The 57671-nt window shown below is 65.0% G+C and carries 42 protein-coding genes and 7 pseudogenes (1 of these 49 cut by a window edge); 23 read left to right on the top strand and 26 right to left on the bottom strand.

All coding sequences use genetic code 11. The annotated features are described in order from the left end of the window. Positions 1-1329: the 5' portion of a pyridoxal phosphate-dependent decarboxylase family protein gene (locus tag LAJ19_RS18530; RefSeq protein WP_225524303.1), read on the bottom strand. The gene continues 105 nt to the left of window position 1, outside the view; 1329 of the gene's 1434 nt are visible here — the first part of the coding sequence; its start codon is at positions 1327-1329; its stop codon lies off the left edge, out of view. A gap of 372 nt (positions 1330-1701) precedes the next feature. Continuing rightward, positions 1702-2799: a nitric oxide synthase oxygenase gene (locus LAJ19_RS18525; protein ID WP_225524301.1), complete on the bottom strand. Its 1098-nt coding sequence runs from the start codon at positions 2797-2799 to the stop codon at positions 1702-1704. A gap of 116 nt (positions 2800-2915) precedes the next feature. Between LAJ19_RS18525 and LAJ19_RS18520 the strand changes: the two genes are divergently transcribed. Beyond that, the gene (locus LAJ19_RS18520) at positions 2916-3674 is read left to right on the top strand and encodes a DUF72 domain-containing protein (RefSeq protein WP_225524299.1); all 759 of its coding nucleotides are present in this window, start codon (positions 2916-2918) and stop codon (positions 3672-3674) included. A 1513-nt stretch (positions 3675-5187) separates the two neighbouring features. On the opposite strand, the gene LAJ19_RS18515 is transcribed toward LAJ19_RS18520, so the two are convergent. The 3 genes from LAJ19_RS18515 to LAJ19_RS18505 all read right to left on the bottom strand — a co-directional run bounded on the left by LAJ19_RS18515 (position 5188) and on the right by LAJ19_RS18505 (position 8140). Continuing rightward, positions 5188-5520 (bottom strand): SOS response-associated peptidase family protein, encoded by a 333-nt coding sequence (locus LAJ19_RS18515; RefSeq protein WP_255639923.1) that lies wholly within the window; start codon positions 5518-5520, stop codon positions 5188-5190. Positions 5521-5593: 73 nt separating this feature from the next. Further along, complete coding sequence (locus LAJ19_RS18510; protein WP_225524298.1) at positions 5594-5737, bottom strand: hypothetical protein; 144 nt, start codon at positions 5735-5737, stop codon at positions 5594-5596. An 87-nt stretch (positions 5738-5824) separates the two neighbouring features. Next, a complete protein-coding gene (locus LAJ19_RS18505; protein WP_225524297.1) occupies positions 5825-8140 on the bottom strand; it encodes a ribonuclease H-like domain-containing protein in 2316 nt (771 codons plus the stop codon). A gap of 406 nt (positions 8141-8546) precedes the next feature. Here LAJ19_RS18505 and LAJ19_RS22200 point away from each other — a divergent pair. Further along, positions 8547-8852 (top strand): annotated as a pseudogene (locus LAJ19_RS22200) (S26 family signal peptidase). An 841-nt stretch (positions 8853-9693) separates the two neighbouring features. On the opposite strand, the gene LAJ19_RS18495 reads toward LAJ19_RS22200, so the two are convergent. The 5 genes from LAJ19_RS18495 to LAJ19_RS18475 form a co-directional block, all read right to left on the bottom strand. Further along, positions 9694-10065 (bottom strand): hypothetical protein, encoded by a 372-nt coding sequence (locus LAJ19_RS18495; RefSeq protein WP_225524296.1) that lies wholly within the window; start codon positions 10063-10065, stop codon positions 9694-9696. A 75-nt stretch (positions 10066-10140) separates the two neighbouring features. Next, positions 10141-10308 (bottom strand): hypothetical protein, encoded by a 168-nt coding sequence (locus LAJ19_RS21770; RefSeq protein ID WP_255639920.1) that lies wholly within the window; start codon positions 10306-10308, stop codon positions 10141-10143. A gap of 178 nt (positions 10309-10486) precedes the next feature. Then, positions 10487-11341 carry an isocitrate lyase/PEP mutase family protein gene (locus tag LAJ19_RS18485; protein WP_225524294.1) on the bottom strand — a complete coding sequence of 285 codons (855 nt, stop codon included), beginning with the start codon at positions 11339-11341 and terminating at the stop codon, positions 10487-10489. Beyond that, complete coding sequence (locus tag LAJ19_RS18480) at positions 11274-12797, bottom strand: DNA-3-methyladenine glycosylase 2 family protein (protein ID WP_225524293.1); 1524 nt, start codon at positions 12795-12797, stop codon at positions 11274-11276. Before LAJ19_RS18480 ends, LAJ19_RS18485 begins: the two co-directional genes overlap by 68 nt. A gap of 715 nt (positions 12798-13512) precedes the next feature. Next, positions 13513-13674 carry a hypothetical protein gene (locus LAJ19_RS18475; protein ID WP_225524292.1) on the bottom strand — a complete coding sequence of 54 codons (162 nt, stop codon included), beginning with the start codon at positions 13672-13674 and terminating at the stop codon, positions 13513-13515. Between the two features lie 168 nt (positions 13675-13842). Here LAJ19_RS18475 and LAJ19_RS18470 point away from each other — a divergent pair, with 168 nt between their 5' ends. Next, positions 13843-16911 (top strand): ATP-binding protein, encoded by a 3069-nt coding sequence (locus LAJ19_RS18470; RefSeq protein WP_225524290.1) that lies wholly within the window; start codon positions 13843-13845, stop codon positions 16909-16911. Between the two features lie 169 nt (positions 16912-17080). Here the strand turns inward: LAJ19_RS18470 and LAJ19_RS18465 are convergent, their stop codons facing one another. Together LAJ19_RS18465 and LAJ19_RS18460 are read right to left on the bottom strand one after the other, a co-directional pair. Then, a complete protein-coding gene (locus LAJ19_RS18465) occupies positions 17081-17503 on the bottom strand; it encodes an ester cyclase (protein WP_225524289.1) in 423 nt (140 codons plus the stop codon). A gap of 489 nt (positions 17504-17992) precedes the next feature. Beyond that, positions 17993-18393 (bottom strand): annotated as a pseudogene (locus LAJ19_RS18460) (IS4 family transposase); the annotation flags it as partial. Between the two features lie 98 nt (positions 18394-18491). Between LAJ19_RS18460 and LAJ19_RS18455 the strand changes: the two are divergent. Beyond that, positions 18492-19477, top strand: a pseudogene (locus LAJ19_RS18455) (IS630 family transposase). A 31-nt stretch (positions 19478-19508) separates the two neighbouring features. Here the strand turns inward: LAJ19_RS18455 and LAJ19_RS18450 are convergent. The 3 genes and pseudogenes from LAJ19_RS18450 to LAJ19_RS18440 form a co-directional block, all read right to left on the bottom strand. Next, positions 19509-20334: pseudogene (locus LAJ19_RS18450) on the bottom strand (IS5 family transposase). 92 nt (positions 20335-20426) lie between these two features. Beyond that, a protein-coding gene (locus LAJ19_RS18445) for an IS630 family transposase (protein WP_225524288.1) occupies positions 20427-21381 on the bottom strand; the annotation gives its coding sequence in 2 pieces (ribosomal slippage) (positions 20427-21029 and positions 21031-21381; 954 coding nt in all). Between the two features lie 483 nt (positions 21382-21864). Next, positions 21865-22752, bottom strand: a complete 888-nt coding sequence (locus LAJ19_RS18440) for a hydantoinase/carbamoylase family amidase (protein WP_225524287.1) — start codon at positions 22750-22752, stop codon at positions 21865-21867. A gap of 160 nt (positions 22753-22912) precedes the next feature. On the opposite strand from LAJ19_RS18440, the gene LAJ19_RS18435 reads away from it, so the two are divergent. Further along, on the top strand, positions 22913-23170 hold the full coding sequence (locus tag LAJ19_RS18435; RefSeq protein WP_225524286.1) for a hypothetical protein: 258 nt from the start codon (positions 22913-22915) through the stop codon (positions 23168-23170). 55 nt (positions 23171-23225) lie between these two features. On the opposite strand, the pseudogene LAJ19_RS18430 reads toward LAJ19_RS18435, so the two are convergent. Beyond that, a pseudogene (locus LAJ19_RS18430) lies at positions 23226-24222 on the bottom strand (IS630 family transposase). An 86-nt stretch (positions 24223-24308) separates the two neighbouring features. Next, a complete protein-coding gene (locus LAJ19_RS18425) occupies positions 24309-25670 on the bottom strand; it encodes an IS701 family transposase (protein ID WP_225524285.1) in 1362 nt (453 codons plus the stop codon). Between the two features lie 2071 nt (positions 25671-27741). On the opposite strand from LAJ19_RS18425, the gene recA reads away from it, so the two are divergent. The 4 genes from recA to LAJ19_RS18405 all read left to right on the top strand — a co-directional run bounded on the left by recA (position 27742) and on the right by LAJ19_RS18405 (position 30833). After that, positions 27742-28827, top strand: a complete 1086-nt coding sequence (recA, locus tag LAJ19_RS18420) for a recombinase RecA (RefSeq protein ID WP_225524284.1) — start codon at positions 27742-27744, stop codon at positions 28825-28827. Between the two features lie 71 nt (positions 28828-28898). Beyond that, on the top strand, positions 28899-29252 hold the full coding sequence (locus LAJ19_RS18415; protein ID WP_225524283.1) for a hypothetical protein: 354 nt from the start codon (positions 28899-28901) through the stop codon (positions 29250-29252). 138 nt (positions 29253-29390) lie between these two features. Further along, positions 29391-30236: a DNA repair protein gene (locus tag LAJ19_RS18410; RefSeq protein ID WP_225524282.1), complete on the top strand. Its 846-nt coding sequence runs from the start codon at positions 29391-29393 to the stop codon at positions 30234-30236. A gap of 3 nt (positions 30237-30239) precedes the next feature. After that, entirely contained in the window at positions 30240-30833 is a 594-nt protein-coding gene (locus LAJ19_RS18405) for a hypothetical protein (RefSeq protein ID WP_225524281.1), read from the top strand. A 378-nt stretch (positions 30834-31211) separates the two neighbouring features. Here the strand turns inward: LAJ19_RS18405 and LAJ19_RS18400 are convergent. After that, positions 31212-31342, bottom strand: a pseudogene (locus LAJ19_RS18400) (IS982 family transposase); the annotation flags it as partial. A 70-nt stretch (positions 31343-31412) separates the two neighbouring features. Here LAJ19_RS18400 and LAJ19_RS18395 point away from each other — a divergent pair. Both LAJ19_RS18395 and LAJ19_RS18390 read left to right on the top strand, forming a co-directional pair. Further along, the gene (locus LAJ19_RS18395; protein WP_225475745.1) at positions 31413-31700 is read left to right on the top strand and encodes a transposase; all 288 of its coding nucleotides are present in this window, start codon (positions 31413-31415) and stop codon (positions 31698-31700) included. A gap of 89 nt (positions 31701-31789) precedes the next feature. Continuing rightward, positions 31790-32554 (top strand): integrase core domain-containing protein, encoded by a 765-nt coding sequence (locus LAJ19_RS18390; protein WP_225475746.1) that lies wholly within the window; start codon positions 31790-31792, stop codon positions 32552-32554. Positions 32555-32574: 20 nt separating this feature from the next. Here the strand turns inward: LAJ19_RS18390 and LAJ19_RS18385 are convergent. Further along, positions 32575-32916 (bottom strand): annotated as a pseudogene (locus tag LAJ19_RS18385) (IS982 family transposase); the annotation flags it as partial. Positions 32917-33147: 231 nt separating this feature from the next. Here LAJ19_RS18385 and LAJ19_RS18380 point away from each other — a divergent pair. Continuing rightward, on the top strand, positions 33148-35118 hold the full coding sequence (locus LAJ19_RS18380) for an APC family permease (protein ID WP_225524280.1): 1971 nt from the start codon (positions 33148-33150) through the stop codon (positions 35116-35118). A 622-nt stretch (positions 35119-35740) separates the two neighbouring features. Continuing rightward, positions 35741-36742 carry an asparaginase gene (locus LAJ19_RS18375; RefSeq protein WP_225524279.1) on the top strand — a complete coding sequence of 334 codons (1002 nt, stop codon included), beginning with the start codon at positions 35741-35743 and terminating at the stop codon, positions 36740-36742. Between the two features lie 366 nt (positions 36743-37108). Here LAJ19_RS18375 and LAJ19_RS18370 read toward each other — a convergent pair whose 3' ends face one another. Further along, complete coding sequence (locus LAJ19_RS18370) at positions 37109-37783, bottom strand: S9 family peptidase (protein ID WP_225524278.1); 675 nt, start codon at positions 37781-37783, stop codon at positions 37109-37111. A 148-nt stretch (positions 37784-37931) separates the two neighbouring features. After that, complete coding sequence (locus LAJ19_RS18365) at positions 37932-38585, bottom strand: histidine phosphatase family protein (RefSeq protein WP_225524277.1); 654 nt, start codon at positions 38583-38585, stop codon at positions 37932-37934. A 783-nt stretch (positions 38586-39368) separates the two neighbouring features. On the opposite strand from LAJ19_RS18365, the gene LAJ19_RS18360 reads away from it, so the two are divergent. Then, positions 39369-40016 (top strand): hypothetical protein, encoded by a 648-nt coding sequence (locus LAJ19_RS18360; protein ID WP_225524276.1) that lies wholly within the window; start codon positions 39369-39371, stop codon positions 40014-40016. A gap of 503 nt (positions 40017-40519) precedes the next feature. On the opposite strand, the gene LAJ19_RS18355 is transcribed toward LAJ19_RS18360, so the two are convergent. Then, positions 40520-41551, bottom strand: coding sequence for a LacI family DNA-binding transcriptional regulator (locus LAJ19_RS18355; RefSeq protein WP_225524275.1), 1032 nt, complete (start codon positions 41549-41551; stop codon positions 40520-40522). A 427-nt stretch (positions 41552-41978) separates the two neighbouring features. Here LAJ19_RS18355 and LAJ19_RS18350 point away from each other — a divergent pair, with 427 nt between their 5' ends. The 5 genes from LAJ19_RS18350 (at position 41979) to tal (ending at position 47948) form a co-directional block, all read left to right on the top strand. After that, positions 41979-42947, top strand: a complete 969-nt coding sequence (locus LAJ19_RS18350; protein WP_225524274.1) for an ABC transporter substrate-binding protein — start codon at positions 41979-41981, stop codon at positions 42945-42947. 119 nt (positions 42948-43066) lie between these two features. Then, the gene (locus LAJ19_RS18345) at positions 43067-44650 is read left to right on the top strand and encodes a sugar ABC transporter ATP-binding protein (RefSeq protein WP_225524273.1); all 1584 of its coding nucleotides are present in this window, start codon (positions 43067-43069) and stop codon (positions 44648-44650) included. Further along, the gene (locus LAJ19_RS18340) at positions 44631-45605 is read left to right on the top strand and encodes an ABC transporter permease (RefSeq protein ID WP_225524272.1); all 975 of its coding nucleotides are present in this window, start codon (positions 44631-44633) and stop codon (positions 45603-45605) included. Before LAJ19_RS18345 ends, LAJ19_RS18340 begins: the two co-directional genes overlap by 20 nt. A gap of 2 nt (positions 45606-45607) precedes the next feature. Further along, positions 45608-46603, top strand: coding sequence for an ABC transporter permease (locus LAJ19_RS18335; RefSeq protein WP_225524271.1), 996 nt, complete (start codon positions 45608-45610; stop codon positions 46601-46603). A 376-nt stretch (positions 46604-46979) separates the two neighbouring features. Beyond that, positions 46980-47948 (top strand): transaldolase, encoded by a 969-nt coding sequence (gene tal, locus LAJ19_RS18330; protein WP_225524270.1) that lies wholly within the window; start codon positions 46980-46982, stop codon positions 47946-47948. Between the two features lie 633 nt (positions 47949-48581). Here tal and LAJ19_RS18325 read toward each other — a convergent pair. After that, a complete protein-coding gene (locus tag LAJ19_RS18325) occupies positions 48582-49472 on the bottom strand; it encodes an alpha/beta fold hydrolase (protein ID WP_225524269.1) in 891 nt (296 codons plus the stop codon). A 1153-nt stretch (positions 49473-50625) separates the two neighbouring features. Between LAJ19_RS18325 and LAJ19_RS18320 the strand changes: the two genes are divergently transcribed. After that, entirely contained in the window at positions 50626-51192 is a 567-nt protein-coding gene (locus tag LAJ19_RS18320; RefSeq protein WP_225524268.1) for a GNAT family N-acetyltransferase, read from the top strand. Positions 51193-51345: 153 nt separating this feature from the next. On the opposite strand, the gene LAJ19_RS18315 is transcribed toward LAJ19_RS18320, so the two are convergent. After that, on the bottom strand, positions 51346-52041 hold the full coding sequence (locus LAJ19_RS18315) for a GntR family transcriptional regulator (RefSeq protein ID WP_225524267.1): 696 nt from the start codon (positions 52039-52041) through the stop codon (positions 51346-51348). Between the two features lie 706 nt (positions 52042-52747). Between LAJ19_RS18315 and LAJ19_RS18310 the strand changes: the two genes are divergently transcribed. Genes LAJ19_RS18310 through LAJ19_RS18300 form a run of 3 tightly spaced genes read left to right on the top strand, consistent with a single transcriptional unit; the run spans position 52748 to position 54980 of the window. After that, complete coding sequence (locus LAJ19_RS18310; RefSeq protein ID WP_225524266.1) at positions 52748-53122, top strand: hypothetical protein; 375 nt, start codon at positions 52748-52750, stop codon at positions 53120-53122. A gap of 12 nt (positions 53123-53134) precedes the next feature. Next, on the top strand, positions 53135-53563 hold the full coding sequence (locus LAJ19_RS22195; RefSeq protein WP_432804262.1) for a DUF2330 domain-containing protein: 429 nt from the start codon (positions 53135-53137) through the stop codon (positions 53561-53563). 52 nt (positions 53564-53615) lie between these two features. After that, positions 53616-54980 carry an MFS transporter gene (locus tag LAJ19_RS18300; protein WP_225524265.1) on the top strand — a complete coding sequence of 455 codons (1365 nt, stop codon included), beginning with the start codon at positions 53616-53618 and terminating at the stop codon, positions 54978-54980. A 629-nt stretch (positions 54981-55609) separates the two neighbouring features. On the opposite strand, the gene LAJ19_RS18295 is transcribed toward LAJ19_RS18300, so the two are convergent. Next, complete coding sequence (locus LAJ19_RS18295; protein ID WP_225524264.1) at positions 55610-56455, bottom strand: VLRF1 family aeRF1-type release factor; 846 nt, start codon at positions 56453-56455, stop codon at positions 55610-55612. Between the two features lie 12 nt (positions 56456-56467). Next, complete coding sequence (locus LAJ19_RS18290; protein ID WP_225524263.1) at positions 56468-57250, bottom strand: exodeoxyribonuclease III; 783 nt, start codon at positions 57248-57250, stop codon at positions 56468-56470. Between the last annotated feature and the right edge of the window lie 421 nt (positions 57251-57671).

Raw genomic sequence — 57671 nt, 5'->3', positions numbered from 1 at the left:
CACCATCCAGCGCCCGTCGAGCGTGGCGGGGGTGAGGTACGCCTCGCCGGAACTGTTGATGCGGGCACACCACGCCTGCGTCAGGCGGTCAAGGGCGTCGGCGTCCCAGCCGGCCGGAGCGAAGCGCACGCACAGGGTCTGCAGGGGCACCGGCGCCAGCACCTGCCAGTCCGGCGCCGCCCGGATCTGCTCGGCCAGCCACTGCGCGTTGGCGAGGTCACGCCGCAGCCGCGCCTGAATCGCGTCCACCCCGGACGTGCGCAGCATCGTCCACAGTTTCAGGGCCCTGAAACGGCGGCCCAGGGGAATGCCCCAGTCGCGGTAGTTCGTCACCTCACCGTCCGCGGCGCTCTGCAGGTAGCTGGGGTTCGTGCTCATCACCCGCACGAGATGCTGCGCGTCACGCACGTAGTACAGGCTGTTGTCGAACACCGACCCCAGCCATTTGTGCGGATTGAGCACCACTGAATCTGCCCGCTCCACGCCGGCCCACATCCAGCGGCATTCCGGCAGCAGCATGGCCGTGCCGGCCATCGCTGCATCCACATGCAGCCACAGGCCGTACCGTTCGGCGAGGTCAGCCACCGCCGCCACCGGATCAAGCGCGGTGCTGGTGGTGGTACCCGTCGAGACAACCACGGCACAGGGCACCCGCCCGGCCTCAAGGTCACTCTGAATTGCAGCCTGCAGCAGGTCGGGCCGCAGCGCGAACGCGTCATCGGTGGGAATGGCCCGCACGTTGTCGTTGCCGAACCCGGCGAGCACCGCGGCCTTCTGCACACTGCTGTGGCTGTACGCCGAGCTGTACACGACCAGCGGCCGCGCCTCGCCCTGCAGTCCGGCGCGGCTCGCGCTGTACTGCGTCGTGCGCTCCCGGGCGCACAGCAGCGCCACCAGGGTGCTGGTTGAAGCCGTGTCCTGAATCACCCCGTGGAAGGTGTCCGGCAGCCCCACCAGTTGCCGCATCCAGTCGGTCACCACTTCTTCCACTTCGGTCAGGGCTGGACTGGACTGCCACGAGAGCCCCAGCACGCCCAGTCCGGTGCTGAGAAAATCGCCCAGCACGCTGCTCAGGTCAGCGTTGGCGGGAAAGTAGCCGAAGAAACGGGGATGCTGCCACAACGACAGCCCTGGAAGAACCACCTGCTGGACATCCTCCAGCACGCCAGCGAACGCCTCCGGTTGCGTCGGCGGCGTGGGCGGCAGTTGTGCGCGCACCGCGCCCGGCGCGGTCTGCGCCATCACGGGGCGCTGGGCCAGCGAAGCGTGATAGTCCGCCAGGAAATCAATGACGGCGTGCCCGGCGGTCCGGAATTCCTCAGGATTCAAGTGTGGCTCCCATCAGGTATGAATAGGGCGCTCAACGCACGGCAGGGGATGATCGTCTAGATGGTGCCGGCCCGCGCCCGGGGCCACCGGGCGGACGGTTCCCGGACCCACAGTGGACTCCGGTCAAGGGGAAAGGTCCTGGCGCGGGAGGACCTGCTCTGTACTCTCCCAGGCCGCGCAGTGGGGGTTCGTTAAGCACGGCATGGAGCTGCGGTCAGGGCTGGGCGCGTGGGAGCAGAAGCGTCACAGTGTCCCCCGGGGAACGCAAGGTGTGCCAGAGCGCTTCCGTCTTTCACCCACAGGAACTGGCACTTGCGCTCAGCAGCCAGGCGCTGGCGCGGCGGCCGGTGAGGGGAGAGGTTGTGGGGCGCGTCACCTGTGCACCGGGCACCGCCCGGAGGGCACTTCACCCCAGCGCGGGGTCTGCCGGGTGAAATTGGGCGTGACTTCCGTCTCGTCGTAAGTCTGATGCCAGGTGGGGGTGGTGGCCGGTGACATCGGCGGGATCAGCCAGGACCAGCGGCCCCGGACCGCCCGGCCGGCGCGGCGTTCGTACGTCTCGAACTGCTGAAACTGCCGCGCCGCGCCGTGGTGGTCGGCCATCCGGACCCCAGCTGCATCGAAGGAGTGCAGCACCGCAACGTTCAGTTCCAGCAGCGCCCGGTCCAGCCACAGCGCGCGCCGGTCGCGCGTCCCGATGCACAGGGTCCGGGCGACCAGCGGCAGCAGGTTGTAACGCGCCTGATCAGCGAGGTTGCGCGCCGCGATCTCCGTGCCCAGGTACCAGCCGTTGAACGGCGCGCAGGCAAACTGCTGTCCTGCGACGTGCAGCGTCATGTCGCTGATCACCGGCAGGGCGTGCCAGCGCAGCCCCAGGTCAGCGAACGCGGGGTACTCCGGATGCACGAGCCTGACCTCATGAACCGCGTCCGGCGGCAGTTCGAACAGCGTTACCGCGCCGTGCGTCTCGATGGCCAGCGGCAGCACGTCAAAAGGCGTGCCCGGGCCACCCGCCCAGCCCAGCCGCCGGAGGTGCTCGGTCAGCGCCACGTTCTGCGGGTCACCGGTGACGGTGCCGTCGGGCGCGCGGTACCCGGCGTACCGGATCAGCTGATCGTTGTGAATGTGGACGCCTGGCCCGAACACACTCATGGTGGGCCGGATGCGGCCGCGCGCGAAGCTCGAGCGGAGGTGCCGGACAAGTTCCTGAAACACGTCGGGCGCCGCCGTGACGTGCCGCAGGTCCCGGACCGTCAGGGACGCCCACGGCAGTCGTCCCACGCACCGGGTGCTGTTGCGCCACGCCACGCGTGCGCCGAACGTCAGCTCATCAGCGCTGAGGGTCAGGGTGCCCGTGCGTTCCACGTCCGCCTGCCGCGACCTCAGGCCGGGACGCCCGGTTTCCTGATGGTAGAGCGCCAGGAAGTCCAGGGCTTCCCGGGCATTCACGGTGAGCGGCGTGGCGGACATAGGGCCCCATGCTGCCGTTGCGCGGGGCAGTGAAATGTCCCTCCTGACCCTGCGCGCGGCGCCGAATCTTAAAGAACCGTGGCTGTCCGTGTGCCCGCGGCGTGCCACCCTCAGGCATGACGGATGTCGGTGTTCATCTCGGCTGCGCGGGCTGGGGCCTCTCCAGTGAACAGGCCACGCAGTTCGGTCCGGGTGCGAGCGTGCTGCAGCGCTACGCCACCCGGTTCCCGGCGGTGGAGATCAACTCGTCCTTCTCCCGCCCGCACCGGCGCAGCACCTACGAGCGGTGGGCCGCCAGCGTCCCGGACACCTTTCGGTTCAGCGTCAAGGTGCCCAGAGCCATAACGCACGAGGCGCGGCTGCGTGAAGTGCAGGCCCTCATGGCCCCCTTCCTGGAGCAGGCCGGGGGTCTGGGTGACAAGCTCGGCTGCCTGCTCGTGCAGCTGCCTCCCAGCCTGGCCTTTGACGACGCCCTCGCCTCGAACTTCTTCCAGGATCTGCGGGCCCGGACGGCGGTCCCCGTGGCCTGCGAACCCCGCCACGCCTCGTGGTTCGGTCCGGACGCCCAGGCCCTCCTGATCACCCACCGGGTCGGGCGGGTGGCGGCGGACCCAGCCCGGTTTCCTGGCGCCGCAGCGCCAGGGGGATGGCGGCAGACGGTGTATTACCGCTGGCACGGCTCACCCCGGATGTACTCGTCCAGTTATCCGCACGCAGCACTCACCGGTCTCGCCCAGCACCTGCGTCAGACTTCAGCGGCCGAATCTCCCTGGGTCATCTTCGACAACACGGCTGCGGGCGCCGCAGTGGAGAATGCCCTGACCCTGATGACGGCCCTCACAGCGCCGGACACGCCTGAGCAACGCGCACGGTGACGCCTGCCCGCATCTGACAATGCCCACGGTCCATGGAGGGCGCCTGTACCAAGAGGCATCCCACCGGGCCGTCCGGGGACGGAGGACCAGCTGGAGTGTCAGCGCACATCCATGCAGAACACAGGTGGGTCAGGCGACGGGGCAGGAGGACTGTAACGGCGAGGGCAGCAGGCTGACGGTCTGCTGTCCTCACTGCCTTTCATCACCGACGCAGACCAGCTCAAAACGGTCCTTCGGCAGAGTTCCACTGCGCGGCTCCGCGCGCCGTGCACACCACGCAGCATGGCCCCACATCTTGGCAAGCTGCTGTCCGGCAGCACCTGGATGATCCCCTGCCAGGCATTCAAAAGGTGACGATGCACGGCAACGCCCTTGACTCGCTCTTCCTACATGGGAGAGGGTGGCTGGTCTGGTTCTGCGGCCGGTCTGGTTGCAAGGTTGATCCTGTTGCTCGCCGCATGCCGCCGATGTCCGGCCTCGAGTCCCGCATGCACGTCAGGTCCACCGAGGGGCTGTCCCGCGTTGCACCCCCCCTCATTCCATAAAGAGTGCAAAAAATACGCCTCACACGCCTTTCCGGTGTTTCTGCGATGCTGAGTTCCTTCCACAGAAGGGAAGCGTCCACCTTCCCAAAAACGGACGCGCGAGCGGGCTGGACGCAGGCCCCTGACTGGTTCGAGCCCAGTCACCCGCACCTTCCGAGGCGACCCACCGGTCGCCTCTTTACAGAATTGGTCCTGCTGCGGGTGGCGTGGGCGGCGGCCCTAAGCGGGGAGCCCAGGCCTGGGCTGAGGAGAGGCGGGTGCTGGTCTTCTCTGCCTCTGCCCTCCGGCTCTGCGCCGCCATCCTCTCACCCCTCAGGCGTCTGGCCCGTCTCTTCTCATCGTGACTGACCTGCTGTGGACTCGTGGACCCTGCACGCCCTCCCCCTCCTGCCCTCTCTGCAGAGTCGCTGCGCAGTGTGTCCACCCTGCCGCCGCCCACACCAGCCGGCGAAACATGAACCCCGAGACACTGCCGCGAACCCCAGCATCGCGGCGCTCAGGGGACGGACTGCCCTCAGGCCGAAGGGGCATACTACCCTTGCCGGTTTCTGCTCTGGGTCACGCGACTGGTCAGGGGGCTGAGCTGCCCCTGCACACAGTCGCCGGCTGCGTTTCATGTCCTGCATGCGCGGCGCAAGGACTTGCTCCAGAATTTACACGTGCCGGTGAATCTGGTTCCAGACACGCGGTCCTGGCGCCGGGCCGGTCTGAGCCTGTGATTCCGGTTGAGGCGGGCCGGCTGTTCGGTGTGTTCCCGGATCTGCTCCTGCACTTCATCGTCTTGTGGGGACCAGCGTCCCGTCGATTGCCTGGGGCCTCTGGCACACGCCAGGCTGTGCTGGGGCGCCCTGGCCGGTGAGCTGTTCAACCGGGGGACGTTCGTGTGTCGGCGCAAGGAACGGCTGGCGGATCACCAGTGTGGGGGAGGGGTGTCAGGAAGCGGGGGTGACCGTGAGCAGCCCGGGTTGCTAACGGCCGAGCGTCACTGCTTTGGCTTCTCTGGGTGCGGCGGTCAGCCAGGCGGTCCGGTCTTTGGTCAGCAGCAGGGCTGGCATCCGGTTGTGCACGTCCCTCAGGTCGTCTGTCGGCGGCCGGGTGATGACCGTGCAACTGACCAGAGGACTGTCCGGCGAGTCCTGCTGGCTCCAGAGGCCCGCGGCCAGCAGGGGCCGGTCGTCGGGGCGGGCAATGCGGACCTTGCTTCCGTTCGGCCACTTAAATAAGACGTTCAGGGGGAGCACGCAGCGCCCACCGGACCCGAACGCTTCCCTGAAGGACGTGCTGCGCTTGACGGTCCCGATGCGGGCGTTGAAGGCGGTGTACTTCCTGGCCGCCTTCAGGTTCGATCAGGCTCCACTGGCCGCTCCTGAGGCTTCAGGTGTCTGTGCGGGTGAGGAGGGCCGCCTGGTCGGTGGGGCGCACTTCGCTCTGTTCGGGCCAGGCAGCGTCGATCTGGAAGGTGTTACGCAGGGTGTGGTGCATGAGGTCGGTGAGGGTGAGTTTAATGCGTCCGCACATATGTGAAGCTTCCTTTCGAGTGGGCTCAGGAATTACGTTTTCAGCTTAATTCCCCCACACGAGGTCCAGGCAGGCGCCGCCCGGAGGTTACGGCGCCCCTGAACGCTCCTGATCCGCCACTGGCCTCCAGCCCACCTGCATGTCCTGCACAGGCCGGTCAAACAGGCCCGGCCCACGGCATCCAAACAACTGGTCCCAGTCCGCTGGATCCAGCGCCTTGCGCAGCCGCGTGGCGTAGTTCTGCACCAGGGCCGCCTGGTAGTGCTTCACGTCGTAGTCATGCCCGTCAGGGTCGGTCATCACCGTGAGCCCCTGCCCCTCACGCACGTACAGATCAAGCCGGTCGCCCACCCTGAAGGGCAGCCCGGTCTGCCAGGCCGCTTCCAGGTGCGCTTCCTTGCGCTTCTCCCGCGTCTGGGCGTAAGCCTCACGAGTCTTCCCGAGCCGGACGCGCGTGCTGACGTCGGCATTGGTGCAGGCCCGGCTGGAGAGCTGACCCATCACCTCCAGGAACGCCGCCTGCACTGCGGGCACATCCCCGCGCAGCAAGGCGTTCAGCGCCGTGCGCAGGAAGCTCGTGCCGTAACGCTCCGACCGGCTGGACTCGAACGACGCCCCGCTGACGTCGAGCGTACCGTCATACCGCAGCAGCACGTAATTCTTGACCTGGTGGCTGAGCATCGCCCGGGCGCGGCCGTCAAACTCCAGCGTGATGCTGTCCGGGAGCGTGGCGGAAACGGCTGCGATCAATCCGCGTTCCGCCTGCTCCCCAATGGGCTCCCGTGTACTGAAGTACACCCCGTCGGTGTCCGACTCGATAAGCTGCACGCCGCGGGCCTCCAGGGCCGCCGTGACCTGCTGCAGGAGCGCCCGCCCCCGGGCGGTCACCTGATCGGCAGCCCCGCGGTCACCCATCCGGGCGAGCCGGCCCGCTCCCAGGTAGCCGTACGCCGCATTCACGATCAGCTTCATCGCGTCCTGCATGGCGTGATGCTCGCGCCGCTCCGCTTCACTCAGCGCCTCATTTCTGGCCTGCCGTTTGTGTTCCAGCCGCTGGGTGGTCAGGTCACTCACGATGCGGTTGAAGATTCCCAGTTCATCCTGCCGCGGCCCGATCCCCTCCGCACGGATGATGCTGGGGTACATACTCGCCACGTCCGCTTTCACAACGTGGTTCAGGACGCCCTCAGCATGCAGTTGCACGTGCCCGCCCCGGTGCGGCTCAGGGTGTCCCTTCTCTGATGCAGGGAACGGCCGGGCCGCCTCGTAATACGCGCGGATCAGCATAGGTTCGAGCACGCCCTTGGCCGGGCCTGCGTGGGTCAGCCGGTGGTACGGCCGGGGCGTCAGGCGCGCCAGGGCAAAGCTCGGCGCAAGCACGATCCGCGCCAGTGCGTCCACCTCCTGCACGTCCTGAAGCGCGTACTGCCGCACCAGCTTCGGGTGGTCGCGGTAGGTGCTGACGATCTCGGCCCCTTCGAGGTACACCCGGTCCTCCGGGGCAATCCCGTAATGCCGCGCGACCGCCTTAAGGCCACTTGACGGCAGGTGGAGCCGGCGCACGGCGTCGAGCGTATCCAGCACCTCCCGGCCCGGGCAGGCCCACAGGGGCGTGCGGCTTCCGTCGTCCACCGTCCAGGGTAGGCCGTCCCCAGCACGTCCAAGCCGGAAGGGAATGCCGAGTTTGCGGGCGCGGGCCGTGATGAACGGCAGGTCGAAGCCGTGAATGAAGTGGTTCTCGATCACGTCCGGATCCCGGTCCTGGACAAGCTGGAGGAACGCCTCGATCATCTCCCCTTCCCGGGCCGCCTGCCGGGCCTCAAGGAGGGTCTCCAGGCCGCGGTTGTCGCGCACGGCAATCAGAAAGATGCGGCCCTCGTCCGGGCTGAGCGAGGTGGTTTCCAGATCGAACTGCAGCCGGACCGGATCGTCGAACGTCAGGTTCTGGTGGTAGGTCTGGCCGGTGGAAATCAGGTACTGCTCCACGTACCCGAGCCGGACATAGCCGCTGAGATCACCCAGCGACGGCCGGACACTCAAGCTGCGGGACATCATGGCGCCCCGCAGGATCTCGTTCTCGAGCTGCCGTGGGCTGGGTCCGCTCAGGAGGTACCGGTAGGCGCGCTCATCAATACGGCCGTCCGGAGCGAGATCCTGGGCGTGATAGGGGGCCTGCGCCGGGGCAGGGTCCGCAGTCACATTGAGCTGGTCGCGCAGGTGTTGAAGGTCGCTCAGATGCCGGGCGTACACCCAACCGCGTTGCCGGGTGGTGTCCATGAACAGTGCCGCTGTCTGCGGGTCGCGCCGCCAGACGTTCACGCTTCCATCGGCCCCGGCATGAACGGACACGATTCCGGGCCGGGATGCGGCGCCAGCAGTGAGTTCGGCAGGGGGCAGATGCATGCCGCGCATTATGCCGGCCTCAGAACAGTTGCCTGAACCACCCGCAGGTTTTTACCCTGCACAGCAACGAACACTTTCCCGTTCCGCCCCCATGGCCCCAGGACATCGGGAAAGAGTTTCCTGAGCCTGCCGGTGGCGCCTGTCGTCATTCCGTTTGGCGCTCCCCTAATGGGCGCGGACGAGGTGAGCATGAGGCCCGCGACCATGAGCGCGTCTTGGTACCGAAGTACGGAACGTGGCTGCAATGGGCGGGCGTGGGTGAGTTCAAGCGCGGCGGCTTTCTGATTTTCAAACCTCTCAAGCCGTGGCCGCGTAGATTCCAGAGCTCAACCGCGTCACCCTGGGCGGCGCCTGGTCGTACCGGCCCTCTCTGCCCAAGCGGCTGATCGGCCTGCCGGGCGACCGGGTGGGCGTTCAGGCGGGAGAGGTCACAGCAAACGGCGTGCCGCTGTATTCCCGCTGGACCACCGCCTCCGCCTCCTGGCAGGTACAGGGGATGTTGAGATACGGGCAGTGACCTGAAGAACGCCTCCCCAGAGAGGGCGTGCTCGGCGATGCGCCGGTAATGACAGTGCCAGCCGGGCATTACTGCGTGATGGGGGACAACCGCATCGCACGTGGCAGCGAGGACTCCAGAGCCTTCGGGACGATCCCGCAGCGGGAGGTTGTGGGCCGTGCGGCCGCTGATGTGCTGGGAACGGCGCCGCCATGACGGCGGCTGCGTTCAGCGGGGCGAAAGTCCGCAATGTGCAGGTGCTGGTGCGCCCCGCCCCCGGCCTCCACCGGGGGTGACATCCGGCGATCTTTTCGTTCGCGCCGGGGAGTCCGTGGCGAACAGAAGCCCGGCCTCCACGCGGGCCCGACGCCCCTGGTCTTGACAGATATGCTCACGTGCAGGGCCCGCGTCTCCCTTTTCGCTGGGCTGGTGTCTGCACTGAACGGGTGACTGGCCGGCCTCCCACCGATGAACGCGCCGTCACGGCGCGTCATTCCGAGCTGAGTGCCCAGGAACAGCGGGACATACTGCTGCCCCAGCCCGGCATTCAAAAGGTCTCGCAGCAACCTTAAACCCGTCTTTAAGAACGCCCGCGAAGACGGCATCGACCTGTCCGATTCCCGGCAGCCTTCCAGGAATGGAACAGGTCGGCACGCATGGATTCTGCGAATTCACCGGGTTTTGGAAGGCTCATGTGCTCTTCGGAGACGGGGTAATGATTTCAAGGTGGCTGAGTGTCCACCGCCCCGTTGCCATCATGGACTCCTGGGTCCCTGAGGCCGTCAGACTACTGAGCGGGCATGGCTACAACGTGGAGTTATGGAACCAAGGGGCAGCTCGAATGCGTCAAGGTACGGATTCAACATCAAAAAAGCCCCAAGGTTGAGGTCACGGCTGCTGCCATCGGGCGTCAGTACTTTCTTCGCGGCACAGCGGCAAATCCTGCCGGCCCCGGGTGCGGAACTCGTGATGAAAGTGTTGTATCCCTGGTGGCGACCGGCCGAACGGTACCTTCCGGACCTCGTAGAAGAAAGAGGCAGGGAAGCTCCCGCTGGGGTCAACCCAGCGTGTCGAATATGAATTCACCGTGCTTGCCACGCACGAAAAAGGCGCCCCACTCCGTGTTGACGGTGCCAGCGTAGTAGCGCAGCTCAATCTCCTCCCGCGTGACGTCGACGGACGCCAGAAAGTCTTCATAACTCGGATCGGTCTGCACAGCCCTGGCCGCGGCATCAAGTTCCACGATCCTGGACAGCACCGCCTCTGCCGTCTGCACGATGTCTGGCGCGACGGCGCCGCCGGTCGCGTTCAGGTACACGTCGAAATCAACGTGCTCCGTCTTGATGGAGGCGAGCGCTTTTTGAGACGCACGCGAGCCGTGATCGGCGTGCGAGCAGTGCTGCACGCTCAGGCCCGCCTCCCGAAACATGCGGAGGTGGTCGGCTGGGGTCTACGGAGAGGTTGACAACGCATAGGTGGTCGTGATTTCGACCTCCGTTCTGGCTCAGTTGTAAAGAGCGTGGTCTGTGACATCAAGGCCCGCCGTCATCCAGTTTCCGCTGGCCGCGGTCTCCACCGCGAGGTCATGGCGCTCGGTCACGCGTTCGAGAAACATCATGAGGGATGGCTGAAGGAGAAAACGGTCCCCTTCAGGCACTCTGGGCTCAGCCATGCCGTGCCAGAGGGTGTCGTCCAGGTCGAGAACAAGCAACGGGCGATGCGCTGACAGGGTCTGTATGCCTGATCCTGCCACAAGTGCTCTGGCACAGCTTGTCGTCCGGCAGATCATTCTTATCCCATTGGCATACGCGCTTGAGCGCCGGTCGGCCCGAGGATGGACTTTTTGCTCATCACACCAAACCGAACAGGTGCTCGGCCTCGTCAAACCCGTAGAAGCTGCCCTGCATGGCCTCAGACGTGCCTGACTCCTGAAGTTCCCGGGCGATCCGGGCCGTGAGGCCCAGCGTGGCGAGCATGACGCTCTGCCCCAGGCTGACCCGCGTGGCGCCCGCATCCAGCAGGGTCCCCACGGACGGCGCGCCTGGAAACGCCATCACCGCCACTGCCCCGCCCAGTTCGGAGACCAGCAGCCGGATCGTCGCTGGGTCCGTCACGAGCGGCACAAAGACACTGTCCGCGCCAGCACTCAGGTACGCCCGGCCGCGCCTGACCGTCTCGGCGAGGCGCTCGGCCTCACTCGCCCCGAACCCAGAGATGTAGGTGTCCGTGCGGGCATTCAGGTACACCGGCACCCCTGTGGCGTCCGCGGCCGTTCGGGCGGCCTCCAGACGACGCTGCTGATCCTCCAGTGCGTAGAGAGGCTGGTGAGCCGAGCCCGTCGCGTCCTCCAGGTTCAGGCCGACTGCGCCTGCCGCGGTAAAGTCCGTGACGCTTCGGGCCACGTCGGCGGGTGCATCCCCGTATCCCGCCTCGATATCGGCATTGACCGGCAGCCCCACGGCGCTGACGATGGCGGCCACTTCCCGGCACATTTCCTCCCGGCTCAGGGACTGGCCGTCCTGCCGGCCGCGGGCGTAGGCGATCCCGGCACTGGTGGTGCCGATCGCGGGAAAGCCGGCCGCCTGGAAGAGTCGGGCGCTGGCGCTGTCCCAGGCGTTGGGCAGCAGGAAGCCGCGCTCAGCCTGATGCAGCTGCTGGAAGCGTTGAGCCAGGGACGCAGGGATCGACAGAGGGGTGATGGTCATGAAACGTCTCCTGGTGGGTCTGGACGTAGCGCCAGAGGTGGAACGTGGCGAGGCTGCGGTGCGGCGAGAAGCGGGCCATCAGGGTGGTGGTCTGATCCCGGTCTGGCCGGGCGTGCAGGCCGAAGAATTCCTGAAGGGCCGTGGCCAGGGCCGTATCACCCAGCGGAACACAATCCTGGAAACCGAAGACACGCATCATTACGTAATTCGCTGACCACGGGCCGAGCCCGCTCAGGGCAAGCAGGGAGCGTTCAGCGCGGGTCGCCGTGCCGGCGGCCAGGGCGGGCAGAGAAAGTCTGCCCTGCGCCACCAGCCGGGCGGCATTTAGGAGGTACCCGGCCCGGGCGCGGGTCAGGCCCATGCCCACCAGGTCGGCTTCGTTCAAGGCAGCGACGGCATCAGCGGTTGGGGGCGCGAACAGTCCGCCAGGAAGTGGCTCCCCAGTGCGTTCGGTGATGCGCCGGCGAAGCGTGCAGGCAAAGCTGAACTTCACCTGCTGTCCCACGACCGACCAGAGCAGGCCGTCGAAATGATCGGCGACCAATGGCATCCGGAGGCCACGGCCGCCGTCCAGCAGGGAGGCGAGGTCGGGCGTGGAAGCAAGGTGCGTCTCGAAGCGGCTGGGATCGGTGTGGAGACCCAGTCGCTTCACGAGGGTCCCGTGCAACTGCGCCCAGTCCAGGCTTAAAGGCTTCGCTGGGAAGATCGGGGTGCAGCGGGCGGTGCCAGGTGAAAACTCCACCTGCACGGCAATGGGGCCAGACGGGAGGCGCAAGGCCGCCGCGTAGACCTGGCCCTCGACCCGTTCGGTGAGGCTCGACGGATCCCGGCCCAGATCACGCAGGATGGCGGTCGTGGGATAGCCCTGTGGAAGGTTCAGGTGGATGGCCCCGGCCTGCGGGAGGCGCCGGTAGGCCTGAGGCGTCAGGGCGCTCATACGGCGAAACTGCTTGCCAAAAGCGGAGAGGCTCTCGAAGCCGACTTCAAAGGCGATCTTGGCAACCGAGGGGGACGTGGTCAGGAGCAGGTGCTGTGCGTGCCTGACCCGCTGCCGGGTGAGCCATTCCACGGGCGTGGTGTGCAGGTGGACGCGGAACAGGTCGTGCACCTTACTGGGGCTGACGTCCGCTGCCCGGGCCAGCTCGGCCACGTTCCGCACGGCCGCAGGCGAGCGTGCCATCAGGGCGGCAAGGGCGTCGACGCGGGCTTCGTCACTGTGAACGCCCGCGTAGAAGTCGTCGGGCTTACAGCGCAGGCAGGGTCTCAGGCCAGCATGGCGCGCCTGAACGGGGGAGAAGTGGAAGACGACGTTCTCGGGTTTGGGCTTCCGGGCCCGGCAGGACGGGAGGCAGTAGATGCCGGTACTGAGGACACCAGTGATGAAACGGCCGTCATAGGCGCGGTCGGCGGCGAGCATGCGGTCGAGCATCAGCTCACGGTGAAGGGGCGCAGCCATGCAGGTATTGTCCCCGCGTGCCGGGTGGACATCTACCGGATTCATGGCTGGGTTTTTTGCCCCGAAATGACGCCTTGGGGTGAAGCCGGCTGCTGTGGGCACCGCAGGGTCCTGGGCGGGCAGCGGGTGCGCGAACACAGCTCTGCCACCTGGTCGGTCCGCAGCCACGCTGCGCTCACTACGCCGGATCTTCACCCACGGGCGCGAGGCGGCCCGCTGGTCTCGGGGACTGGGCAGCCGAGCGCGCCTCGAGACTCGGCGCAGGGTGTGCCGCTGGGAAGGTCACTGCTGCGCCGCCCGCCTCGTGCTGGCCGCGTGATGCCGCGCCATGCGGGCCTGGCGGAGGGTGCCGTGGTCCGGCGCGCCGAGCAGGTGGATCAGGGCAGAGACGTTGCCGTCCAGGTGGGTGCGGGCCAGCGCCCTCAGGGTGGGTCAGGGATCGTGGGCGGGGCCGCGGCGGGTGCAGACGCTCTCCTTTGGGATGCAGTTTTCTTCACTGATGGTACGAGAAAACCATTCAGTGCGTCACCATCGGCTGAGCGGCGGGACCGGCCTTCAGTGTCGTCAGTAGCCCGAACAGCAGTAAATCCGCGTGACCATCATGCTGGTGTGGCCCCGCCAGGCCAGTCGCTGCCGGTTCCAGGGCCTGATGCCGGCGGCTGGTCCCCACGCCGCTTCCGGCACACGGGCCAGGCGCAGTCACGGGCCCCTCCGGTTACGCCCGCTGCAGCAGGATCGCGTCCGTGCCCAGCGACGTGAGGCGCAGGTACAGTTCCACGTCAGTTCTTGGCGTCCTCTCCAGCAGGGTCCGGACTTTGGGGTCCAGGGTCTGCGGGTTGCCGCAGATGGCGTCCAGGGTGGGGTGACGAGAAAACACGGACGCCGCCTTCCTGCCGCGCCAGGTGCACTACGCCCAATGAACTTCGGGAAGCCTTGCTGCCCTCGCACCTGGGGAACTCACACAAGGTGGAAATCAGGGGTCTGCGGCGGTATCAACCTCACCATCCTAAATCTACGTCTACGCTGATATCAATAGAATGAATTCGTGCCCTTCTTACGCCTGCTGGACCAGCCACACCTGGACTTGGACAGCGGCGGGCGGTTGGAGTTGCCCGTCACCCGTCCAGCGCTGCTGCTGCTTTACCTGGCCTGCCGAGGAGAATGGGTATCGCGCAGTACGCTGGCGTCGCTCTTTCACCCGGAAACAGACGAGAGTACGGCGCGGCGCAACCTGCGGGTCCTCATCAACCGGGCGCGTGCATTGTCGTGGAGTCGTGGTGTCGAGGTCGAGCAGAACCGTATACGGTGGTTGATCCCCAGCGACCTGCAGCGATTTCAAGCAGCCCTCAGGGAAGGCGATTGGGCTGAGGCCCTGACGTGGTATAAGCAACCCTTGCTATCCGACTTGGGCGTCAAGCTCAGTGCTGAATTAGAGGACTGGCTGGACCTGGAGCGCCACACGCTGGAAGCGGCTTGGCGCGAAGCGGTGATGCAGCGAGCGAAAGTGCTGGAAGAAGGGCGTCCAGATCAGGCAGCTGAGTTGCTGAGTCGATTGATTGACGTCGATCTCCTGGATGAACCCGCCGTTCAGGCCGCCGCGCGCGCTGCTTATTTGGCTGGGCGCCGCAGTGACGGCCTTGTGCTCCTCCAGCGCTTTACCGCTGAGGCGGAACGGGCCGGGCTGACGCCTCTGCCGGAAACTCAGGCGCTGGAGGGCACGTTGCGCCAGGCGGAGGGGGACGGAGCGCCCCTTCTGGCGCCGGTGCAGCAGATTCCACTGGTTGTTCGCCGCCCCCCTCGCCTCATTGGAAGACAACTGGAACTCGCGCGGGTGCGGGCATCAAGTGCCTCGCTGGTGCTTGTGGCGGGAGAGCCCGGGGTCGGTAAGAGCCGCCTGGCAGCGGAGATCGCTCCTTACGCCGTGAAAGTGTCCTGCCGAGAAGGCCTGGAAGGCTTGCCCTATCACCCGGTTGCGGAGGTTCTCCGCGCCCACCTTTCGGACCTGCCTGACCTCGGCTCGTACCGGGACGACCTGGCGCGGTTGCTTCCCGAGTTGCTGGACAGCCCTCCACCTCCGCCAGATCCTGTGACAGGCAAAGCCCGGCTGCACGAGGCACTGACCAGAGCCCTGGAGCACCTCGGGAACGGGAGTCCAGAAGCGTTTCCCCTCCTCGTGGAGGACCTGCAGTGGGCGGATCCGGCCACCCTGGAACTTCTCGTGCACCTGGTTCACCGCCGCCGGGTGAGGTTGCTCGTGACTTACCGTCCACATGAGGTCAAGGAAGCGATTCAAGAAGCGCTGAGCACACTGAAGACCAGCACGGCGGTCGAAACGCTGACCTTAACGCCCTTTACAGAAGCGGACGTTCATGCCCTGCTGTGTGATCTGGGCGGGGAAGGAGGTGCGCAGTCCGCTTCGGAATGGGCAGCCTGGTTGTACCGCCGAGCTGGAGGGAATGCTTTCTTCACCCTGGAAACTCTCCGGGCGCTTTTTGAGGCGGGTGTGCTGCGCGTCGGGAGCAACGGTTGGCGAACACTTCCGGAATGGGGGCAGCGAGCAGCCGAAATAAAGGTCACCGGGGCGGTGAGCGAATTGGTGCGTCGGCGTGCCAACCGCCTGACGCCCGGCGCACGGAAGGTCCTGGAGGTAGGCAGCGTGTTGGGAGACGCCAGGCACGTGCCGACGCTCGCAGCCTTCACGGGTTTAGAGGAGGTCAACGTCGAGGAGGCGCTCGCTGAAGCGGAAGAGGCGGGAATGCTGAGAGACGGAGATTTTACGCATGATCTCATTTTGCAGGGACTGACGACCACACTCTCCGCACCCCGCCGACGCCACATCCATGCGAAGGCGCTGGTGGTGCTGCAGTCGGCTCCGCCCGCGGTCCTCGCCCGCCACGCGCTTCTCGCGGGGAAAGGCAGCCTCGCCGCGCAGTATGGTCTGGCCGCAGCGGGAGAGGCTTTACGCCTGTTCGCCACCCGCGACGCCATTCACCTGTACCGTACGGCGCTGGAAGCGCTTACTGATGGGGACAGACCGGACCTGCGCCTCGCGTTGCTGGAGGGGCTGGGAGACGCCTTGGTGGTCGCGGGCGAGGAATGGAACGCTGAACTCTGCTATGGAGAAGGTCTTCCCCTGGCCGTCATGCCTGAGGACCGCGCGAGATTATGGCGCAAGACGGCCCAGGCCCAGCGACAGGCGCGGCAACCCGCAGAAGCTTGGGCAGCTCTGGCTGAGGCCAGGCAAGTTCTTGGCCTGCTCTTCCCTGACCGTCCTGCGGTCTGGTGGCACGAGCATGCCGAGCGGCTGTTGGAAGAGACGAACCTTCACTACGACGCCGGTGAGATTGAACCTCTGGGACGGAAGCTGGAGGCGGCGCGCGCGGCAGTTGCTGCTCACCCACATCCGGGCCTCGAAGCTCGACTGTGGCGGGCCCAGATGCTCTACGCCCACCGCCGGGACCGGTACCGGGTCGACCAGAATACCCTGGCGGACGCCTACCGGACCCTCGAAGCTGCTCAGCGCGCCGGGGACCCGCATCTGGAGGCGGAAACCCTGTTTGGTCTGGCGTTCGCACTTCTCTGGCACGGCACGTATGACGAAGCCATCCGAACGGCTGAGGCGTGCGTGCGGCAGGCTCAGCAGGCGGAAGACAAGGCCAAGGCCGTCCGGGCGCTCACTTACCTGGCTGTAGCGCAGCGCCTCGCAGGTCACGTCAGGGATGTTCAGCGGACCGCGACACAGGCGCTCACGCTCGCCTCAGGTCAGGGCAGCCGCAGCTATGTAGAGATGGCGCACGGAAACCTGGCCTGGGTGGCGTGCCGTCAGGGGAACATGGATGAAGCCGAACAGCATTGTTTGAGGGGGCTGGCAGTCTGGGGAGAAACACCCGGCCTTCATCCTTTTGCCTGGGTGCTGCGTTTGCCTTGGACAGCGATTCTCTTTCAGTCAGGCCGTTTGAATGAGGCTGTGCAGCAGACTTTCTCCCTGCTGCATCCCGCGTGCGCCCGCCTGCCTGACCCGCTGGAAGCCGCGTTGCAGCGGACAGCGACGCAAAAGACGGAGGAAACTCTGGTGGACGCTCTGGCCCTCGCTGAATTGCACGGTTATGCCTGACGCTCAGGGCATGACCATCATGGCCGCCGTCTCCCAGCTCCTGGCGTTCGTCAACCAGTTGAACTTGGGGAGCCCTGCTGACCCGACAGGCACCATGCGACGCACACCAGCGGCTTTCGCCGTGTCCGTCATAAACCCATTCCAGAAATGAAGACGAGTGACTCTGGTCTCAGGAATCAGGGTTCAGCTGACGGGGCAACTCTGCAGAGTCGTAGTACAGCCGCGTTTCTCGAATCAAGCCTTCCTCAATGCGGTACACCGCAATCAGGTGGAGGTGCACGTCCCGTCCTGTGGCCGGCATGCCGAGCTGAGGCCCCGAATGCGTACCAAGAAATGAAAATTCGAGGATGGCCGTTGAACCGTTCACCATCATGGTCACGGGTTTCACACTCACGTTGCGGAACGCGCCCCCGTAAAAAACGGAGAGGTACGCCAGAATGGCCTCTCGTCCCTGGACCGGCTGTGGCTGCGTCATATCGCACAGGACGGCATCCACCGCATACAGATGTGCGGCGTGGCCGACCAGGAGTTCGTTCAGGACGTCCTGCGTGGTGCGGGCTGACACAGGGGCATCTGACGTGCTGGTGTACATGTTCATGGCGTCCTCCAGGAGGCGGTGCGCGATCTCCAATATGGCCCTCGGCGCTCGATTGATCGGGCTCCTCAGGGGTACGTCGCCGGGCTCGTTTTTCGTTGCCCAACATGAGCTGAGATCCTTCCGTGAGTGCGGGGGTCCTGGAGGTCAAGCGACTGTGCTTTTCTCCAGGCTGTTGAGTTCTGAGCGTCAAGACCTACATTTCACCCTCCTCAGTCGTGAGCTTTGACCTCTTCGGGGGAACAGAAGGGCGGCGGGGGGTCATTTCCAGTCAGCTGACTTGCCCGGCGGGCGATGGTGATGGGGTTGAGGAAGCGACCGGATTGCAGGCCACCAGCAGACAGATTCCATACCTCAGCATCCAGTCCTTCACCATGGCTTCCTCCTGGGGTCTACCCTGAGTTCGACACTACAAACGAGGCGTTTCATAGACGTTTCACCCCAGCGGTCAGGTCTCGCACTGCCTCCGGTACAGTTGACGTCCCTTCAGCGGATGACAGCCCCAGCAGGTGACAACTTCACTTCCAGCTGCTCATGGAAGGGAAAAGGGTGCGTCAGCAGTTCAATAGAAATCCTGAATTGCTCGGGTTTCCAGCGCGGTGCAGCGACGAGAAGTTGAGCGCCATGCCGGGCCAGACTCACAGCCTGACGACCATGTTCGAGGACGGGGATCGGTTGGCTCTGGTCCAGGCCGGCCCCGAGTCACAGGCAGAACATCCAGGCCAAGGTCACCAGTCCGAACAGCGGTCGTCGACGGACAGCATCTATGATGCCTGTCCGTTCCAGGTAGAAACCCCTCGACTTGAAGCTGCTAAAAAAGTGCATTCCACCGGCCACCGAAATTTGTACAGCTTCCACGTTTTCCGGGCGCTGAAATCGGTCCCAATCTCTGTACCGGACATCTTCTACTGATCGTTGCGTAAGTGTGGAGCATCTCTGTGTGACCGTGCCTCTCTGGTGACCCAGCCGCCTCACCCGTCGTCAATTGGAAGAACGACGCCTCGCCGCTCAACCTGTGCTGAACGACCCCAGTCGCACGACCCGCGACTGGGCGCACCAGTGTGGGGTCGCGGCAACTACCATCCGAGCCTGGCGTGCCCGGCTCAGACGGAACGGCGAGGACGCGCTGCGCGCGTCCCGCGCCACCGGCCGGGCGCGAGAAGCTCACGGCCGCACAGCAGGACGAGATCGGCGTGATGCTTGATGGTGATGCCCGATCACACGGCTTCGAGACCAGCGGGTGGAGCACACCCAACATTCGGCACGTCATCGGTGTGACGTACGGCATCTGGCTCGATGGCGCGCACCTGTCGCGAAAACTGAAACGCTGGGGGTTCTCGTATCAGCGGCCCGCCGTGCGGGCCGTGGAGCGCAATGAAGATGACAGTGCCAGCTGGGTGCGCGTCCACCGGGACGCGCTGGGAAAAAAAAGTCCGTGAAGGGGCCACGCTCGTGTTCCTGGACGAGAGCGGCTTCAGCCTGAAGACGACGAAGGTTCGCACGTGAGGGCGCTGCGGCCAGACCCCTATCATCCCGACCAAACTTCGCTGGGACCACCTGTCCGTGATCGGCGCCATCACCACGGGAGGACAGTTTCTGCATCACACGCACCGCGGCGCGGTGCGGTCAGCGCAGGTCGTCGACTTTCTTGGGCATGTCTTGCGCCACGTGGCCGGTGAAGTCGTGGTGGTGCTGGACCGGGCGATGATCCACCGGTCAAAAGCCGTTCAGGCGTTCGTGCTCCTGCACGAACGCCTGTCGCTGGTCTATCTCCCACCTTATGCGCCGGAACTGAATCCGATGGAATTGATCTGGGCGGATCTCAAGCGAAACGTGGTGGGGAACTTCTGCGCGCTCTCGGTGGCAGCGTTGAAACAGCGCTTGACGGTCGGATGGCAGCGGATCCGGCGCAAAGGGTTGCCGCTTGCCTTCATCCGGGGCACGCCCTTCACCGCGTCGTTACTGATTTAAGCAGGAATCAGTAAAGTGCGTCTGAAAAGGGTCAGGGCGAGTGTTTGGCGAGTCGACGCACCTTGAGCCGGATCATGACCTCATAGACCAAGTTCTCTGCGGTTTCCACCAGCGCCTCATCGTCTTTGGCCATCCTTCGTGATTGCCCGAGCCACGCGAACGTCCGCTCGACCACCCAGCGACGCTTCAGCACCACGAAACCTTTCGGCACCTCCACGGGTCGTGGAGGTGCGTCTTTAGGCGCCCAGGTGCCTTGCCAACCAGACCAGGGATGTTTGACGACTTCCATGGTCCAGCCCAGATGCAGCTTGATGTCAGCAGCGAGCTTTCCGGTGTATCCGGCATCGGCCCACAGATGCCTCATGCGTGGAAAGACGTTTGGCAGATCGCGCAGGAGCAGGATCGCACCGGTGCGATCCTGAATGTCTGCTTCGTGCACCTTGATCGCCATCACCAGCCCCAGGGTGTCGACGAGCAGGTGACGCTTGCGGCCACTGACGTTCTTGCCGCCGTCATAGCCGCGGGGTCCACCGACTTCGGTCGTTTTCACCGATTGGCTGTCCATGATCGCGGCGCTGGGGGTCGCTGCGCGACCCTCACGCTGACGGACCAACGCCCGAAGGACCGTGTGGAGGGCCTCCCAGACGCCTCGCAGGCGCCATAGACGGTGAGGGAGGTAAATCATGAGGCATCGCTCGCCAGGCAATCCCGCCTCGCAGCACGTAAAAGATCCCGTCCAGGATCTCCCGGAGCGACCACTTCCGTGGACGGCCAACGGAAGACTCTGGAGGAAGAAGGGGAAAAAGGACGTTCCACTCTGCCTCGGTCAGATCGTTAGGGTACGCAGCTCGGTTCATCGGCGCACCACCTCCGCCCTCCACCGTGCACGCATGCTGGCTCTGGGAAAACCTGCGCCAGCACGTTTTTCAGACGCACTTTAGAGCATTTGTCATAAGAGATGTTTTTTGAAGGCTGCCAAGAACCACCCGTGGATATCGGGCCCAGACACGGTCTTCAGTGCGTCCGCAATCCCTTGCATCAGGCTCTTCACCGTACGACGGGCCTCCCCCCGCAGCCGAGCCTTGAGCTGCGAGAACAACCACTCAATCGGGTTGAAATCGGGGCTGTAGGGCGGCAAATACAAGAGGTGGCACCCGACCTCCTCGACGAGCGTCCGAATGGACGCTCGATGATGTGAAGAGCGATTGTCCATGATGACCACCTGCCCGGCACGCAACAGTGGGCACAATTCCTGAGCCACATAGAACTCGAAGCACTCGCCCGTCACTGCACCGTCAAGAACAAAGGGGGCCAGTGGCCCAGCCAGACTCAAGGCGCACATCAGGGTGTAGTTCCGGCCATGATTGCGTGGGACCACGCCCACTGCCCGCTCCTGACGTGACGCGCGGGCATACCCGCGCGTCATGGCCGTGTTGACGCCACGCTCGTCGACCAACACCAGGTGATCAGGGCGTTCCAGAAGGGGCCGGAGATCTTTCAGGAACGCCCTCCGGCGTTCCTCACTGCGTTCTCTGGCGACCATCGTTTTTTTTATGGGTGATGTGATGACGTTGGAAGACCCGGTCTACCGTTTTGTAACTCACTCGTACCCCGGTACTGGCTTCCAACATGTCGGCGTGCTCCTGTAAGGTCGCGTCACGGTGGGTTTCGAGCTGGGCCAGCAGCTGCATTTCGTGATCAGCCGTCACCGTACGGTGAGGCCCCGTTGGTCGCGCAACCACGTGCAGGGTCCCTGCCCGGTGCCGTGCCAGATACCGCTTGACAGTGGACACATGCACGGAGAAATGTCGTGCGGCTTCGTCGGGGGAAGCGCCTCCCTCGACCAGCGCCACAATGCGCGTGCGCAACTCGATGGCGTAACCTCGGACCCCAGCTGAGTTCATGCTTCTATTCTGTCAAATGCTCTAGTTGAGGACGCACTGGACAACGAATTCCCGAAGGTGTGATCGGTCGCGCACCGGCATGTCGAACGGGGGGTTTTGGGCGTGTAAGCAACCCCAAACCCGCCGCGCTCCAGCGGACCGAACCCAACCGCCACTTCAAAGTCTGCGTGTCGCGCCGGAAGAAGGGCACGCTGCAGCGTGCCGTGGACGCGATCTTCGCGATGGTGTCCGCCTGGAGCGTGAACCAGAGTGAGCTCTGCGCCGATCGTCCAGGCGTCAGTTCCATTCACGCGAAGAAACGCCGGGTAGAACGAGGGTACCGGAAGCCCCAGCTGACTGAACCCGTCTTTCCGGCGTGTCTGCTGGCCTTGGGGCCCGCCGGGAAACGACTGCTCAGCATGAACCGCGGCAGGGGGTCTGCGCGTTCGTGCCGAGGTGACGCAACTGCCGCATGGTGCTCAGCGGTGGGCGCGGGCTCCGGGCTCAGAGCCAGACCATGACACGGCCAGCCCATCCGGCCAGCACCCGCACACCCAGGAGCAAGTCGGCTTCGTCTGTGTCCTCCAGTGGCGTGTGAGACAGGCCGCCGCGGGAGCGGACGAAGAGCATTGCGATGGGAATGCCCCGTCTCGCCATAGAGGAAGCATCATGGATGGCGCCGCTGGGGAGCCGGCAGGCGTTCCCCGTCAAGTTCCGGATGGTTTCTTCACACAGGAGAATCAACTGAGGATCGAAAGGAACGGGGGCGATGGTCCACAGTGGCTGAATCTCCACGCTGCAGCCCCCCGAGGCCGCCACCGCTCCGGCAAGGTCGTGAACCCGCGCGGCCATCGCTGTCAGGGCCTCGGCGTCGAGACAGCGTTGTTCAAGCGTGAGCACGCACTCTTCCACGACACAGTTGACAACCCCGGGGCGGGTCACCACGCGTCCTGCAGTGCACACGCCGCCCAGCGTGATGGAGGCCGCGTAGATCTCCTGCGTAAAGCGGGCGGCAGCCAGAAACGCGTCCTGGCGAAGGGCCATGGGGGTGGTGCCGGAGTGGGCCGCCTGGCCCCGGAAGGTCAGGGTGAACCGCTGGACGCCCATGATGCCCAGCACGGCCCCCAGCGGCTGATCGAGAGCTTCGAGGACGGGACCCTGCTCGATATGCAGTTCGAGGTAGGCCGCCACCCGGTCCAGTTCGGCCTGGGCCTGGGACAGAGTGCCGAGGTGTAGGCCCGTAGTGGCGAGCGCCTCAGTCAGGCGAATGCCGTCCGCGTCGCGCAGGTCTGCCAGTCCCGCGTGTTCTAACGTGCCTGCGGCGGCGCTTGAACCGAACAGACTGCGGCCAAAGCGCGCCCCTTCCTCGTCAGCCCAGAGGCTGCTGAACACACCATTTCACGCGCCAGTCGCGGCTTGAAGGCACTCTGTGTGCTGTAAGGGCCGTCCTGAGGAGTTGATACACTCCTGACATGACCACTCAAACGCGCGCGGTCAGAGTCGGCCAGATTCTCGTCTACGGCCTGGGCGCTGGAATTGTCACTGGCCTCCTATGCGTACTGGTCGGTGCCCTCCTCGCTGGGGGCTGACCCGTGCGGGTGCCGCAGCAGCCCTCGGCTGGGGTGGCCTGATTCTGACGTTCCTGGCCGGCGCGATCATTTATTCGCAGTATGGGCAGGCCGGCATCGAGGCGAGCATGCGCGCCCGTCTGGGTGAGGGGTATCGCGCGCCGGGTCTGCCGTGGGAGCAGATTCTCACCGCATTATTCGGCGGGGGCCTGCTGTTTCTCGGCCAACTTGCATTGAACTGAAGGCTGGTTGTCCAGGAGATGTAGGAGGAACCGCCCTCAAGTAATGCGGTCCATTTTATTGATAGCAGCATAAGTTGGAATCCATCAGTTGTCGTGGCAGTTCGACATACCGAACCCGCTGCCAGGCCGTCACGAGTTTCGATTTCAGTACGCTGATCGAACGGGCACAGAAATTTCCCAGCACAGTGCGTTTCACATATGCTCACACCAGCTCGATCGGGTTCAACTCCGGTGCGTAGGGCGGCAAAAACATCAGCGACAGGCGTTCGTGGGACTACACGAACGCCTGTGTGGCACTGGCCCGATGAATCCCCGCATTGTCCAGCACCACCACGATCTCCCCCTGGACGTGGCGCAGGAGATGCTGGAAGAATCGGATGACGTTCCCACTGCGAATCGCCCCAGACGTCGTGTGCTGGAAGAATCGCCCATCTGACGTGATCGCTCCAATCGTTGACCGCTTCTCCCAATTGGCCGAGGGCGTGACGCCCCTGGTCGACCACGTGCGCCTTCGCACGCCTTTCAGCGAGAACCCGACCTCATCCAGATACACCAGGGTCGCGCCCTCAGCGACCTTTTTTTCCCAACTCCGGTGCGACCTGTTCTTTCCAGGACGCGATCCGGAGTTCGTTGCGCTCTGCTGCCCGCCCATCCGGCATCTGGGGTGTGAACCCCAACTGGCGAAGGATTTTCCGGACATGGTCGGGGTGGTACCACACGTCAAAGTGCCGCCCGATCAGATCCGTCACTCGCCTGGTGCTCCACGTCTGGTCAGGGAAACCATGGTGGACCGCACCCTCCTGCGGGAGGGTGCGGTCCTGGTCGAGCTGGGTGACGGTGAGTCGAGAGGGGCGTCCAGTGGTCACGGTTGCCTGAAGGCTGCCCGTGCGCTTCAGGCGCTTCTTCCAATTGCTGACGGTGTGCACGGAGACACCAAAGTGCTGAGCAATCTCCCGTTGAGCATGCTGACCGCCTTGAAGCCAGGGGGTCGCGGCCAGTCGGCGTTCTTCCAGCTGGGCACGGGAGTACTCGGATGGATGCCATTCGGCCACGCCTTCAGCTTATCAGCACATACTTACGCCGCCATCAATAATCGTAGTCCGTTGACTGTGGGCATATTTGATGTCCTGGACAATGTTTACGTGGCATAGAGTGGAAGTGGACTGCCCCGCCCGACCTGCTGAAGGAGCCGCCAGAGTGGCCGAGGAGGTCGCATGGTCGTGTACGCGCACCAAGCTCGCCACATCCACACAAAGGGCTCCAACCACAGCCTGACTTGCCGTAAGAGCAAGCTCCAACCAGGCGGGTGCGATGCACCCGCCTGATGCACGTTTGCATCGGCATCTCCAAGCGATTGATCGTTCCACCAGTGTAGGAAACAGAAGGCCGCGCACACCAGACTCCAATGCCGTCTCAAGGCCAGATCAGATCTGGCCTGGCAGTGGGTCCACCCCAGATGCTGCTTGACTTCGCGATACGCCTGCTCGATACGGGGACGCCGCGCATAGAGCAGCGCGACTTCGAGGGAGGAGGCTGGAGGCGTGGACACCCGCATCGGGGACACATCCTGGTCGCGCTCACGCAGATTGGTGATCAGGTATTGGGTGGTGTCGGCTGGGAGTGACACCGGAACCGGTGTCACAACCACTTGGCGCAACGCGCGACCAGGACCAGAGGGGCCCCCAGCCAGTTCGGCACGCCAGAACAGCCGTTCATCTCCATTCGCGAAGGTCCGGGTGAACGGATGCCAGTCGGATGGCGCTGCATGCAGCGCCATCTCCTCGACGCCACCGGGCTCACCTTGCTCGTGCCACCAGGCGTACGAACGGGGCAACGTCATGACAAAGGGGATTGATTCCTTGAGGAGGTAGGTCAGGAAGAACTCGTTACGCCCGTACAGGCAATCTGCGACCACCGCGCGGAACGGCCAGTCATGCCGCACCGCTTCAATCAGCTCAGCGGCCAACTGAGGTTTGGTTCGGAAGGCTGGATCGCTGCTCTGGCGTGGGAAGTGATGCGCAGGCGTATAGGGCCGCAAAAGCAAGGGAAAGTACGCCTGTGAGGTCTCGTACAACACATGAACGGTGACGATCCCTGAATCTACCTTGCCCAGGCTGCCCAGAGACTGCCGGCCCACGTGCGCGGTGTGCGTGCCGTACTTGCGGTCTCCGGTCTCGTCGATGACTAGCACCGCATCTTCAGAAGGCGCGGTGCCCTTCACCGTACGCATGAGGACTACCCGCGCCTGATGCAGCGCATCCGGGTTCCAGGTGCTTTCCGAAAGAAACCACTGCAGTCGCTGGGCCGCTTTATGGTGACTCCCGGCCTTGCCGGGTTCCGTGTTGGCCAGTCCAGTCGCGGTCTTATGCCGCTCGGTGCCGATCAGCAAGCCTTGTAGGTATACACGCAGCGCTTCGCGCTGCGTCGGTCGGGTAAAGACATGGTCCAGCTGGGCGCAGTACCGGTCCAGTGGATCGGCCACCAGAACATCTGTATCCATGCTCCAGTGTGCATCTTCTACGAGTCAACGGAGTCCCAATGAGGAGTATTGTTCCTGGAGATGATTGAGTTGTAGCTCTAGCTCACCCGAACCACCGTGGTCTGCTGTGCCTGTTCGCGGCCCATCACGCCTTCGAGAATTCATCGTCCAGCACGCCATTGACTTTAAGATGTCCGTTACAGAGCACGCAACCTCTAGTTCTGCTCCGTCACGCGTTGCCTCCGATGATGCGCTTATTGGGAGTCCGTTGACTGTGAGGATCTTTGATATCGTGAACAAGTTCTACGCGGCAGACGTTAGCAATGGACATCCTTGTCCAACCTCCTGAGGGGCGTTCGGTCACCTTTAAGGGCATGCGCGTAAAATGTAACTGGAGTTATAAAATGAATACCGGCCCTAATCTTCCATTAACTTTTTGTCAAACCTGACCTTTCTTCTGTCTGCTTCTGCGCCGCAGAGTTCTGCCAGACGGTTAGCCAGTTTCCATTGTGAGATGAGCGACGACTGTAGACGAGTCAATTGCTGTTCTCTGTAGTGTGAATGGATCACTTGATTGGTAAGGCTGAGCGCGAAGCGCGCTGTGCTAAAGAGCGGCTGCTGATCCTCCTGGCGTGGTGGGTTTAAGGGTGCGCGCTGAACCCTGCGTGGATTCCGATGGAGAGCCACAGCAGCGGCCGAAGCTGACCCGCTTGGGTGGTGTGCGTTCAGCTTCGGCCGGGGTTGACGCTGTGACCTGGGCAGGGAGAGGGAAGGCCACCCAGACGGTTCATCACGCTGATGCATAGGCTAAAGCACGACGAAAAAAGAAGCGAAGAGCACGGGAATGTGATAGCTCCGCATTGTGCCAGGACAGCGGATCTGCCGCTGTACCGCTGCCACCACCCTTGTGAGACGATATGGAAGTTACTGTGCAGGAGACTTCCCCCGGCGCAAGTGGTGAATTCCACCGCCGCGTGGCTAGGTCTGGTGCACCCTTGCTCCGAAGGTTTACTGCTGTCGCTGCCGCTCTGCTCCTAAGCTCAGCTGATGCCGCGTCGTACTGCGACAGCCTCTACATCTACTGCATCACCGTTCCACTTGCTCTGTATGGACAGGCTGAAGCGGACGCTGATGCCGGACAAACGTTCCTGAACCGCTCCGCCACCGGGACTCTTGCGGTCTGAGGTGCCTGGAGTGGCGTCCCAGACCTGCCCACCTTCGAAGACGCCTATCGCAAGGCCAGGCGAGGCTGAGCTGCTGCTCCAGGACGCCCTGAACGGGGTGTGATGTACACCGTCCGCAAACCGGATTTTCTTGTGGTCAGCGGCGTCTAAGGTGAGCAGGTGTTCTACCGCCGCACCATCCGCTAAGTCAAGAACAGTTCGATGGCCACCTCCCTTCTGCAGTACCGCGACGGGGATAAGACAGAGGAGAAGTTATCGGCACTCTCTCGGCCAATTTCAAGATGACACCTTAACGCCGCGCACCCGCGGCCCTGCCTGCGTGCACTGCAGATGCCTTTGAAGGAGGAAGAGTGCTTTGGGCCCTTCCCTAGACATCCAAGTGGTCGTCGCCTGCTGTCCATCAGCTGCAGGCGACGGAGACCAGGACTGGCCGACGCTACTGTAAGGTCACCTGGTACGCCGCGCGAACGGCTGAAGATGTTCGTCACCGCCTAGCTCTCACGGTTCTACGGGATTGGAAGAGTTGAGACCACAATTTATCAAGCAAGGGGACACAATGACTCGTTACTCATACGCGGATGGCTCTACGTGTTCAGTACGTTCCGCTACGTACACGAACTGAAAGCTCTTGTCCCTTGCGAATGAACGCGCAGGGTCACTGGTGGTTGGGCGGGGGCTTCTCTCTTGCTTCAGGTGGAGCGCCTCTGAGTGAAGGAGTGGTGAAATGGAGCAAGCTTAGGGATGGAGAGGGGGAGTACAGGAAAAGAATTCCTCCATAACTCCGGTTATATAAAGTGTGATTCCCGGCCATTTCTGGGCCATCACAACGATGAAGGCTCAGCGCCCTACGGCAGAATGACACCAGGGTTTTTCTGTTGTAAACTAAATCGAAGGATTCAAGGAGACGCATGAGCAAAGACAACCCGAAGGAAACCTCCGCGCCATCAGACGCGAAAGAACGCACCAAAGCCATCGAGATGGCCATGAGCCAGATCGAGAAGGCGTTCGGCAAGGGCAGCATCATGAAGCTCGGCGCCGAAAGCAAACTGGACATCCAGTCGATCAGCACCGGCAGCCTCAGTCTCGACGTCGCCCTCGGGGTGGGCGGCATTCCCAAAGGCCGCGTCACCGAGATCTACGGCCCGGAATCCGGCGGCAAGACTACCCTGGCCCTGTCAATCATCGCGCAGTCCCAGAAGGCCGGCGGCACCTGCGCGTTCATTGACGCCGAGCACGCCCTGGACCCCGTGTACGCACGGGCGCTGGGCGTCAATACCGACGAACTGCTCGTCTCGCAGCCGGACAACGGCGAGCAGGCCCTGGAAATCATGGAACTGCTCGTCCGCAGCGGCGCCATTGACATTGTCGTGGTGGACTCCGTCGCGGCGCTGACGCCGCGCGCGGAGATCGAAGGCGAGATGGGCGACAGCCTCCCTGGCCTCCAGGCAAGATTGATGAGTCAGGCGCTGCGTAAACTCACCGCGATCCTGGGCAAGACGAACACCGCGGCGATCTTCATCAACCAGGTGCGTGAGAAGATCGGCGTGATGTACGGCAACCCCGAAACCACCACCGGGGGCCGCGCCCTGAAGTTCTACGCCAGCGTGCGCCTCGACGTGCGTAAAATCGGTCAGGGCGTGAAGGTCGGCAACGAAACCGTCGCGAACACCGTGAAGGTCAAGACGGTGAAGAACAAAGTCGCGCCGCCCTTCAAGGAAGTGGAGCTTACGCTGTACTTCGGGCAGGGCTTCGATCAGTTCAACGACCTGCTGGGGCTCGCAGCGGAGTACGAGATCGTCAAGAAGGCCGGGTCATTCTACTCGTACGGCGATGACCGTATCGGACAGGGCAAGGAGAAGGCCGTCGAGTGGCTCAAGGAGCACCCCGAAGCGACCGATGAGATCCGGGCGCTGGTCGTGGCAGCCATCAAGAACAAGGGCGCGCCGGACAGTGTCGTGAAGGCCGTTTCCCCCACGAGTGACGCAGCGGATTGATCGCAGCGGCACGGTGACGCGCAGCTCCCAGCGAATTTCGCCGGGGGCTGCGTCGTTGTGGAGAGAAACACGTGGATCAGCGCCGCAACAGACTGAATCTGGAGCAGCGAGGTCCATACTGGGTGCTGGACGTGGCCCTGTGCGCTCAGGGCAGCCTGGCGCGGGACGCTCACGAAGACCACACCCTGCCTGAAGAGCCGCCGCTGAGCGAGGACGACGTACTGCGGATTCTGGGCCGCGGCGCGCTCGGCAACCACCTCTGCGTGGGGCAGGAGGCGCAGACGCACGGCTGGTACCGGTACCCGGCGCAGCGAGACCTGATGGCCTTCACCACGTTTGGTACCTGCGAGGCTCTGGACGAGTGGCTTCGCGCGTACGCCGTCCCTGGAGAGGACGCGCCTCCTTGTGGCGCGCGTGCCCACTGACTCCTGAAAGTGGACCCCGCGCAGGCGTGGTTGCCGCTGGCTCGGCTGGATCTTTCATACCAAATACCCTAAAATTATGCCATCAGCAGAATACTGACCGCTCGTAATTATCTCATCAGAATCCAGAGGAGATCCACCATGGCGAAAACAGCCACCCGCCCCGCCCCGGCCACCGCCACCTTCCAGGCCCTCCTGAACACCGCCGCCACGACCGCCAACGTCGCCGTCATCACCGCCGGGAACGACCAGAACGACATCGACGCCACCCTCACCGACCTGCTCCGCCAGGCCCACGACCGCTGGGGCTACGGCCTGCACCACCTCCAGCACACCGCCCACTGGACCGGCGACACCATCGAACTGCGCGAAGGCCACCGCACCATCACCGACCTCACCGCCGACCCCGCCCGCATCGCCGCCGCCTACGCGACCCTCGCCGCCCCCGACGAACACAACCTCAGCAGCTGGGCTGTCCTCTCCGAAGGCCACCGCACCTCCATCAAAAACAAAACCCAACTTCAGACCCTCATCGAAGACGCCCGCGACTTCGAGACCACCTGGACCGCCGACAAACACGGCCTCCACTACCGCGTCTGGCGCGCCGACACCATTGAAGGCGAAAGCCTCACCGTCGAATACGCCCGCCCCACCGACGCCACCCAACTCCTCAGCGACGCCGCCTGGGACCTCATCACCCGCATCAAGGACCGCGCCCTGCAACGCGAACTGATGCAGCGCAGCGAACAAGGCGGCATGCTCACCGCTTTCCTCGGCGCCCGCCACAAAGACGCCGCGGCGAACCTCGCTGCGCTGCCCGAAGCGCACTTCACCATCCAGGCGAACGTCGGCCGCCTCACCGGCCGTGACGCCCGCTCCTTCGACGCGTACCGCGCCCTGCAGCGCGCCGTCGCCGATACCCTCGTCACCCTTCAGGAACAGGCCGTCAAGCAGGTGGCCCTCACCCTGGGCGGTGCCCTCACCTGACACGTGATCCGCCGCAACCAGCAGGCCATCCACACCGACCGGGCGCAGACCGGCATCCACGGCACGGACCACCTGCACCTCAAAACCACCCGCGCGGGCCCCGTCACCCTGCTGACCTTCCCTGACCAGTACCCCACCGGTCAACGCGCCCCCCGCCTGATCAGCACTGCCCTTCACGCCCACGGCGGCGCCTGGGTTCAGCACGGGCAGCCTGGCCGTCCCCACCGCGTCGAATTCCTCTCCGGCCCCACCACCGCCCGCGCCGCCACGATCACCGCATTCAACACAACGTTCGAGGCGTTCGCCGACGCCCTGAGCAGCGTCACCCCACCCCCGCTGGGTCGTCACCCCCTCAGCCTTCACCACCCCGGCGGGGCTGTTCTCCGCTTCAACCAGCGTGGCGTCAGCCGCACCCGCACCATCCACGGCACCACCCACACCGTGCACGTGAACAGCAGCAGAGTCCGCACCTTCGGACAACCCCACGTGGACTGCGCCACGCAGGCTGTCCACGCCATCCTCGCCGACGGCACCACCCAGCACTACCTCGCGGCCCTCCGTACCATCCGCCACCAACACACCCTCAGCCTCGCCTGACCTTACGCCGGAACGGGGTGTCCGTTCTGGCGTTGGCTGTGTCAGGTTGAAGGAGGCCTCATCCAGGTGCAGGGGCGCGACCGGGCCGGTGAATCCATGAAAGGCGGCCTGAATGATCCGAGTGGCTTCCCGTCGGGCGTCCAAGCGGCGGACTGATGAATCAGGTGCGGGCAGCGCACCAAGATAGTCCGTACTGCACGCCGTACTGGGGGGCTCCTGAGGTAGCGGTTGTCGGTATGCTGCGGCGCTGTGGTACGCAATGGCAACCACCTTCTCACGTATCCACACCATGAGCCGCGCACCTCAATTCGCCTGAATGACCGGAACTCAGATCAGGGGAGGCGCTGCCTCCCCCGATCAGCTCGTATCCCAACTGCGCAAGTTGGCTGGACGGATCAGGTACTGCACAATGTCACCCACGCACGCCACTTGTACCCGTAGACGTCACCTTGTGTTCCATAGCCCCACCAGCCTCCGGGGAACGCACACCGCTTGCTCCGTTTGGGTCGGTAGTGCTCCAAGGATGACTTTCAGCACCTGACCCTCTCGATGCGAGGGACGAGCACACTGGAGATCATCATGGGGAAACAGCGAAAAACCTGGAGCACCGACGTCAAAGAAGCCATCGTCCTCAGCGTGCTGCGGGGCGAACTCGGAGTCGCGGAGGCAGCCCGTCAGCATGGAGCCAACGAGAGCCTGATCCACACCTGGAAAACACAGTTTCTGGAGGCGGGCCGTGCCCGCCTCTCTGGTGACCGACCAGACCAGGGCGTGACCATCCTGGAACGGGAGAATGACCGTCTCAAACGCATCGTGGCCGAAAAGGAACTGGAGCTCGATATTGCGCGAAAAGTGCGACGGCTCTGACGCTGGACGAGCTGATCGTTCTCTGGCAGAGCCGGCCGCACCTCAGCCTGCGGCGTTTTGCCCAGTACGCCAGCGTGCCGTACTGGCGGATGCGGGACCATCAGCACAGCGCGCCCGCGCGCTGTGCCAAGCAGCAGCACCGTGACGCACTGTACGAGAAGGTACGCCAGGCGGCGTTGCAGCATCCAACGTCTGGATACCGGCTGCTGTATCAGGAACTCAAAGCTCAGGGCGAAGAGATTGGCCTGCACAAGATCCGTGTCGCACTCGGCGAATTGCACCTTCACCCACCGCTGCCTCGAAAGACCCGGAAACCTTCCCCGAAGGTTTCCGCACCACAAGACTGGCCGGAAGGTCGACGGGTGCAGATTGACGCGACACGGCTGTCGCTGCCCGACGGGGTCTGTTGGATTTACTTCGTGCTGGACGTTACCTCGCGGGTGGTGCTGGCCAGCCGGGTGGTACGGAGCCTGTCGATGCACCTCGCCAAACTGACGCTCGACGAGGCGGTCGCCGTGCTGCGTGCTCAGGGCCACCACAAGCGCATCCTGGTCCAGAGTGATGGAGGCAGTGATTTCACCAGTGACCTCTTTCAACAGGGCTGTTTGATGTACGGCAACTGGGTGCGCTGCAAAGTGTCTCAGCCGGGAGGAACCGGTATCCTCGAACGCCTCAACCGGACCTACAAATACCAGTTCGCCTTCCGCCAGGACTGGCAGTCCATGGCCGATGTCCGGGCCGCCATGCCGGACTTTCACCGCTGGTACAACCACGAGCGCCGTCATTCGGCGCTCGGCTACGCCACGCCTTGGTCTACACTCACCTTATCGGCGAATGCTCGCAACGCCGCTTGAAGTCAAACCTGGAGCATTACCGGTCTGCATCCAGGCAATGGCATGGAATCGACGATCACTTCTGCTAAGGGCTGTGACGGCGTGGCCACCACTTCAAGTCGTTCGAGCAACCGTTGTCCCCGGGTATACGCCTGCGTGTAGGAGGGAAGATCGACACGATCTTCCCTCCGGATGTTCCACCAGAAAGACGGGAACGGATGTATGAACACCAAGCGGCTGAGCAACAGGGCGACCACCAGCGCGTCGCTCAACTTTTGGTGTGAACACTTTTTGAGATCACTGAAGTGCCGTTTGGCCCAGCGGTGAAGATGACGGATGACGGCTCGTCGGCCTAACCTGTGATGCAGACGGTATTGCTCGATACCGTCTCCATTTTTTGCTATCTGACAGCCGCTAATCAAGTCATGAGGTGAGCCCTAAACGAGGTACGTGACTGACGGCACCCGCAGGTGCCCGTGTGGTTGCTATTGGTCCATGTTCACTTCCAGACTGGCCTGAAGGACGCCGAGGTGGGTCAACTGTGATTGTGCAGCAAGAAGTCCTGCAAGTCAGGTTGTGGTGTATCGGGGCTGGTGTCCCTCATGATGGGCTCCATGACTCAACCGCCGCCCGTGACGTCCAGCTGGCTCACTTCATTCAAAACGTGGCTGCTTCAAGGTCAGAGAGAAGAGCATGAGGGGTTCTACGAAGAAGAACCGCAGGCGCACCACCACACGCAGCCCTGGTGGAAAGCTATGTGCCTGACCGGCGTGGACTACTTCAGCACCCTGGGCTACCAGCCGGGCATTGCGGCGCTCGCCGCGATCTCTGCCGGGTCCCTGGCCCTCTCGCCTGTCGCGACCCTCGTGCTGGTGCTGGTGACCCTGTTCGGGGCGCTGCCGATGTACCGCCGGGTGGCGCAGGAAAGTCCGCATGGTGACGGCAGCATCAGCATGCTTGAGCGTCTCCTGACCCGCTGGCAGAGTAAGAGTCTGGTGTTGGTCCTGCTGGGTTTCGTCGCCACCGGGTTTTTCATCACCATCACCCTCTCAGCCGCGGACGCCGCGGCGCACATTGTTGAAAACCCGTTTCTTACCCACTACGCCGAAGGGTGGAATGTGCCCATCACGCTGCTGCTGATCTTTCTCCTGGGCGCGGTGTTTCTGAAAGGCTTCGGGGAGGCCATCGGCATCGCGGTGGCCCTGGTGGTGCTGTACCTCGGCCTGAACGCGGTTGTGATTGCCGACGCCTTCCGGCAAGTGCTCGCCACGCCGAGCCTGCTGGCGAACTGGACGCAGTCGCTGTCCGGAAGTTACAGCAACCCGCTCGCCCTAATTGGCGCGGCGCTGCTGGTCTTTCCCCGCCTCGCGCTGGGCCTGTCGGGCTTTGAGACCGGGGTCGTCGTGATGCCGCTCGTCAAGGGCGATGCCAGCGACACCGAGGAAAATCCTGCCGGGCGCATCCGCAACACCCGCACCCTCCTGACGGCCGCCGCGCTGATCATGAGTGTGATGCTGATCGGGTCCTCGTTCGCCACGACCCTGCTGATTTCCCCGGAGGCGTTCAAGCCGGGGGGGGAGGCGTCGGGCCGGGCGCTGGCCTACCTGGCGCACGAGCGGCTGGGTGAGGTGTTCGGCACCGTGTATGACCTCAGCACGATCCTGATTCTGTGGTTTGCCGGGTCGTCCGCCATGGCGGGGCTGCTGAACATCGTGCCCCGCTACCTGCCCCGCTACGGCATGGCGCCGGCGTGGGCCCGCATGAACCGGCCGCTGGTGCTGATCTTCACGGCCGTCAGTGTGCTGCTCACCGTGATCTTCCGCGCCGACGTCAACGCCCAGGCCGCGGCGTACGCCACGGGCGTGCTGGTCCTGATCGGCAGCGCGTCGGTGGCCGTGACGCTCTCCGCCGTCCGCCGCAAGGCCCGCGGTCAGGTCATCGGCTTCGGGCTGGTCAGTCTGATTTTCGCTTACACCCTGCTTGTCACGTTCCTTGATGACCTCAGTGGCCTGCGCCTTGGCCTGCTGTTCATCCTCGCGATTGTGGTCGTCTCGATTCTGTCCCGCATTGGCCGCGCCACCGAACTGCGCGCTGAACGCATCGAGCTCGACCCCGCGGCGCGCGCCATCCTGGATGAAGCCTCGCGTTCCGGCGACCTGCGGTTCATTGCCAATCAACTCGACGCTGGCGACGCCGCCGAGTACACCGACAAGGAACAGACCGTCCGGGCCGAGACGCATCTGCCGTCCGGCGAACCGTGCCTGTTTCTGGAGGTTACTGTGGCTGACCCCAGTGAGTTCAGTGACGTGCTGGACGTCCGGGGTTTTGAGATTCACGGGTACCGGGTGCTGCGCATCGAGTCAAGCGCCGTGCCGAACGCCATTGCGGCGTTCCTGCTGTACCTGCGCGACACGTACGGGCAGCGTCCCCACGTGTACTTCGAGTGGATTGAAGGCAGTCCTGTGGCCGCCGCGGGCCGCTTCCTGCTCCTGGGCGAAGGGGACGTGCCCCCTCTGACCCGTGAGATTCTGCGCCGCGCGGAACCCATCCGCGAGCGGCGCCCGGTGGTGCACGTCGGCGGGTAACCTGGACCGCGCCCCCGGCCGGCCAGCCCCCTGCTTCCCCTTGGCGTTACGGGAGTGCGCCTCTGGGATGGAGAGCACCGCTGGCGGGTGGTGAACTCACGCTGCAACCGACCTGGCACCGGATCTCCGCCGAAACGATCGCCCCGGCGGACCGGTGACTGACAGAACGCGTCTTTCATGGAGGCAGCGACCGGGGACTGGGGTCACGTCCCATCACCCTTTCCAAGGAGGGCTGCCATGAAGCCAGATCGTGAGAAGCCAGCAAACACCGCTCTGAATTCGGCTGCCGACCGAGCGGGGCACTCGACGGATCGTTGGGGACTGTCTCCATCCCTACGACTCCTGGGGCGCCTGCCCCTTGTGGCACAGCCTCAAAGTGCCGTCCCTGGATGCAGTCTGTGATGCTGGGGCCTGACGGCCGATGACAGCGTGGCCTGACGGGCTGCACCGGATCGGCGGAATTCACCACATGTCAACGCAGCCTTGCGGGTCTGGCCAGCCCCTCTGTCGCGTCGCACCGTGGCGTTCAGGCGTCGCCAGTCGCAGTTGAACCCGTCGTGTGACTCTTCCGTCGTCACCGCGACATGACCGGAAACCCTCGACCGGGCCTTAGGCTAAAGGCATGACACAACACGATCAGGCCGGGCCGCCCGGCGAGGTGGTCTACCGCCGCGGCGGCCTCGACGAGAGCCGGCACCAGATTCACGTGGCCGTGGTGACCCCGGACGGACAGGTGATCGCAACATGCGGTGACCCCGCACTCGTCACCTTCCCGCGCAGCACGAGCAAACCGGTGCAGGCCCTGCCTCTGGCCCAGGCCGCCCCGGACCTGCCGGCCGATGAGCTGGCTATCGCCTGCGCCAGCCACGCCGGCACCCCCGCCCACCTGGCGGTGGTGACGCGCCTGCTGGCCCGTTCGGGCAGCAGCGTGACCGACCTGCACTGCGGCGCGCACCCGCCCTTCGACGCCCAGGCCGCCGCCGAACTGATCCGCACCGCTCAGCCGCCCACCCCGCTGCACCACAACTGCTCCGGGAAACACGCCGGCATGCTGCTCAGCTGCGTCCTGCACGGGTGGCCGCGCGAGGGCTACGAGGCGCCCGATCACCCCCTGCAGGTGCGGATCCGCCAGGCCCACGCCGAGCTGGCGGGCGTCGAGTTGAGCGAGGTCCGGGCCGGTACCGACGGGTGCAGCGTGCCGGCGTTTGCGCTGCCGCTGAGCAGCATGGCCCGGGTCTTCGCCCGCCTGGCCGACCCCGGCAGCGACCCCGCCCTGGGCCGGATCTTTGCCGCCATGACTGACCATCCCGACCTGATCGCCGGCCCCGGTCGGCTCGACACCACCCTGATGCCGCTGGTGGATGGACTGGTCACCAAAATGGGCGCCGAGGGCTTTTTCGGTCTGGGCATGCGCGACAGTGCACGCGGTCCCGTGGGCGTCGCCTTCAAAATCGTGGACGGCGGAGAGCGGGCCCGGCCCTACGTGGCCCTGGCGGTGCTCGACGCGCTTGGCGTGTCCCTCACCCCGGCGTTGCAGGCGCTGGCGCCGGTCGCTCAGCACAACTGGGCCGGGCGGGAGGTCGGTGAGGTGCAGCTCAGGCTGCCCTGGACCTGGCACGCCTGACGCCTGGGGCTGAGGGCATGTTTTGCAGCGACCTGAGTGCCCTTGCTCCGATTGTCCCGGCTTTTGTGATGGGCCGCGTCCCTCAGGGCGTCCTCTTTTCTGACCTCGGCTGTATCTGCGGTGACCATGGCGGTCACTGGAGGTTCATTCAGCGCCAATTGAAGTTCCTCCGGCGCCTGCCCGTTGAGGCGGTCCGGAGGGCCAGGGCGGGGGGCGGCGGCGGGGAAGGGGCAAGGGGCGGCGCCCGGAGGGGCCGGGCCTTGGCTGTGAATCCTGCTGTCCGTCACCTGACGATCACCTTCTGAAGGTTGCCTTGTTGGATGCCTCGCAGCCCTATGACCCCATCTGCCCCACCCAGGTTGAACCTCAGCGCGGCAGGTGACCGTCCGGGAGAAGGAAGTCCCTCAGGGCCGCCATGATCCGGCTGAGGTGGGCGAGGGACGCCGGGGTATCGCCGGGCACAGTGAACGCGTGCCCGGCGCCGGGCAGGACCAGCAGCTGCACGCCGGCCGCCTGCAGGGCCTCCAGGTGCGCTGGGTGGTGATGAGGGTCTTCGGTGCCGATCACGACCAGCGACCGGCGTGCGCAATGCATGATCTGCGCGGTAACGTCCGGCCGGTTCAGCAGCGGCGTGAGCCACACCAGTCGGGCGTCCCCGGGAAGAAAACCCCCCTCCTCAAGGACGAACGTCAGGCCGGCCGTCCCGAGCGATTTCGCCACGATGCACAGCGCCCGGTAGGGGCGCGCTGTCCACGCGGCCTGCAGGGCGGCGGTGACGTCCTCGCGCAGCCACTGCCGCGCCTGGTCGTCTGGCAGCGCCTGGAACTCAGGGGTGTTGTAGCGGGTGTCCAGCGCGAAGGTGTCGAATCCCAGGTCGTGCAGCGTGGCGGCAGCGTAGTGCAGGCTTGGGCCGCGCAGGCCGTACCCCATGCCGGGCAGGAGGACCGCGAGCTTGTCCGGGTGGGGTTGCTGGACGAACTCGTGGGGCAAGGGTTCCTGGCGGTATCCCAGGACGTCTGGACGGACCACGCGTTCGGTCATATCTGTCAGAGTACGGAACAGTGCCCGGTCGCAGCACCTCACATGCGTGGGTCCGGCGGCGCCGGCTTGATGCCGGGCACGTCCGCACCTGACGTCACGCAGTTCAGTGGGTGAACTGGTCAGGGCGGAGGTGGCACGTCCGGTTGAGTCAGTGCACGGTCCGGTACGTCGGTCCGCCGGCGGTCGCCCGCACCTCGATGTGGGCCGTGGCTGTGTTGTTGAACTGGAACGTCAACGCACTCTGCTGGGCGGGCAGGCCGAGCACGTGTGCGAGGAGGTACTGCGCGAAATCCTGGTGCGTGATGAGCGCCATGACGTCAGCGTCTCCGTCCGTAGCCTGCAGGTGGGCCAGGACGGCCGCCGCCCGCGCGGTGAAGTGCGCGTCCGCCCAGGGTTCGCAGCCACCGTCCCAGGCGCGGCCGGTCAGGTCCTGGGGCCACTGGAGCGCAGGGCAGTCCAGCAGAAGAGACGCATGGTCGCGGCCGGGCACCGGCGTGAACCCACCGGCGGGACCGCTGCTCAGACCGCCACACTCGTACGCCTGGGTTACTCCATGCACGTTCAGGCCAAGCGTCTGTGCCAGAGGTGCGGCGGTCTGCACCGCCCGGGTGGTCAGGCTGGTCAGGAGGTGGGTGATCCGACTGCAGAACGGATCGCGAAAGGCCCAGTCGGCCAGGCGAGCGGCCTGCTCGCGGCCCAGGTCCGTGAGGGGCGGATCAGGCAGCCTGCCGGAGTAGTCGCCTGGAGCGTGGGCCAGTGCATTGTTGCAGGACTGCCCGTGGCGGATCAGCAGCAGGTGCATGTCGGGGAGTGTACAGGCTGCCCTGTCGCATCGTGGAGCGTCCGTGAAGGCAGCCCGCGGGGGCAGGCGTGAATTCTGCAGGCTGCCACGGGAGGGCCACTTCCTGGCGCGAGCCCAGAGGCAAGGTTTGAGTCAATAATCCCTCGTAGAGAGCTGGGCAGCGGACGCCTCACGGTGGTTTTACGGTGCGTGGTCAAGACATGAGGCCAGCTTGAGCGGCCTCGCCTTTACCTTGACGCCCACCCGGCGTTAGCTCTGTGGGCGTCAAGGTGGGCTTGTCCAGGTCTGCATTCGGCATCCAAAAGATTCGACACCAACTTGGATTAGTGTCAAAAAAGCACAGGCCGTCAGGTCATGCGGGATCTCTCAGGAGACCGTTCAGGGCTCCCCACACCGCACAATCCAAAAATGACGTTCTGCACGATGTAAAAAGCACCTTCCTCACAGGAAGGCCAGGAAGGCCCCTCCAACCGCACGCGAGGGGTAGAACACCGGGCGATTTAATTTTTTTGCTACCCGGGCGACCTTTCTGCCAGTCAACACCTCAGAGTGAAAACTAACTTCCAGAATTTTTTGTGTTTCAACAGCAGCGGCACAGGAAAACCTCTACCGCAGGCTCAGCAACTTCGTGAAGCGCTCTGGTGAGTTCCACCCAGCAACACCTGCCGGGAGGCGGTCAGGTCACACCACGCCGCAGAAGGCCGCGCAGGCATAGGAACTGTCTTATGCACCCCCGGCAGCAGTCTTTGCCGCTTGGGTGAGTGCCGTGCGACACTGGCAGTCATGACGCCTGACCCTTCTGCGCCGGGCGCGCACCCTCCACCGGAAATTCCGAGCCTTGATGAGCAGTTGGAAGCGCACATCAACGCGCGAGAGCTGTCATTCGAGCCTGATGAAGGTCCTTGGGTCGCTTCGACGATTGGTCTGCTGGAATATTTCTCAGGGCGCGGGCACTCGAGGTGGAGCGACTCGGAACTGAGTCAGGGGCTGCTCGCTGCCGCCCGGGCCAGCCTGCGCCATTGGGGCACGCCTCTGTTCGGCCCCCTTGGGTTTCTCGCGGGCGGCAGAGTGCCAGGACCTGAAGAGGTTCATTTCCTGATCCGGGGAACTGAAGTACGGAGCGTGCATCTTGCGCTGAGCCGGCGCGGCTGGGTGGATGCCCCTGAGGTGCCTGACATTCGGTACGTTGAGCCTCAACTGCTGCACCTGATGAGCAGCGTTCTGTACACGCACCGGCCGGGGGCATTCCGCTTCCCCGAGGTCTGGGTGGTACGCGCATTGAGCATGGCACGCTTGGTGTCTCCTCGCTGGATCTGGCGCAGACGCTGGATGACCGCGAGACCATCCTGCATTGCCTCCTGGAATCCTGACCTGAAGGGACCCGGTCAGCTCAGCCCAACCCGTGCGCGCCGCGCCGGCCTTGTTCCGTGATGCTTCCCCGGGGGGCCAACACCTTGAGGAACAACCGGGTGCATGGGTGCCGGTCGCCGTGTGCCACTTTCCAGAAGACACGCGCTCTTGATCCTGCCTCTTTGGCAGGGGCCACCGAACTCCCGCACGCTGGCCGACCGGTCTCCCCTGAGGCTCGGAGGAGACACACCTGAAGGCGAGGGTACGGCACAGGCCTCCCTCTCTCCGAGCTGCCCTCCGGCCCCCAACCTGGAACCCAGGCCGTTCACGCTTGGGAGTCTCTCTTGCCCACGGCACGCTCGCGGCCGGCACGGGGGGCCCTCCGCTGCGGCTTGGCGTTCACTTCGGTCAGGACCAGCCTCACGGCGTGCTCCAGTTGCGGGCTGCGCTCCTGACCGGCAGGCTCCGTGGTGAGCTTGACTTTCACCACGGGCGCGACGTCGCGGCTATCAGGGACGGCGCTGCTGTTCCTCTGGGACGCCTGTGACCTGACCGGACGCAGACGCTGCGCTGAACGGGCGGGTTCAGGGGGAGGGGGTCGGGGTGGTGGTGCTGGCCCGAATGAGGATTTCGGGTTTCAGGACGTGCGGCTGAGGTGTGGTGTCCGGCGATTCGATTGCCTCGAGGAGGGTGGCGAGGCTGAGGGCGCCGAGCGTGGCGAAGTCCTGCCGGACGGTCGTCAGGGGCGGATGGAAGAAGCGGCTTTCAGGAATGTCGTCAAAGCCGACGATGGACACGTCCCGGGGCACCGAGACGCCGCGTTCGTGCAGCGCCCACAACGCGCCGAGGGCCATCTGGTCGTTGCCCACGAGAAGGCCGGTGAAGGAGGTGCGGGCCGCAAGGAGTTCCTGGGTCAGGCCAAAGCCACTGGCCGCCGTCCAGTCTCCTTCCAGCACCGTGACGGGGCGCAGTCCGGCTTCGTTCAACGCTTCAGTCCAGCCGTCGAGCCGCAGGCGCGCGTCGTGCCACCGCTGGGGGCCGCAGAGCAGGGCGATTCGCTCGTGGCCCAATGCGATCAGATGCTGCGCGGCCAGGTGCCCTCCGGCTTTCTGATCGATGGTCGCGCCGGACAGGCTGCCGGCATCCGGGGCGTCGACCAGGACGAATGGGATGGCCCCGCATACGGCGCGGATGCGGTCGGTGTCCACGCCTTTGAGAGGCGTGATCATGATGATGCCGTCGACGTTCTGCCGGCGGAGATCGAGCAGGGCGCGCTCGATTTCCGCTTCCCTGAGTTCGGGGATGCTGGCGAGCGTGACGCTGTACCCCCGGTTACGCGCGGCCTGCTCAATGTTGAGCATCATCTGCGCTGGGCCGTAGTACAGCAGGCCGAAACCGACAATACCCAGGGTGCTGGTGCGCTGCGTGACGAGTGTCCGGGCCGCCAGGTTGGGCTGGTAGTGGAGGGTGTGAATGGCCTGCTGCACTTTCTGGCGCGTGCTGGGCGCCACACTGGGGTGCTCGTTCATCACCCTGGAGACCGTCTGGTGAGACACGCCCGCGTGCCGGGCAACGTCGTGGATCGTGACGCGCGAAGAGGGAACGGATGGGGGCATGGTTTCTCCTGTTATCGCTCACATCTTAGGAGGATGACCCCGGATGTTCAAGGCAAGAGGCGTCGACCATAGCCCTTGACCTGCCTGGACAGCACACGCAGAGGGCGTGGCGGTGCGGCGCTGCATTCAGAGGGGAGGCGCATTGCCGTGTAAGGGGCTCGGTTCGGTTTGTTCCAGCCGTTCAGACGTGGGCGGTTCTGGCCCAGCACCACGGACGGGCTGCGTGCCGGAAGGTGTGTCTGTTGACAAATGATCAGAAGTCGCCTTACGCTGTGATCGTTCACATCTGCACAATCTCAGACCCTGGCGGACCCGTAAACCGCAAACCCCGTCCTTCCCTTGAGAGGAGAAAGGTGGAGTCGCACAGCCATCTCCCGGATGCGCTGCCGCCACACCATGACCCTCAGTTGTGTGCCTGGAGGCCCATATGAAGATTCAAACTGTCCTGCTGTCCACCGTCGCCGCCACCCTGACCCTGGCGCTCGCGCAGGGAGGCGCGCTGCCCAAACTGGCAGTCAAGCCGACCTACCGCGTGTGCTTCAACCAGTCGGAAATGGACAACCCGTGGCGCCTCGCCCAGACCAAGTCCATGCAGGACGAAGCCAAACGCCTGGGCTGGACGCTCATTTTCACGAATGCCAACGGCTCCGCCGCCAAACAGGTCTCGGACGTCCGCTCCTGCATCGCCCAGCGCGTGGACGCCATTTTCCTCACACCCCGCGAACAGAAACCGCTGACGCCCATCGTGCTCGAAGCCAAGCGGGCCGGCATTCCGCTGTTCGTCATCGACCGGACAGTCGATGAGACCGTCGCCAAACCCGGCCAGGACTTCGTGGCGTTCATCGGCTCGGACTTCTACGACGAAGGCCGCCGCGCCGCAGAGTGGCTGGTCAAGCAGACAAAAGGCCAGGCGAAAATCATCGAACTGCAGGGCTCGACAGGCTCTTCGCCCGCCATCGACCGGCAAAAGGGCTTTGCCGACTACATCAGGAAATACCCTGGAATCAAGATTGTCGCGTCCCAGACCGGCAATTTCACCCGCGACGAGGGCCGCAAAGTCATGGAAGCCCTGATTCAGGCCCATCCAGAAGCGACCGCTGTCTACGCTCACAACGACGAGATGGCGCTCGGGGCCATCACGGCCCTGGAAACAGCGGGCCGCAAACCCGGCAAAGACATCACCCTGGTCAGCATCGACGGCCAGAAATCCGCGCTGAACGCCATTATTGCCGGCAAGCTCGGTGCGACCGTCGAATGCAACCCGCGCTTCGGGGTCAAAGCGTTCCAGACACTCAAGGACTACGCCGCCGGGAAGAAGATCGCCCCACGACTGGTGAACGAGGACCGCTTCTTCGACGTCACCAACGCCAGGCAGATGCTTAACTCCGCCTTCTGACCGGAGCGCAACTGGCAACAGCACAGGCTGACAGGATCACCACCACAGGCCGGTGATCCGGGCCACAGCGGGGTCAGGTGTGCTGGGCAGGCACCTGACCCCCACTCTCACGAGGCACCATGACTGAAGACGTTCTCCTCCACATGACCGGAATCACCAAGGCGTTCGGCGGCGTGCCAGCCCTGAGAGGCGCGCACCTGACGGTCAGGCGAGGCGCCGTTCACGCCCTGATCGGGCAGAACGGCGCCGGAAAGTCCACCCTTCTCAAAGTGCTGACCGGCGCCTACCGCAAGGATGACGGCAACGTCCTCTTCGGCGGTCAGCCGGTCGCATTCACGTCCCCCAAACAGGCCCAGCAGGCGGGCATCGCCACGATCTACCAGGAGGTGAACCTGGTGCGCCTCCAGACGGTCGCCGAGAACGTGCTGCTGGGCCACGAACCCCGGCGGTACGGCATGATCGACTGGACAGCCATGAACGCCCAGGCCCGCCGGCAGCTGGACCGGATCGGCGTGCACGTGGACGTGACCCGGCCGCTGTCCAGTTACAGCCTCGCCATCCAGCAGATGGTGGCGATCGCGCGGGCCCTCGCCCTGAACGCGAAACTGGTCGTGATGGATGAACCGACGTCGTCACTCGATGAACGCGAAGTCGACACCCTGTTCGGGGTCATCCGGCAGCTCAGCGCGCAGGGCGTGTCCGTCATTTTCGTGTCCCACCGGCTGGACGAGCTGTACGCCGCCTGCAGCGACATCACCGTGCTGCGCGACGGGCAGACCATCTATGAGGGACCGCTCACCCTGACCAAGGTGCAACTGATCTCCAGCATGATCGGCCGGAACCCGCAGGACGTCGCCACGCAGGGCCAGACCGGGTTCGTCCGGCACCAGCACAAAGGGGACGTGCTGCTTGAAACACAGGCGCTTCAACAAGGACGGCACGTCCAGGACGTGAACCTGCAGGTCCGCTCCCAGGAGGTCGTCGGCATGGCCGGCCTGCTGGGGTCCGGGCGCACCGAAACCGTCCGCGCCCTGTTCGGCGCTGAGCCGGCGCAGTCCGGCCAGATTCGCTACAAGGGCCGCGCCGTGCACTGGAGGAGCCCCCAGGATTCCATCCGTGACGGCCTGGCTTTCTGCGGAGAGGACCGCAAGCACGACGGCATCATTCCCGACTGGTCGGTGCGTGAGAACCTCACGCTGGCGCTGCTGCCCCGCCTGACCAAAGCAGGAATCGTCAACCGCGCCGAACAGCAGAGGGTGGTCGAGCAGTTTGCAGGGCGCCTGAACGTCCGCTGCGCCAGTTACGACCAGCCGATCCGCGAGCTGTCCGGCGGCAACCAGCAGAAGGTCCTGCTCGCCCGGTGGCTGTGCATGAAACCTGACCTCCTGATCCTGGATGAGCCGACACGCGGCATCGACGTGGGCGCCAAAGCTGAAATTCAAAACCTGATCAGCGAACTGGCAGACGACGGCCTGAGCGTCCTGATGATCTCCTCCGACCTTGAGGAACTGATTGAAGGCTGTCACCGCGTCACGGTGCTGCGCGACGGCCGCTCGGTGGCGCACCTGACCGAAGGGGAACTCAGTGAACAGAGCATCCTGAGTGCCATGGCCCACGGCCTGACAGCTGAACCTTCACTCCACAACAGCGTCGCAGGCTCTCGAGCCACACCAGGAGGCGCCCATGACGGCCGTGAACTCTAAACTTCCCGCTTCGCGACGAGCGCCGCTGCTGACACAACACAGCGCCTTGTTCGCCCTCCTGGGCCTGCTGCTGTTCAACGTCATCACAACGCCGAACTTCCTCACGCTGAACGTCCTGAACCTCAACATGACCCAGACGGCCACCATCCTGATCGTCGCCGTGGGCATGACGTTCGTGATCGCCACAGGCGGGATCGACCTGTCCGTCGGGTCGATCATGGCCATCAGCGGCGCCCTTGCTCCGCTCCTCTTCATCAGCAGTGGCCTGCCGCCCCACCTGGGCGTGCCGCTGGGCGTTCTCCTGCCCATCCTGGCGGCCGGCGCGTGCGGCGCCTTCAACGGGTTCCTGGTCACGCGCTTCCAGATTCAGCCCATCATCGCCACGCTGGTGCTGTTCATCGCAGGCCGGGGCATCGCGCAGGTCATCAGTGGGGGGCAGCTGATCAATTTCCCTGACGACCGGTTCAGGTTCCTGGGTTCAGGCGCACTCTTCGGCGTCAACATCCAGGTGTTCCTGATGCTGATCATCGTCGCAGTCGCCCTCTGGGTCATCCGGACCACCCTGTTCGGCCGTCAGGTGATCGCGGTGGGCGGAAACGCCGAAGCGGCCCGCTTGGCCGGCGTGCCGGTCATGAGAACCAAGGTGGCCGTGTACACCCTCAGCGGCATGCTCGCCGGTCTGGCCGGCCTGATCTCCATCGCCGTCAACAACTCGTCGGACGCCAACCTGGTCGGCCAGAACATGGAACTCGACGCCATCGCCGCGGTGGCGGTGGGCGGCACCGCCCTGAGCGGCGGGAAGGTCTCACTGACCGGAACGCTGATCGGCGCGCTGTTCATCCAGCTGCTGCGCTACACGCTCCTCGTCAAAGGCGTCCCCGATTCCGCCGCGCTGATCGTCAAAGCCGCCATTATCGTCATTGCCGTCGCGCTGCAGCACCGCCGGAGGAAGTGAGTATGGCCCTCGCCCACCGCAGTCCTGGTACATCCTTCTGGACCCACCTCAAGCCCTTCCTGAGCCAGGGCGCGCTGATCGCCCTCGTGCTGCTCGTGACGTTCGCGGCCTGGCGCTACGACGGGTTCCTCTCGGCCTACAACATCAGCAGTTTCTTCCGGTACAACTCGATGTTCATGCTGATCGCTATCGGCATGACGTTCGTGATCGTGACCGGCGGCATCGACCTGTCCGTGGGCAGCGTCGCGGCCCTGGCAAGTGTCGTCGCGGCCCTGGCCAGCCCGCATGGCCTGCTGGCCGGCCTGCTGGCCGGCGCGCTGGCCGGCGCGGCCGTGGGGCTGCTCAACGGCCTGGTCATCACGCGCCTGCGGGTGGAACCGTTCGTGGCGACCCTCGGAACGTTTCTCGGTGCCCGCGGTCTCGCCCAGCTGGCCTCCAGGCAGACGGCCGTGTCCGTGGATCAGGCAGGCGCCTTCACGAAACTCGGCCAGGGGGACCTGCTGGGCGTTCCGGTGCCACTGGTGATCACCCTGGTGGCGCTGGGACTCGGCGTCGTTCTGCTGCGCTTCACCCGCTTCGGCCGTTACGCGCTGTGCACCGGCGACAACGAAGACGCCGCCCGCCTGATGGGATTCAATGTTGATCAGGTGAAACTGGGGGTGTACGTGGTCTCCGGTCTGCTGGCCGGACTCGCCGGCGTGATTCTGGCCTCGCAGTTCGGCGCGGGCCAGCCCGTCGAAGGTGTGGGCTGGGAACTGACCGCCATCGCCGGCGTGGTGGTGGGCGGCACACTCCTGACCGGCGGACGAGGCTCCCTGGGCAACAGCATGATCGGCGTCATCCTGCTCGGCCTGATCTTCAACGTGCTGAACTTCGAGAACGGCAAAGGGGTCATCTCAATCGACGTGTTCTGGCAGAACGTGATTCGCGGTGTGTTCCTGTTGATTGTGGTGGTCCTGCAATCCAGCCGGGTGGCCCGCCAGGACCACCCGGGATGATGCGGCCCACACAGTGGACGCTTTCACGGCACAGACCCAGGAGAGTGATTTCAAGTCTGCTGGAGTTTGCCCTGACGAGAGGCGTCGGTGACTGAAAGCAGGCAGCTCAGACTGTTCTCCAGAGCAATCACCGACAGGCCACGCTGACCCACGCATCCTCATCATCCAGCCGACGGCTGGCCCGCCCCGCGCCTTCCACAGGCCTGGGGAGTGGGCCAGCTCCCGCCGCCCGCCCACCAGACGTCAACGGCCTTCAGGTGGCATTCACGCCAGAGGCCGCTGCACCCGGTACGATCACCGCGCGCCCCCGTCACCGGGCGCATGGAAGCGCAGCGGCTCCGTTTAGCGCCGCGTCACCCCAGGAGGCATACCAAGCATGCCCAGCAAACTTGAACAACTGCGGGACCTGTCCGTCGTGGTGGCCGACACCGGCGACCTGAGTGCCATCGAGCGGTACCGGCCGCAGGACTGCACCACCAACCCGTCCCTGATCCTCAAGGCCGCCCAGCAGCCGGAATCTGCCGGGCTGGTGCGCGAGGTAATCGAGCAGGCCGCCCGCGCCGGCGAGGACGTCGAGCGCATTCTCGACCGGCTCGCCGTGCGCTTCGGCGTGGAACTCACCCGGCTCGTTCCGGGCCTGGTCAGCACCGAAGTGGACGCGAGCCTGTCGTTTGACCGGGACGCCATGGTCACCAAAGCCCGGGACTTCATCGCCATGTACGAAGCCCAGGGCGTGGGCCGCGAGCGGGTGCTGATCAAGCTCGCCACCACATGGGAAGGCGTACGGGCCGCGGAGATCCTGGAGCGCGAAGGCATCCGCTGCAACCTGACGCTGGTATTCAGCCTGGAGCAGGCCGTCGCCGCGGCGCAGGCCGGGGCGTTCCTGATCTCTCCGTTCGTGGGGCGGATCACCGACTGGTACAAGAAGGCCGAAGGCAAGGACAGCTACCCTTTAGAAGAGGATCCCGGAGTGCAAAGCGTGCGGCGGATCTACGCCCACTTCAAGTCACAGGGGTACGCGACCGTCGTGATGGGCGCGTCATTCCGCAGCGCCGCGCAGGTTGAAGCGCTCGCCGGGTGCGACCGGCTGACGGTCAGTCCGGCGCTGCTGGGGGAGCTCGAGGCCGACCAGGGCTCCCTGACGCGGGCGTTGACGCCAGGTGAGGCGGCCACTGGCAAGGAAGAGCCACTGAGCGAAGGCGCGTTCCGTTGGGCGTTGATCGAAAATCAGATGGCCGGGGAGAAACTCAACGAAGGCATCCGGCAGTTTCACCTTGACGCCCTCAAGCTTCGCCGCATGGTTGAGGAGCAGCTCCGGACCCTAGGCAAGCAGCCGGCCGACTGAGCACCAAGACCGCCGCACGTGACGTGAGCCGCCGTCAGGGTCTGCGCCAGCACGTAGAGAAGGGCAGGGGCTCACTGAGTCAACCCCGGCCCTTCTCTGCCTGTTTTCCTGAGCTATAGAGGTGCCCTCACGGGGCGTCCTTGCTCCCGCGCGGCTCTGACGCCGCTCCAGGATGATGGTGGTCAGGCGCCGTCCTCCATTGCCTGGAAGTGAACCACGGAGACCGGTCCAGAAGCGCCAGCCCAACGCCGCTCAACGCACGCCCCAGAGAACTGGGGGAGACGGCTGCTCCGTTATCATTCCCGATATTCAAACCAGCTCAAAACATGCTGGCGCGTGTTTTCCCGGCGTGAGGTAGGGTACCAGACTGGGTGCCCCCATCACCCACGTCGGTGACTCACAGCGGCCTTCAAGTTCTGGCCGGCCGCGCCTGTGCTGAACGTGTGCCGGTGCTCCAGAATGGCGTTCCTTCGTCCAGGTGTCATCTCCGCTGGGGGCCAGGAGCTCACGGTCAGCTCTGCGGCGTTCCCCCCGGAGCGAGCTGAGCCGCAGGTTCCTGTCGCTCATGGCCCCCCTGCCCTGTTGAGTCACTATGTATTAGGGGGGCCGCGTGCCCCACGAAAGCCCAGGCGTTTACCGGAGGTTGTGGGCGCGGGCCCAATTGATGATGGCCCTGTTGGCAGCGTCCGCCTTCTCAAAAATGGCTGCGTGCGCCGCTCCAGGAATCAGGACCAGCTGACTGCCGGCCACGTTCTGCATGATCTTCATGCTGAATTCCGGAGGGTATACGGTGTCCTCCACGCCTTCCAGAATCAGGGTAGGCACCGTGATGGTCTTCAGCGTCAGCACCGAGTCCGGCCGGGTGGCCAGCACGGTCGCACCAGCGACGTCGGCCTCCACGCTGGCCTGCTTCACGATGTTCGAGAGGAACGCGCCGTCGGCAGGGCGATTCATGCGTGTCATCCCGGTCAGCATGTCCTTGAGGAGTTCCGGGGCGAGGGACTGCGGCCCGAAGGTGCTGGCTTTCTGGGCCATGCCCTTCCAGACGTGCTGCTCGACGATACCGGCCGGGTTGGCGATCGTATCGATCAGGATCATGCCCAGGAACCGTTCCGGCGCGCGGCGCCACATTTCGAAGGTGATCGGGCCACCCATGCTCATCCCGCCGATGATGGCTTTGGGAACGTTCAGGCGGTCCATGACCGTGAGAGCGTCACTCGCGTAGGTCTCCAGGCTGCCGGGGGCAGTGGCAGGGGCGGTACTCTGGCCATACCCGCGGTGGTCAATGGTGATGACCCGGTAGCCGGCCGCCGCCAGAGCGTTACGGTTACGCGCAAACAGCTCGCCCGACAGCGGGTACCCGTGCAGCAGGAGCATGGGCGTACCGGCGCCCTGGGACACGTAGTGAATCCGGGCGCCGTTCACGTCCAGCAGACCCTCTGTGCGTCCGCTGTCGGTTCCACCGGCCTGCGCGGCGCCCGTGCTGAGTGCGGCCAGGAGGGCCAGGGTTATCCTTGTTTTCATTGTGCCTCCCTGGAGGCGGCGCGGACGCCGCCCCCACTGAAACCTCTCGAACTGCCCACCGAGCCTAAACGCAGGAACCGTCCGGTGATTGCAGGCTCACTTCACGGCGGCTTGCCAATGACCGTGCAGAACCTTAATCCTGGCGTCAGCTGGAGCACGTGCTGCCTTAACTTCTCTGCTCCCCCCACTGAAGGGGGTCAGTGGCTCAGGCCTGCACAGGCTGCACGGCCTCGTGCAGGATCGTAAGGCCGCAGCGCACCCGACGTCCTGGAGGGCAGCGTGGACGCCAGGGAGGGGCTGAATGGGTGGCCTGAGCCGAGCGAATGCAACCATGGTCTGACCGCTCTCCCTGTTGAGCTGGGCTCCGGGCAGTGATCTGCCGGGCGCTGAGCTGGAATGTTGCATCTGCCCTGCCACGCCTCGGGCTGCACGGCAGCCTGGCCGTCTCACCGCTGGGTCTCCCTGCAGACCTGAGAACAAGGGATCATTGTGCATCGCCCAGCATGGAGGGACCCGCCACTCCTGAAAGGAGCATGCTCGCCTGGTTCAGGGAGAATACGCGCTTGTCGCAAGTTCCTCAAGCGCTCCAGCATCCTCCTGGGATGAAGGTGCTCCGAAGGGCCGGCACAGAGGCGACGTCGTGATGGACCGTGGGCCGTCAGGAGCCAGCTGTCTGTAACTTTCACCTGCAACGAGCAACCTCAGGCAGAGGGGGCTGGTGGCTTACATGTGTACGGGTTTCGCCCACGCGTCAGATACAGTGGCCCCATTCCAGCTGTTCCCGGAGGTTCATATGGTCACATTCCCTTTCGCTGCGTTTTCCCATGCCGCTCTCTGGGTTGCCGAAAACCGTCGCCTGATTGACTGACCGGTTCTTGGCAGCCTGCCTGACCCGAGGCTGCCCATGACTTCATTTGTACTTCAGTCCCCTACCCTCTGCACCCTCATCGATCTGTACGCGCTTCATTCCGATCCCGCCGAGGGCATCGCGCGGCTCCCCGCCCTTCAGCAACGCATTGAGGCTGGTCAACTGCCACTGGAGAACATCCTGATTCTCCGTTCGGGGCGTGGCGTTGCCGGCACTGCACTGATCCCCGTGGCGGAGCAGGTGCCTGTGTTTCCCCGGATTCTTCGAGGGGCACCTCCCGCTGCTTTGACGCTTCTCGCCAGGGCAATTCGGGAGAAAACGAGTCCGGAACGTGTACTGGTGCTGCAGGATGACCTTGCGCCCTTGAGTGTGGCCGCCATGCAGGTGGCAGGCTGGACCCTCGACAGCACCGAGTACGTGTATGAGACGAACCTGCTCCCGCGCCGCCACGGGCTTCACGCAGGCGTGCTTGAAGGCGGCATGGCCCTCCTGGCCGACCCCCGGGTTCAACCGCTGCTGCAGGCGCTGGGAAGAAACGCTCTTGACCTGCAGAAACATTATCGTGAAGACTGGACCTTCGTTGCCCTTCTGGAAAAGGACGTCCTCGTGGCCCTGGGAAGCTACGGCACCGCGAAGCCAGGATATGGAGGCACGGACATGATCGGTGTGCATCCCACCAGGCGCGGACAAGGTTTCGGCACCCGGTTGCATGCCCATATGCTGTCGCGCCTGACGGCCCGTCATGCCCGGCACGGGGGCATCACCTCCGCTGACAACGTGGCGATGCAGCAGATTTTCCACCGGAATGGCAGTCAACGCGTTGCCGTCCAGATGTATTTCAGACCCGCCTGAAGGCCGGGCTTGCCAACCTGACCTGATGGACTGTCACACCGCAGGTCAGCGCTGACAGCCTATTGGGAGCGCATCGCTCCCTGCCGCCCGGGAACGAAGCGTCGCGGTGGTGTCGGTACCGGATGGGAATGAGCAGAGGGAAGCAGGCTGCCTTCAGGGTTCGAAGGTGGACTCGAACTTGAACCGGTCACTCCGGACCCAGTACATCACGTAGCTCACCCGTTTCTCCCCGCTGAAGGTCGTGCGGCGCATCAGCAGGGCGGCCGAACCTGGCCTCACCTGCAGCAGCTCGGCCTCCTCTGAGCGGAGGTTCACCGCTTCCAGGTACTGCTCGACCCGGGTGAGCGGCACTTCGGCGCGCCGGGCCAGCAGGTCGTGCACGCTCACCCGGCTCAGGTCGTAGGACAGCAGGTCCGGCAGGGCCTGGGCATCGATGTAGCGCTTTTCGATCACGATAGGGAGATCCCCGTCCCAGCGGAGGCGGTGCACGAAGCCGAAGTCGTCCCCAACCGAGAGGTTCAGCACGCCGGCAATCTCGGGGGTGGCCGGGAACAGCCCGGCCGCGATCACCTGGGTGCGTTTGTTGGGATGCGCCGACCAGTCGGCGAACGGCGACACCGGGAACCCGCCCTGCTGGAACCGTTTCCCGGTGGAGAACGTGCCGGCGCCCTGAACGCGGTACACGTACCCTTCGCGTTCCAGTTCATCAATGGCGCGCCGGACTGTCATGCGCGAAACATCGAATTGACGCGCGAGTTCCGGCTCACTGGGCAGCGCGTGGCCGTCCAGGTCTTCACTGCCCAGCAGGCGTTCTTTCAACGAAGCTTTGATGGCTGGGTACTTGGACATGACTCAGCATGCTACAGGGCATGGGGCACGTGAGTGATGATGACCGCCTGGGACTGGCCGTGAGACCAGGTGTCAAGCACAGCCCACAGGCGACAAACGGCGCCACCTGCAGGCGTTCGTCCAGAGGAACAACGGACACGATTCACGTGCAAGCAGGCTTTCAGGCGTCCGGCTCCCAGGGCAGGGAGCAGTGATCGGCTCCATCCCGTCTGCCCAGGCGCTAAAACCCAGGGCGCGTGGAGGTCTGCCCAACAGCCGGGTGCAGGAACAGTGCGGCGCAGCACCTCCTTTTTCACGGTGGGGACAGACCTGACGCCAGGAATGCCGCCACATCCGAACCCCCAGGCAGGTTACTGACGCCGGTCCCTCGGGCTGTTCAGGGGTGCGGACCGACCCTGACCTCCAGGCGAGGCACAGACCCTCCGCCACCCAACACCGGCAGGTTCACAGGTTGGTGTGACGGTTCAGCAGCGCAGCGCCGCAGCGGGCGCCAGCACGGATGTGCCTGCGGCCCTTGCTTCATGGCAGCCTCCGAGTTCCATACTGGGAACGTGCTTAGCAAGCCGTCACCTTCGGATCTCCAGCGGGCCCTGGACGACCAGGAGACCCGCCTGTTCCCCTGGGGTCCCCGCACCGTGCTCGCCACGCTAGCGGCCCTCGGGGGGCACTGCCACCCGGTGTTCCTGCGCCTGCGCTGGCGCGCCACGTGTGGTACGCCCTGTCCGATGGGGTCCGCACCGGCGACCGCGCCTGTGTGGAACTGGCGGTGCGCTTTCTCGAAGCGGACCTCGACGCCTCGTACAGTGGCTACGCCCGGTCCCGGATTGCCCGCGCCCTGCGCCGCGCGGCCCTCACGCCCGACCAGACCGCGCGGCTGCGAGCACTCTTCTGGACCCTGCTTGAAACCGGCCGGATGCGGACGGATTTCCGCGACAGTCTCCGGTTGTGGACGGTGCTGGCCACCCCGGAGGACCACACGCGACTTCAGCGCTACCTTCAAACCACCCTGCACCTCCGGCCGGTCTGGCGCGACCGCCTCACCCGCCTGGCCGCAGCGGCAGACACCGGCGCTCCGGCCTGACCAGATGGCGCCCTGACGCAGCGGCGAGCCGCCGCGGGCCTTGAGCACCGTCCTGTCTTCACAACCTGCTGGACCCGGTCCGCTGTTCAGACCCGGCCTGACCGCGGGAGTCGCCTGAGTGCCGCCCGCGATGCTGAGCGTGCCCTACCTCCTCAACCTCATCTGCGCGCTCACCTCAGGAGACTCCTGCGCCCCCGACTGCTCGCGTTCGCCGCTTTAGTCCTTCCAACCGCCGCCGTCTTCCGCGGCTTTATCGTCGCCCAGGGAGACAGCCGGCTGTTCCACCGCAGTCATCCGGTGATCATCGCCCGGAACGGCGACTGCCGTGCCGTCCCGATGACGAACGACGGCACTGCCCACGTGAAGGACTTCGCGCTCATGGTGCCCAGCCCCGCGATGCCCAGACGCGAGAACATCCGCACCGGCGACCCGGCGTGGTGAAGAAACTCGATGCCTACAGCGCGCCCCTCCTGACTCCTAGACTGCGCACATCATGACGACCCGACCAAGCTCTGACACTCTGAGTGTGGACGCCGCCATCAACCAGCTGGGGCTGGGGGCCTTTCAGTGGCGGCTGCTGCTCATCTGCGGCCTCACATGGGCGGCGGACGCCATGGAAGTGCTGTTGATGGGGTTCGCCCTTCCCGGCATCAGTGCTTCGTTTGGCTTTCCTGCCGGCGCGTCCCAGGCAAAGTGGCTGCTCAGCGCCACGTTTGCCGGGATGTTCCTGGGCGCGTGGTTCTGGGGCTGGGTTGCCGACCGCCTGGGCCGGCGCACCGTCTTTCTGACCACCGTGTCGCTGGGGGTGGTGTTCGGCCTACTCGGCGCCTTCGCACCGGGGCTGACGTGGCTGGTGGCGGCCCGCTTTCTGACCGGCTTTGCCATCGGCGGGACGCTGCCGGTGGACTACTCGATGATGGCCGAGTTCGTGCCGACCGCCTGGCGCGGGCGGTTTCTGGTGTACCTCGAAAGTTTCTGGGCACTGGGCACCGTGCTCGTCGCGGCGCTGGCCTGGGGTCTGAGCAGCCTGATGCCGCCCGGCGAGGCCTGGCGCTGGCTGCTGGGCCTCGCTGCCCTGCCGGGGCTGTTCGGCCTGCTGGCCCGACTGGGGGTGCCCGACTCTCCGCGCTCGCTGCTCGTGCGGGGTCAGGGCGCCGCAGCCCGGGAAGCGCTTGAACGGGTCGCGCGTCTCAATGGCCGCGCCCTGCCGCCGCAGCCCCTGGCCGTGCCGGTCGCGGCGGCGCACGTCCACCCCACCCAGCTGTTCTCGGGAAGCACCGGCCGGCGGACCCTGCTGCTTGCTGCCGTCTGGTTCGGCCTGAGCCTGGGGTACTACGGAATTTTCTCCTGGCTGCCCAGTTTCCTCCGGGCGCAGGGACTTGAACTCGGGGCGGTCTACCGCACGACGCTGCTGCTCGCCCTGGCGCAGGTGCCGGGGTATGTGCTGGCGGCCGTGCTGGTCGAGCGGATCGGGCGCCGCGCGACCCTGGTGGGGTACCTTGTGGCCAGCGCCGCAGGTGCGTACCTGTTCCTGGGCGCGGGCTCGCCGGGGCTGGTCCTGGCGACCTCGGCGCTGCTCTCCTTCGCGCTGCTGGGAGCCTGGGGCGCCCTGTACGCGTACACGCCGGAACTGTATCCGACGCCGCTGCGCACCACCGGGATGGGCTTTGTGAGTGGCATGGCGCGTCTGGCGAGCGTGCTGTCACCTTCGCTGGGCGCCCTGCTCCTTACCGGGCAACTGCCGGTGGCGCTGACGCTGTTCGCCGGGTGCTTCCTGCTCGCCGCGCTGTGCGCCTGGGCCATTGGGGTCGAAACGCGAGGGCAGGACCTCCAGGACAGGGTCGAGGCGGCCCATTGAGGCCGACTGAACCCAGCTGGGCAGGGGTTCGGAGCCGCCGAGGGACGCGTGTGTTGGTTCAGGTCATGCGCCGTCCGGCTTGCGAGGGGCGGGTCCACCCGGGTACATAACGGGTCGCCGGAAGGTCCTCAAGGTCGGTGTGGGGTCCGGAGGTCGGGTCTGCAACGTCCCCTTGACTTTTCGCGTCTCCCCTTCGCGAGCTCATTTCCGTAGAGAGGGGGAAAAGCTGAAGCTGCCACCCAGGCCCTGCTGACTGGACAGACGGGGCCACACGCGGTTCGTGGAGGATCGCCGCCTCACGTTCAGGCGGGCCATCCTTCGCAGTGGGGACGACACCCGGGGTCCTGGGCGAGCCACGCCTGACCAGGGAACAGGCGGACGACCACCGGAATCGCGTCACCGGGCGAGCATCAGTCAGCCATGCGCACAGAAGGTGCCCTCTGATGGACCACCTGATGTGGCAGATTGCCCACTGCGGGCGACCCCTGCATACCGCGCCTGCCTGAGCATCAGGAACCCACGCCCAGGCAGGATGCCGGCAGGGCTGAGTTCAGTACCGCGGCAGACCCGCCAGACCACCGAATTCCCGGACCAGGCGCTGCGCGTGGTCACCGTGGACGCGGCGAACTTCAATGGCCGTACAGGTCAATCAGGTCCGGGATGAGATCCTCGAGCGTCACGCGTTCCATCACGCTGTCGTCAAGCGGACTGTGGGGCACGTCCTTGCGGCCCGTGAAGTACGGCACGTCGCGGTTGTTGCGGTACACGTGAAGCTGCGCTCCGTCCTCGGAAATCACCAGCTGGTACAGGCGCGCCTGCTGCAGCATCTCCAGAACCTGCTCTATCTCCATTACGCCGCGCTCCTGAATCTCAGCGAGCAGCGCCTGCTCCGTCTGCTCGCGGTGAGCGGCGAGCATCGGCTGGATCTTCTCCAGGATCTCCGCCGGGTTCACCCAGCCGGCACCGCCGGTCAAGTTCGTCTCCCCTATCAGCTCGAACGGCGCCTTCTGCGGCAGTTCCGCCTTGAATTCGGCGAGGCGCTGCACCGGTCCCACCAGGATCAGCTGCCGGACGTCACGCTGCGTCATCAGTTCGGTCAGTTCCGACACGATGCGGCTGTAGAACCGTTGCTGCATGGCCGCCTCGCGGTTCTCGAACAGGTCGGTGCCACTGTCGCTGCGTGGGCCGCTGCCAGGCTGACTGCGGCCGGCGCCCGCCACCATGGTGTCCCAGCGGTCTCCATCATCCAGGCGAACGTTGTCTTTGCGCCGCACCTCGGTCAGTTCGTTCTGCTGCAGAAGAAACAGCCTCGCCCACTCGCGGTCCACGGCGAGAACCGCGGCGGTGGGCAGCCAGTCCATGATGCTCGCCACCAGTGATTTGAGGGGCCGGCCGTAATGCACGCACTCAGGAAGGTCCGCCTGGATCTCGTGCCGTTCGAACAGGTCCGCACCGAACTCCCGGGCGAGAGGCACTCTCCCGGACTGCTACTCCAGGGCAAGGTCAGGCTGGAAGGTGGCGACGACCGGCGCGTGATCCGAAGGGCGCTCGTACTGGCGCGGTCCGGTCTCGACCCGACACGCCTCGCACTGTGCCGCCAGGACTTCAGACACCAGAATGTGATCGATGCGCAACCCCCAGTTGCGTGGGAAGCCCAGCCGCCCGTACGGCCACCAGCTGAACACGCGCTCAGGTTGAACATGCAGCCGGAACGCGTCCTGCAGGCCCAGGTTCAGCAGGTCGCCAAATGCGGCGCGTTCCGCCTCACTGACAAGGACCTGGCCTGCCCAGCGCGCCGGGTTGTGCACGTCCCGGTCCTCGGGCGCCACGTTGAAATCACCCAGCGCGATCAGTCGCCTGTGGACGCGCAGCTCGGCGCGCAACCACTCCCGCACAGCGGCCAGCCACTCGAGTTTGTAAGCGTACTTCTCCGACCCGACCGCCTGCCCGTTCGGCACGTAGAGGCACACGACGCGCGTGTCACCCACCGTGGCGGCCAGCACGCGCCGCTGCGGATCAGGGAACCCGGGAATGTCTGCCTGGACGTCACGCAGCGGCGACCGGGCGAGCAGAGCCACGCCGTTGTACGTTTTCTGCCCGGAAAATGCCGCGCTGTAGCCCAGCGCGGCCAGGTCCGCGGCGGGAAAGCGGTGATCCTCGAGTTTCGTTTCCTGCAGGGCCAGCACGTCAGGTTGCGTGGCCTCAAGCCAAGTCAGGACCTGCGGGAGGCGCACGTTCAGGGAATTGACGTTCCAGGTGGCAACGTTCACCGGAACGCCCCGGTGAGGCAGAGCGCGGCGTGCATGGGTTCATGATGCCACGGGCTGCCCGGCACGCCCGGACACGGTGTGACACGCCCGCCAGAGGGTGAACGCGACTGTGCAGTCTCCACCGAACATTCCACCGGACGCTGCCGGGTGCCGGACACTCCCTCTTCCGTGTGACGGGCGGGCGGCAGCGGCGCGGCACGCTGACACCGGTGAGCCGGGACGTGACGGCGGACCTGCCGCGGTTCTGCGCGGGACCACCCCGTCTACCCCGCCTTTACCCTGATCGGTCGATCATCGGGCCGTGCCGTCGCGCCCCGAGGCGGCACGCCGACCTGCGCAGACTCGCGAACCGTGACCGCGTGACCGTCTGAGGGGCGCTTCGATTGCCGGCAGCTCACCGACGGCACCCGGGCTCCCACGC

It is taken from the genome of Deinococcus taeanensis, from assembly GCF_020229735.1.
GTDB lineage: Bacteria > Deinococcota > Deinococci > Deinococcales > Deinococcaceae > Deinococcus > Deinococcus taeanensis.
The sequence above is the reverse complement of the archived record's forward strand: the minus strand, read 5'-3'. Positions and strand labels throughout refer to the sequence as shown.

Excerpts from the sequence above, each read along its gene's own strand:
- LAJ19_RS18345 (WP_225524273.1), top strand. The coding sequence starts at position 43,067 with ATGACTGAAGACGTTCTCCTCCACATGACCGGAATCACCAAGGCGTTC.
- LAJ19_RS18335 (WP_225524271.1), top strand. The coding sequence starts at position 45,608 with ATGGCCCTCGCCCACCGCAGTCCTGGTACATCCTTCTGGACCCACCTC.
- LAJ19_RS18525 (WP_225524301.1), bottom strand. The coding sequence starts at position 2,799 with ATGTCCGCCACGCCGCTCACCGTGAATGCCCGGGAAGCCCTGGACTTC.
- recA (WP_225524284.1), top strand. The coding sequence starts at position 27,742 with ATGAGCAAAGACAACCCGAAGGAAACCTCCGCGCCATCAGACGCGAAA.
- LAJ19_RS18510 (WP_225524298.1), bottom strand. The coding sequence starts at position 5,737 with ATGTGCGGACGCATTAAACTCACCCTCACCGACCTCATGCACCACACC.
- LAJ19_RS18425 (WP_225524285.1), bottom strand. The coding sequence starts at position 25,670 with ATGGATACAGATGTTCTGGTGGCCGATCCACTGGACCGGTACTGCGCC.
- LAJ19_RS18340 (WP_225524272.1), top strand. The coding sequence starts at position 44,631 with ATGACGGCCGTGAACTCTAAACTTCCCGCTTCGCGACGAGCGCCGCTG.
- LAJ19_RS18300 (WP_225524265.1), top strand. The coding sequence starts at position 53,616 with ATGACGACCCGACCAAGCTCTGACACTCTGAGTGTGGACGCCGCCATC.
- LAJ19_RS18375 (WP_225524279.1), top strand. The coding sequence starts at position 35,741 with ATGACACAACACGATCAGGCCGGGCCGCCCGGCGAGGTGGTCTACCGC.
- LAJ19_RS18390 (WP_225475746.1), top strand. The coding sequence starts at position 31,790 with ATGCGGGACCATCAGCACAGCGCGCCCGCGCGCTGTGCCAAGCAGCAG.
- LAJ19_RS18315 (WP_225524267.1), bottom strand. The coding sequence starts at position 52,041 with ATGTCCAAGTACCCAGCCATCAAAGCTTCGTTGAAAGAACGCCTGCTG.
- LAJ19_RS21770 (WP_255639920.1), bottom strand. The coding sequence starts at position 10,308 with ATGGCTGAGCCCAGAGTGCCTGAAGGGGACCGTTTTCTCCTTCAGCCA.
- LAJ19_RS18435 (WP_225524286.1), top strand. The coding sequence starts at position 22,913 with ATGCGTACTGGTCGGTGCCCTCCTCGCTGGGGGCTGACCCGTGCGGGT.
- LAJ19_RS18350 (WP_225524274.1), top strand. The coding sequence starts at position 41,979 with ATGAAGATTCAAACTGTCCTGCTGTCCACCGTCGCCGCCACCCTGACC.
- LAJ19_RS18365 (WP_225524277.1), bottom strand. The coding sequence starts at position 38,585 with ATGCACCTGCTGCTGATCCGCCACGGGCAGTCCTGCAACAATGCACTG.
- LAJ19_RS18325 (WP_225524269.1), bottom strand. The coding sequence starts at position 49,472 with ATGAAAACAAGGATAACCCTGGCCCTCCTGGCCGCACTCAGCACGGGC.
- LAJ19_RS18505 (WP_225524297.1), bottom strand. The coding sequence starts at position 8,140 with ATGCATCTGCCCCCTGCCGAACTCACTGCTGGCGCCGCATCCCGGCCC.
- LAJ19_RS18380 (WP_225524280.1), top strand. The coding sequence starts at position 33,148 with ATGACTCAACCGCCGCCCGTGACGTCCAGCTGGCTCACTTCATTCAAA.
- LAJ19_RS18465 (WP_225524289.1), bottom strand. The coding sequence starts at position 17,503 with ATGTACACCAGCACGTCAGATGCCCCTGTGTCAGCCCGCACCACGCAG.
- tal (WP_225524270.1), top strand. The coding sequence starts at position 46,980 with ATGCCCAGCAAACTTGAACAACTGCGGGACCTGTCCGTCGTGGTGGCC.
- LAJ19_RS18360 (WP_225524276.1), top strand. The coding sequence starts at position 39,369 with ATGACGCCTGACCCTTCTGCGCCGGGCGCGCACCCTCCACCGGAAATT.
- LAJ19_RS18395 (WP_225475745.1), top strand. The coding sequence starts at position 31,413 with ATGGGGAAACAGCGAAAAACCTGGAGCACCGACGTCAAAGAAGCCATC.
- LAJ19_RS18495 (WP_225524296.1), bottom strand. The coding sequence starts at position 10,065 with ATGTTTCGGGAGGCGGGCCTGAGCGTGCAGCACTGCTCGCACGCCGAT.
- LAJ19_RS18355 (WP_225524275.1), bottom strand. The coding sequence starts at position 41,551 with ATGCCCCCATCCGTTCCCTCTTCGCGCGTCACGATCCACGACGTTGCC.
- LAJ19_RS18520 (WP_225524299.1), top strand. The coding sequence starts at position 2,916 with ATGACGGATGTCGGTGTTCATCTCGGCTGCGCGGGCTGGGGCCTCTCC.
- LAJ19_RS18485 (WP_225524294.1), bottom strand. The coding sequence starts at position 11,341 with ATGACCATCACCCCTCTGTCGATCCCTGCGTCCCTGGCTCAACGCTTC.
- LAJ19_RS18480 (WP_225524293.1), bottom strand. The coding sequence starts at position 12,797 with ATGGCTGCGCCCCTTCACCGTGAGCTGATGCTCGACCGCATGCTCGCC.
- LAJ19_RS18410 (WP_225524282.1), top strand. The coding sequence starts at position 29,391 with ATGGCGAAAACAGCCACCCGCCCCGCCCCGGCCACCGCCACCTTCCAG.
- LAJ19_RS18370 (WP_225524278.1), bottom strand. The coding sequence starts at position 37,783 with ATGACCGAACGCGTGGTCCGTCCAGACGTCCTGGGATACCGCCAGGAA.